Below are 57293 nucleotides of genomic sequence, written 5' to 3' on the forward strand. Positions count from 1 at the left end.
GGTGGCCGGGCTGTCGCTGCGTGAGCTGTGGGGCACGCCGGAATATGTGGCGAATGCGCCCTATCTTGAAGAGGCCCGCGCCGGACGCGTGACCACCTTTACCCGCGAGTCGGCCGATGGGCTGGCGTGGGAGGTCACCTACCAGCCGGCGTGGAACGACGCCCAGGACACGGTGTCCGGCCTGCACATGTTCGCGCGCGACGTGACCGGGGAGCGCCAGAAGCTGCGCTCGCTGGAGGCACAGACCCTGTCCGACCACCTGACCGGCCTGCTCAACCGCAAGGGCTTCGATCGCCGGCTCAACGAGACCATGGCCCGCGCCGATGCCGGCGGCCACCGCGCGGCGCTGCTGCTGGTGGACCTGGACGACTTCAAGGCGGTGAACGACACCTACGGCCACCCGGTGGGCGACCGCCTGCTGGTGTCCTTCGCCGAACGGCTCGCCACCTGCGTGCGCAAGGGCGACGCGGTGGCCCGCATCGGCGGCGACGAGTTCGCCATCATCCTGGACAACGTATCGAACCCGGCCACCGTGGAACGGATTGCCCAGACCGTGGTGCAGGCCGCGCTGCGGCCCTTCCCCGTGGATGGCCTGACGCTCGTCTCCACGGCCAGCGTGGGCAGCGCCATCCATCGACCGGATACCGGCTCGTCGGTCAGCGAGTTGTTCATGCGGGCCGACATGGCGCTCTACGAGGCCAAGCGCCACGGCAAGGCCCGCCATGCCGCGCCGAATTGCGCGCCGGTTGGTGCCCCAACCGCCCCCGCCGGCGCGATGTCCGGAACCTGAAACGGAACGGTGGCGCCCCAACCGCTGGCGCCACCGTCCCTCCCCCCTACCGACTCACCGGTGCATCACCGCACGCGGCCTTCCTTCCACGCCTGGAGCAGCTTGTCATAGGCGATGGTCTCGCCCTTCGGCTTCTCGTTGTCCAGCTTCTTCCAAGGCGCGTGCTCGGTGCTCAGCCACTTGGCCGGGTCGCTCTTGGGGTTCAGCTTGGGCGCACAGTTGGTCATGCCGGCGCGCTGGAGCCGCGCCATYACCTGATCCATCTCCTCGGCCAGGTTGTCCATGGCCGCCTGCGGGGTCTTCTCGCCCGTCACCGCCGTGGCCACGTTCTTCCACCAGAGCTGGGCCAGCTTCGGGTAGTCGGGCACGTTGGTACCGGTCGGCGTCCAGGCCACGCGGGCCGGGCTGCGATAGAACTCGATCAGGCCGCCGTACTTGGCCGCGTTCTTGGTCAGGTAGTCGGTGTTGATGTCGCTCTCGCGGATAAAGGTCAGGCCCATCAGCGACTTCTTCAGCGAGACCGACTTGGCCGTCACGAACTGGGCGTAGAGCCACGCGCCCGCCAGGCGGTTGGGGTCGGTGTTCTTGAAGAAGGTCCAGGAGCCCACGTCCTGGTAGCCGTTCTGCATGCCCTGCTTCCAGTACGGCCCATATGGCGACGGCGCCATGCGCCACTTGGGCGAGCCATCGGCATTCACCACCGGCAGGCCCTTCTTGGTCATGTCCGCCGTGAAGGCCGTGTACCAGAAGATCTGCTGGGCGATCTGGCCCTGCGCGGGCACAGGGCCGGCTTCGGAGAAGGTCATGCCCATGGCCTGCTGCGGGGAGAACTTCTTCATCCATTCGATGTACTTGGTCAGCGCGTAGACCGCCGCCGGGCTGTTGGTGGCGCCGCCGCGTGAGACCGAGGCGCCTACCGGCGTGCACTTGTCCTCCGCCACGCGGATGCCCCACTCGTCCACCGGTATGCCGTTGGGCAGGCCCTTGTCGGCGGTGCCGGCCATCGACAGCCAGGCGTCCGTGAAGCGCCAGCCGAGCGAGGGGTCCTTCTTGCCGTAGTCCATGTGGCCGTAGACCTTCTTGCCGTCCAGCTCCTTCACATCGTTGGTGAAGAAGTTGGCGATGTCCTCGTAGGCCGACCAGTTGGTCGGCACGCCGAGGTCATAGCCGTACTTGGCCTTGAACTTGTCCTGCAGGTCCTTGCGGGCGAACCAGTCGGCGCGGAACCAGTACAGATTGGCGAACTGCTGGTCGGGCAGCTGGTACAGCTTGCCGTCCGGCGCCGTGGTGAACTTGGTGCCGATGAAGTCCTTCACGTCGAGGCCGGGATTGGTGAATTCCTTGCCGGCGCCGTTCATATAGTCGGTCAGCGGCAGGATCGCGCCATAACGGTAGTGGGTGCCGATCAGGTCCGAATCGGAGATCCAGCCGTCGTAGATCGACTTGCCGGACTGCATCGACGTCTGGAGCTTCTCCACCACGTCGCCTTCCTGGATCAGGTCGTGGTTGACCTTGATGCCGGTGATTTCCTCGAACGCCTTGGCCAGCGTCTTGGACTCGTATTCATGCGTGGTGATGGTCTCCGACACCACATTGATCTGCGTCACACCCTTGGCCTTGAGCTTGGCGGCGGCGTCGATGAACCACTTCATCTCGGCCATCTGCTTGTCCTTGGCCAGCGACGACGGCTGGAACTCGTTGTCCACCCACTTCTTCGCGGCGGCCTCGTCGGCTCGCGCCCCGCCGCATGCCAGCGTGGCCGCCATGGCCAGGGCCGACATCCCCAACTTCACGTGCACTTTCATCAGTGTCTCCTATTGGAATAATGGAATGATGGAACGGCAACGACTGCGCGCGCCGGCGGGCGTCAGCCACGGCGCATGACCACAAGCAGCACCACGGCCGCGATGGCCGCGCTGATCCAGATCGACGGTTCCTCCGCCAGCCCGAACCAGGTCTGCATCTTCTCGCCCAGCCCTACCCAGGCCAGGTTGATCCACGCGGCGAACATCAGCCCGATGAACAGCCGGTCGCCGCGCGTGGTGGCAATCGGCAGGAAGCCCTTGCGCATGACCGTGGGGGAGCGCGCCTCCCAGACCGTCATGCCGATCAACATCACCACCACCAGCGCGAAGAACACCGCCACCGGGGTGGTCCAGACCATCCAGCTCAACATGTGACGAACTCCTCTCTTTGACCGGGGCGCGCTACACGCGGCCCATGGCGAAGCCCTTGGCGATGTAGTGCCGCACGAACCAGATCACGATGGCGCCCGGCACGATGGTCAGCACGCCGGCGGCGGCCAGCACGCCCCAGTCCATGCCGGAGGCCGACACCGTGCGGGTCATGGTGGCCACGATCGGCTTGGCATTGACCGAGGTCAAGGTCCGCGCCAGGAGCAGTTCCACCCAGCTGAACATGAAGCAGAAGAACGCCGCCACGCCCACCCCGGCCTTGATCAGCGGCAGGAAGATGGTCAGGAAGAAGCGCGGGAACGAGTAGCCGTCCACATAGGCGGTTTCGTCGATCTCGCGCGGCACGCCGGACATGAAGCCTTCCAGGATCCAGACCGCCAGCGGCACGTTGAAGACCAGATGCGCCAGCGCCACGCCGAGGTGGGTGTCCATCAGCCCGATGGTGGTGTAGAGCTGGAAGAACGGCAGCAGGAACACCGCCGGGGGCGTCATGCGGTTGGTCAGCAGCCAGAAGAACACGTGCTTGTCGCCGATGAACTGGTAGCGCGAGAACGCGTAGGCCGCCGGCAGCGCCACGCTGATCGAGATCACCGTGTTCAGGGCGACGTAGATCAGCGAGTTGATRTAGCCGGAGTACCAGGAGGCATCGGTGAAGATGGTCCGGTAGTGCTCGAGCGTGAACGACGCCGGCCACAGCGACAGCGTGGTCAGGATCTCCTCGTTGGTCTTGAACGACATGTTGACCATCCARTAGATCGGCACGATGGCGAACAACAGGTAGACCACCAGGAACACCGGCCGCCATGCGCCGGCCCGGTTGCTGGCGTGTTGACTAGCCATGGGGCACCTCCTCCCCGCCGGACGTGCCGGCGCGCTGCATCCAGTTATAGAGGATGAAACAGGTCAGCAGGATGATCAGGAAGTAGACAATCGAGAACGCCGCCGCCGGCCCCAGGTCGAACTGGCCCACCGCCTTCTGGGTCAGGTACTGGGAAAGGAAGGTGGTGGCGTTGCCCGGCCCGCCGCCGGTCAGCACGAAGGGCTCGGTATAGATCATGAAGCTGTCCATGAAGCGCAGCAGCACGGCAATCATCAGCACGCCGCGCAGCTTGGGGAGCTGGATGTAGCGGAAGACGGCGAAGCGGCTCGCCCCGTCGATCTGGGCCGCCTGGTAGTAGGCGTCCGGAATCGCGCGCAGCCCGGCGTAGCAGAGCAGCGCCACCAGCGGGGTCCAGTGCCAGACATCCATCACCAGCACCGTGACCCAGGCATCCACCGCGCTGCCCGTGTAGTTATAGTCGAATCCCATCGCCTCCAGGGCGGCGCCGAGCAGGCCGATGTCGGTGCGGCCGAAGATCTGCCAGATCGTGCCGACCACGTTCCATGGAATCAGCAGCGACAGCGCGATGATGACCAGCACCGCCGACGCCCGCCAGCCCTTGGCCGGCATGGCCAGCGCCAGCAGGATGCCGAGCGGGATCTCCACCAGCAGCACGGCCAGCGAGAAGCCGAGCTGGCGGATCAGGGCGTCGTGCAGTTCGGCATCGCGCAGCACGGTGCGGAACCATTCCGTGCCGACGAACACGCGGCGCTCCGGCGAGATGATGTCCTGCACCGAATAATTGACGATGGTCATCAGCGGCAGGATGGCGGAGAACGCCACGCACAGCACCACGGGCAGCACCAGCAGCCAGGCCTTCTGGTTGACGGGCTTCATTGGACCAGTTCCTCGTTGATATAGAAGCAGGTGTGGCGATTGAACACCGTGAGCCACGCCGTGTCCCCGGGGGCCAGGGTGGCCGCCTCGGTGCCGAGCCGGGCGCGCAGGATGCCGCCGGCCTGATCGCCCTCCCCCGCCACCGTGCCGGTGACGAGCCAGTACGTGCCGATGTCCTGCGCGCGCGTCACGCGCATCGGCATGGCCTGGGGGTCGTCGGCGGCGGCCAGTTGCAGGTACTCGGGCCGCACCCCCACCTTGAAGGTGCCGGCGCCCTCCAGCGAGGCGCCGATGCCCGCCGGCAGCTCCGGCATGTAGCGGCGCCCGGCCACCTCGATGGCGCCGTTGCGCCACGTCCCCGGCAGGAAGTTCATGCCCGGCGAGCCGATGAAATTGCCGACAAAGGTATGCGCGGGCCGCTCGAACAGCGCATCGGCAGCGCCCACCTGCACCGCCTTGCCGCGCGACATCACCACCACCTGATCGGCGAAGGTCAGCGCCTCGGTCTGGTCGTGCGTCACGTAGATCAGCGTCAGCCGGAATTCGTGATGGATTTCCTTGAGCTTGCGCCGCAGCTGCCATTTCAGGTGCGGATCGATCACGGTCAGCGGCTCGTCGAACAGGATGGCCGAGACGTCCTGCCGCACCAGCCCGCGCCCGAGCGAGATCTTTTGCTTGGCGTCCGCCGCCAGCCCGCTCGCGCGACGGTCCAGCGAAGCCGACAGGTCTAGCATTTCGGCGACTTTGCCCACCCGCTCCTTGACCTGGGCCGCCGGCACACCGCGATTGCGCAGSGGAAAGGCCAGGTTCTCGCCSACRGTCATCGTGTCGTAGATCACCGGAAACTGGAACACCTGGGCGATGTTGCGCGCCTGCGGGGTGGCGGCGGTCACGTCCTGGCCATCGAACTGGATCGTGCCCTGCGAGGGCCGCAGCAGGCCGGACACGCAATTCAGCAGCGTGGTCTTGCCGCAGCCGGAGGGCCCGAGCAGCGCGTAGGCGCCGCCATCCTCGAAGGTGAAGCGCAGCGGCAGCAGCGCGTAGTCCTCATCGGTCTTGGGTTCGGCGACGTAGGAATGGGCGAGGTCGAGGTCGATCCTGGCCATCTCAGCCACCCGTCTCGGTGATGGGCGTGCTGACCACATCGGCCAGCGCGCCGGGCCGCTGGGGCGCATGGATGCGCAGGCCGGCGGCGTCGAACAGGTAGAGATGGGCCGGCTCCAGATGCAGCGAGAGCGGCGCGCCGAGTTTCAGATCGAGCACCCCGGCGAACTGCGCCACGAGGTTGCCCATCGCCGTATCGAGGTGGACGAAGGTGTCGGAGCCGGACAGTTCGGCCAGCGCCACCTTGCCCGGCACCGCCACCGCGCCGGGCACGGCGGCCAGCCGCAGCGCGGCGGCGCGCACGCCCACCGTGACCGGGCCATCGGGCGCCTGCACGTCGGGGAGCGGAATCACGATGTTCCCGGCCAGCGTTACGCGGCCCGCTTCCAGCCGGCCTTCGACGAGGTTCATCGGCGGATCGCTAAACGCCCGCGCCACGCGCAGCGAGGCGGGATAGTGGAAGACCTCGGGGGTCGGACCGTACTGGAGCAGTTCGCCGGCATCGAGCACCGCCGTGTAGCCGCCGAGCAGCAGCGCCTCGGCCGGTTCGGTGGTGGCGTAGATGACCGTGGCGTCGCCATGGGCGAACAGCTGGGTCAACTCCTCGCGCAATTCCTCGCGCAGCTTGTAGTCGAGGTTGACCAGCGGCTCGTCCAGCAGCATCAGCGGCGCGTTCTTGGCCAGCGCCCGGGCCAGCGCCACGCGCTGCTGCTGGCCGCCGGACAACTCCGCCGGGTAGCGCGCCAGCAGGTGGTCGATGCGCAGCCGGCCGGCGATTGCGCGGACCTGGGTGTCCAGCTCCGGCCCGCGCACGTTGCGCAGCCGCAGCGGCGAGGCGATGTTGTCGAAGACGGTAAGCGAGGGGTAGTTGATGAACTGCTGGTAGACCATCGAGACATTGCGCTCGCGCACCGGCACGCCGGTCACGTCGGTCCCGTCGGCCAGTACCCGGCCCGCGCTGGGCTTGTCCAGCCCCGCCATGACCCGCATCAGCGAGGTCTTGCCCGCCTGGGTGGCCCCAAGGAGAATGGTCACGGCCCCGCGTACAGGCGCCAGTGACATCGGATAAAGATAGGCTTGCGATCCCACCTGCTGCGCAACGCCGTCCAGGCTCAGTTGCATCCGGTCTCCATCGGTTCGATTCGTGTTCGAACTGCATTGGCGTGCTTGTTCGATCACATTCAGAACCGTGACCGAGGGGCACTATTCATGGCATCCCGCTCGTTTTAGCAAATAAACGAACACAAAACAATCGTGCAGTGCATCATTTGTTTTCGTTTGTGTTTGAACTAGAATGCGGCACATGACGCTCAATCCCCGCCAGACCGCCCTGCTCGAGGAAGTCCGCAACCAGGGCTTTGCCTCCATCGACGAACTCGCGCGCAAGTTCGGCGTGACGCTGCAAACCGTGCGGCGCGATGTGAATCTGCTGGCGGAAAACGGCATGCTCGCGCGTTTTCATGGCGGCGTGCGGATGGATGGGTCCACCACCGAGAACATCGCCTACCGGCAGCGGCAGGTGCTGCATGCCGAGGGCAAGGTGCGCATCGCGCGGGCCGTGGCGGCGGCGGTGCCGGAAGGCTGCTCGCTGATCCTGAACATCGGCACGACGGTGGAGGAAATTGCCCGCGCGCTGATGCATCACCGCGGGCTGCGCGTCATCACCAACAACCTGCACGTGGCCAATATCCTGGCCGACAACCCCGATTGCGAGGTCATCGTGGCCGGCGGCGTGCTGCGCTCGCGCGACCGGGGCATCATCGGCGAGGCCACGGTGGAGTTCATCCGCCAGTTCAAGGTCGATATCGGCCTGATCGGCATMTCGGGCATCGAGACCGACGGCACGCTGCGTGACTACGATTTCCGCGAAGTGAAGGTGGCGCGCACGATCATGGAGCACTCGCGCGAGGTGTGGCTCGCGGCCGATGCCAGCAAGTTCAACCGTCAGGCGATGGTGGAACTGGCGCCACTCTCCAGCATCGACCGCCTGTTCACGGACGAGCCGCTACGGCCGCCGTTTGTGCAGATGCTGGCGGACAGTGGAGTGAATTGTGTGGTGGCGGACGGGGAATGAAGCGGGGGCGGTGTCCTTGACCGGCGCCGTCCCTCTCCCCCGACCCCTCTCCCGGAGGGAGAGGGGAGGAACACCCTCGGCCTGTCACGCGCTGCCGGTTTGCTCCCCTCTCCCGCTTGCGGGAGAGGGGCCGGGGGAGAGCGTCAGCGCCCCTTGGTGCGATACCGTCCGTTTACTTGAAGACGACGGTCTTGTGCCCGTTCACCAGGATGCGGTGTTCGGCATGCCACTTGACCGCGCGGGCCAGCGCCACGCATTCCACGTCGCGGCCGACGGCGGTCAGTTGCTCGGGGTCCATGCTGTGGTCCACGCGCTCGATTTCCTGCTCGATGATCGGGCCTTCGTCGAGGTCGGCCGTCACATAGTGCGCCGTGGCGCCGATCAGCTTCACGCCCCGGTCGTGCGCCTGGTAGTACGGCTTGGCGCCCTTGAAGCTCGGCAGGAAGGAATGGTGGATGTTGATCGCGCGGCCGGCCAGCTTGCGGCACAGGTCGTCGGACAACACCTGCATGTAGCGCGCCAGCACCACCAGATCGATGTTCTGGTCACGCACCACCTCGAACACGCGCGCTTCCTGCGCGGACTTCTGCTCGGCGGACGCGTTCATCAGCGGCAGGTGGAAGAACGGCACGTCGTACGACGCGGCGAGCTGGTAGAAGTCACGATGGTTCGAGACGATCGCGGCGATCTCCACCGGCAGCCCGCCCGCCTTGGCGCGGAACAGCAGGTCGTTCAGGCAGTGGCCGATCTTGGACACCATGATCATCACGCGCGGCTTCACGGTGGCGTCGAATACATCCCACTGCATGCCGAACTGGTCACCGACCGGCGCGAAGGCCTGGCGCAGCGCGGCGAGGTCCGGGCCGCCGGGGGCGGGCATGAAATGCACGCGCATGAAGAAACGGCCCGTGAATTCGTCGCCGTACTGGTCGGAATCGACAATATTGCAGCCGTGCTGGAACAGCAGGCCGGAAACAGCATGAACAATGCCCGGCTGGTCCGGGCACGAAAGGGTAAGGATAAATCCGGTGGCGCTCATCGTAGGCAAATCGGGCAAATCATCATGTGGCAGGCCGGCACCGTGATGCGCAGCGAGGCTGGGGCGGGTCAGGCTGGGGGCGCGCTGGGCGTCCAGCCGCGCCGGATAAGCGTATCCAGCGTCACCAGCGTGGCATCCACGGTCATGGCGCGGTCCGCCATGATAGCAAGCAATGCGCCCGGCTCGATACGCCGGTGCTCGGCCACCTCCCCGTCGCGGTTCACCGGCACGAAGTCCGGCGGCAGCGTCAGGTCATATATGTATACGTGCTCCCACTGCACACCCTCGGGGATCTCGCGCAGTACCTCGATCACGCCGTGGGGCGCGGCCCGGCCCGCCAGATCGGGCGGAATGCCGGATTCCTCGTCGCATTCCCGGATCAGCGTTTCGAGCGGATGGCTGCCGTGGGGCATGCCGCCGGCCACGAGGTTGTCCCACATGCCGGGGTCGACCGATTTGCTCTCGCTGCGGCGGGAAATCCACATCGCCCGCTCGCCGGCGATGATCCCGTTCATGTGCGAGGCGAAGGTCAGCAGCCCGAGGAAGCGCGCTGCAGCGCGCTCCACCACGGCGAACGCCGGCGCGGCGAGGGCCGGGGTGATCGCGAACAACTCGTTGCGCCAGCCGCGCACGTGGCCGGCGTCGGCCAGTTGCCGTGCCAGCGTGGCCAGCGCCGCGCTGCGGGTCTCGAAGGTGGTGCAGGCGGGGAGCAGCGTCACGGCGTCCGGCTCGCCCGCGGAGCCATCGCCCAGCATGCCGGGGATGCGCCGCAACAGTTCCGCATGGACGCGGGGCATCCACCCCACCTGCTGTCCGGCCACGGTCAGCCGCAAGTGGGCGGCGGGCTCGAACGGGCTGCGCGCGGTCACGCCGGCGCGCACCACACTCACGATATCTGACGGTTGGAACAAGGATTCGGCCATGGCAGCGATGTCTGGCCGGCAAACCCGGCCGCAATTCAATTCCGGATGGAACGCATGACCCCGACGCCTTCATCGCAGCAGCCCCAGTACGTGCTGGCCCTCGACCAGGGCACCAGCAGCTCGCGCGCCATCCTGTTCGATCACGCCGGCAATGTGGTGCGGATCGCCCAGCGCGAGTTCCGGCAATATTATCCGCATCCCGGGCACGTCGAGCACGATCCCTATGAAATCTGGCAGTCGCAGCTGGCCGTGGCCCACGAGGTATTGGGCGATGCCGGCGTCAGCGGCACCCAGATCCGCGCCATCGGCATCACCAACCAACGCGAGACCACCGTGCTGTGGGACCGCAAGACCGGCGAGCCGGTGGGCCGCGCGCTGGTCTGGCAGGACCGCCGCACCGCGCCGATGTGCGAAGCCTTGCAGGCCGAGGGCCACGGCGACACCTTCCAGCAAAAGACCGGCCTGATCATCGACGCCTATTTCTCGGGCACCAAGCTGCGCTGGATGCTCGACCACTACGAAGGCGCCCGTGCCCGCGCCGAACGCGGCGAACTGGCCTTCGGCACTGTCGATAGCTGGCTGATCTGGCAATTGACCGATGGCAAGCGCCACGTGACGGATGTGTCGAATGCATCACGCACGCTGCTGTTCAACATCCACGATTTCCGCTGGGACGACGAMCTGCTCGGCCTGCTCGACATTCCGCGCAGCCTGCTGCCGGAGGTGGCGCCCTCCAGCGGCGAGGTGGCGCGCACCTCGGCCCGGCTGTTCGGCACCGAGATCCCCATCGCAGGCATCGCCGGAGACCAGCAGGCGGCCACCTTCGGTCAGGTCTGCTTCTCGCCCGGCATGGCGAAGAACACCTACGGCACCGGCTGCTTCATCCTGATGAAYGCCGGAAGYCAGCCCGTGACCTCGCGCAACCGGCTGCTGACGACGATTGGCTGGCAGATCGGCMASGACACSCARTATTGCCTCGAAGGCGGCGTGTTCATGGGCGGCGCCACGATCCAGTGGCTGCGCGAYGGCCTGAAGCTGATCCAGAGCGCRCCCGAGGTGGAGCCGCTCGCGCGGCAGTGCGAGGACACCGGCGGCGTGGTGCTGGTGCCGGCCTTCGCCGGGCTCGGCGCGCCACACTGGGACCCCTTCGCGCGTGGCACCATCGTCGGCATCACGCGGGGCACCGGCGGGCCGCATATCGCCCGTGCCGCGCTGGAATCGATCGCCCTGCAAAGCGTGGATGTACTCGACGCGATGCAGAAGGACGCCGGCATCGCGCTGGCCGAGCTGCGGGTGGATGGCGGCGCCTCGCGCAGCGACCTGCTGATGCAGATGCAGGCCGACCTGCTCGGCACGCCGGTGGTGCGCCCCCGCGTGACCGAGACCACCGCGCTGGGCGCCGCCTATCTGGCCGGGCTGGCCACCGGCTACTGGGCCGATACCGAAGAGATTGCGCGCCAGTGGCAGGTGGAGCRCCGCTTCGAGCCACGCCTCTCCGCCGATGAGCGCGCGCAGCGGCTGGGCCGCTGGCACCGCGCCGTGGACCGCGCCCGYGACTGGGCGCGCGACGACGCGCCGGCCGCCTGACCGCGCCTCACCACGCGACCCATCGCCAAACTTCGCCGACATACGATCGATTTGCACCGAACCACCATGCCCACACCCGCCCTCCCCATCCAGCCCCCCTCGCGCGCCGCCCTGCTCGACACCCTGCGGCGCGAGGCCCGCTGGGACGTCATCGTCATCGGCGGCGGCGCCACCGGGCTCGGCACGGCCGTGGACGCCGCGTCGCGCGGCTATCGCACCCTGCTGCTGGAGGCGGCCGACTTCGCCAAGGGCACATCAAGCAAGGCCACCAAGCTCGTGCACGGCGGCGTGCGCTACCTGGCCCAGGGCAACATCAGCCTGGTACGCGAGGCGCTGCACGAGCGCGGCCTGCTGGCCCGCAACGCGCCGCACCTGGTCTGGCCGCTGGGCTTCGTGGTGCCGGCCTACCAGATGTTCGACCAGCCGTTCTACGGCATCGGCCTCAAGGTGTACGACATGCTGGCGGGCAGCCTGAACCTGTCCGGCAGCCGCTGGCTGAACCATCGGGAGACGCTGGAGGCCGCGCCCACGCTGGCCGAACACGTCGGCGGCCGGCCGCTGCGCGGCGGCAACCTCTACTTCGACGGCCAGTTCGACGATGCACGGCTGGCCGTGGCGCTGATGCGCACGCTGTTCGACGTGGGCGGCACGGCGGTCAACTACATGCGCGTGACCGGGCTCTCGCAGAAAAACGGCGTGATCACCGGCGTGACCGCGCAGGATGCCCTCGATGGCAATGGCAATGGCAACGGCGAAGGCAGCGAGACCTTCCCGCTGCGCGCGGACTGCGTGATCAATGCCACGGGGGTGTGGGTCGATGCCGTGCGGCAGATGGAGGACGGGCAGGCGCGGACCATGGTGGCGCCGAGCCAGGGCGTGCACCTGACCATCCCGCGCAGCTTCCTGCCCGGCGACCGCGCGATCCTGATTCCGAAGACCGATGACGGCCGGGTGCTGTTCGTCGTGCCCTGGAACGGCCACACCATCGTCGGTACCACCGACACGCCGCGCCACGACCTGCCGCTGGAGCCCCGCGCGGGCGCCGATGACGTCGATTTCATCCTGGAGACGGCGGCGCGCTACCTGTCCCGCGACCCCACGCGCGCCGACGTGACCAGCGTCTGGGCCGGCCTGCGGCCGCTGGTCAAGGCGACTGGCGAGGCGTCCACGGCCTCGCTGTCGCGCGAACATACGATTTTGGTGTCGAAGGCTGGCCTGATCACGGTCACCGGCGGCAAGTGGACCACCTATCGCAAGATGGCCGAGGACGTGGTGGAAACGGCGATCCAGCGCCAGCTACTGCCCGCGGCACCGGGCCGCACGGCCGATCTGCCGCTGCACGGCGCCACCGGCCTGCCGGCGGACCTGCCCGCGCCGGGCTCCGGGTCGCCAGACCGCTACTACGGCGCCGACCTGCCGCTGGTGCACGCGCTGCCCGGCGCCGACGTCCTGGCGGTGCCCGAAACCGGCCTGACCGAGGCCCACGTACGCTTTGCCGCCCGCCACGAACTGGCCCGGCGCGTGGAAGACGTGCTGGCCCGCCGCAACCGCGCGCTGTTCCTGGACGCCCGCGCAGCACTGGCCGGCGCCCCGCGCGTGGCCGCCATCCTGGCCGAGGAACTCGGGCACGACGCGGCCTGGCAGGCGCGCGAACTGGAGAGCTTTGGCGCGCTGGCGAAGGGGTACCTGCTATAAAGGCGCAGCTGGCGCCAAGACTTGGGCGATAATGCCGGGTATCGCATCAGGGAGAACACCATGGACGAGATTGACGATCTGTCCGATCTGCCGATGCCCCGGTTCATCTGGGGCTTCGCTGTCATCGCCGGCAAGGGCGGCGAGATCATGCATGACGAATTTGAATATTTGACCCACACGCGCAGCCCGCGCTTCACGTGCCGTGTGGTGGAGCTGGAGGACATGCCGGCGGACAGCGAGGAGTCCGGCATCGACGGCCGCCTCGTGCATTACGACGAGCCGGACCGCCTGTTCTACATCACCGACGCCGGGCTGGCGCTGGTGAACTTCCAGCTGTTTGACAGCTTGCCCGAGAAAGGCAAGCTCAAGAAGGTCTGCGACGAAGCCATCACCAACTGGCTGCTGCGCCGCGATTTCCTCGACGACGAGGAAGACGAAGGCTAAAGCCTTCAGCGCCCCTCTTCCACAGGGAGAGGGGCCATCCCAGCTTCAGGCGGTCACGCCCGCCAGCCCCTTTTCCAGCACTTCGGCCATCAGGCCGTTCATGCCGCCCGGGTGCTCCTTGGCGAKTTCCTGCAGGCGCGTCGCCAGTTTCCCTTCCAGTTTGCATGCAAACGGCACCAGGCCGGCCTGCTGGTCGAGCTTGCGCTGCTCGCGCCGGGCGAGCGTTGCCGCCTGACCCGCGCCACCGCCACGCACCGCCGCAGCGTGCTTCATCTCATGGGCGATCTTGAGGCCTTTGTTCTTTTCCAGGTCCGTCTTCTTCACGGGAATTTGTCCGAGGGGAATTAAGTAAGGGCGCCATTGTACCGGGGCGGGCCGGGTGGCCGGTTTATTCCGGCTGCACCGTGATCAGGCCCGACGCCACGCGTTCGATCTCGCAATAGACCGGCAGCGCCTCCAGCGGCCCCGTGCAGCCTACGCCCGAGGCCTGGCCCGCATCCGCGCCCGGGGGCAGGAACACAAACGCCATGCCGGGCTGCCAGCCCGGATGCCGACGCAGGCTGTCGTTGAGGATGTCGAGATACTGCGCACGCGAGAAGACCTGCTTTGCCATGTCTCATGCCTCCGGGTGGAATCATCTCGCGGAAATCCTAGCATGGCGCCCCGCGCGGCAGTTACCGCATGATGAGAAGACCGTGACTCAGCACTCGCCTTTCTTGGCGTGGCCCGGCGGGCAGCCCTTGCCGCCCTTGTCCTTGTGCTTGCCGTGGTCGCCCGGCCCCTGGTTCCAGCGCTCCGGCTGCATCACCCAGCCATTGCTCGCCTCCACCCAGCGCGGCGACTCGTAGACATAGCCCGGCCGATCCTTGGCCCACTTGCCCTGCTTCCACTTGTGCTTGTGACCGTGGTCGTCCCARGCCCAGTAGCCGGGCTGCCAGACATAGCCGGGGCGCGGCGCGGGCACGGCCTCGTAGATCGGGGCCGGCGGCGGGGTGCCGATGCCGATATTGATATTGACCTGCGCCATCGCCGCCGGCGCGAACGCCAGGGTGGCTGCGAGCAGCGTCGCGCCTGTCATGGCGCGGACGAGATGGCGTTGGACCTGGTCTTGAAGCCTGGGCATTCCTTCTCCTTCTATCTGTCTTCGGGTTTTCGATGGCAAACAGGCAGCAGCGGGCACGGACCGATGGGGCCCGCCTTGCGAAAGGATATCGGGAAACGAGGTGGCGTGACAGTCACCGGGCACGCCGGATGAGCGACCGTCAGTGATCGGCGGCCATCGCCTTGAGCTGGGCGTCGCCGGCCACGCGCGCGGCGTCGGCCGTGGTGAACGTGTCGTCGGACACAATGGTGCGCCGGACCTGCTGGGCGCTGAAGTCCACCAGCGCAATGATCCAGACATAGCGCCCTGCCTGCGGCGCGGTCTGCACGAACGCCTTCACTTGCCCTTTTTGTTGCGATTGGGATTCGGTTGCCATGGTGCCCTCCGTGGACAAACGCGTTCAGACGACTCTAGCACATCCACATGGGCGCGCCCGCTACAGTTTGCCGGCCCGGTGCCGACATCCCAATGGACCCCACCCTACTGGCCCCCACCCCCACCCCTGCCCGTGCCGCGCGCCAAGTCTCTGTCCCTCCTGCTGCCCGCCTTGCCGATGCTCGCCGCGCTGCTGCTGGCCACGCCCCGGCTGGCCGCGCACGACCTGGCACCGGCCGCCCCGGCGCTGCCGCGCCCGGAGGCCGTGGCGCGCGTGGTCATGTCCCTGCTCGGCTACGCGCGCTGGCCCGTGGAGCGCGACACCCTGCGGCTCTGCGTGGACCCCGTCGCCCGCTATGCCGGCAAGCTGATGGAGGGCGGCGCGCTCTCCACAGGCCGGCTGGTGGCCACGCGGCAGCTCGATCCGATGGCCAGCAACCCGGCGCCCGACTGCGACGCGCTCTATGTCGGCGCGATGTCCGCCCCGCGTCGCGAGAAGATCTCGGCCGACCTGACCGGCCGCCCGGTACTGATCATCGCCGAGGAAGACTTCGAATGTGACGCAGGCAGCATGTTTTGCCTCAATGTCCGCGAGCGGCAGGTCTCGTTCCGCGTCAACCTCGATGCCCTCGGCCGCAGCGGCATCCACGTCCACCCCGGCGTGCTGCAACTRGGTCGCCGCAAGGCGCCGGCATCATGACCCGCGCCGCCCGGCCGTCGCTCTATGGCACCCTGCGCCGCTTCCACCTGAGCGTGGCGCTAATCGCCGTCTTCACGGCCGGCACCACGCTCACCGGCCTGGGCCTGACCGCGCTGCGCGACTATGCCGACCACAACCTGCGGCTGGTGGCGCGCTCCATCGCCTATACGGTGGAGGCGCCGATCGTGTTCCGCGATGAAGCCGCCGCCGCCGAGACCCTGGCGATGATCGCCGCCAGCGAAGACGTGACCGCGGCCTGGATTTTCGATCGGGACAGCCAGCCGGTGGCCAGCTGGCATCGCCATGGTTCGGCGCGCTTCCCAGACCTGCACCAGTTCGCCCGGGACCTGCTGACCTCGGGCCCGGTGGACCAGCCGGTCTTCCACGAATCCCAGCAGGTGGGCAGCGTGCGCGTGGTCGGCGACCCCGTGGCGCTGCTCCACTTCCTGCTCAAAGGCATGCTCGCGTTGATGGCCTGCCTGCTGCTGACGGCGGTGGGCGCGCACTACCTGTCCAGCCGCATGCTCGTGCACATCATCGATCCGGTGCGCAGCCTGATGCGCGTGGCCCATGCGGTGCGATCCGAACGCGCGTTCGGCCAGCGCGTGCCGCCGGCGCGCATCGACGAACTCAATGCGCTGGGCGAGGATTTCAACGTGCTGCTCGACGAACTGGAGGCCTGGCAGGGACAGTTGCAGCACGAGAACCGCTCGCTGGCACATCGCGCCACGCACGACAGCCTGACCGGCCTGCTGAACCGCGCCGCCTTCACCGAGGCACTCGACCAGGCCGTGCGCAGCGCGGCGGCGCTGGGCCAGCGCGTGGCCGTGCTCTATCTGGACAGTGACGATTTCAAGGGCATCAACGACCGCCACGGCCATGCCGTGGGGGACACGGTGCTGGTGGGCATCGCCCAGCGCATCCGGGCCTGCCTGCGCGAGACCGACCGCGCGGCCCGGCTGGGCGGCGATGAGTTCGCGGTGCTGCTGGGAACCTTGCGGGAGGCCGACGACGCCGTGCTGACCGCCCAGCGCATCCTGGCGGCGATGACCGAGCCGTTCGGCGTGGCGGGCGGGGCGAGCATCGGGGCGACGCTCAGTATCGGGGTGGCGGTCTATCCGGTGCACGCGCGCGGCGGTACCGCGCTGCTGCATGCGGCGGACGCCGCGATGTACGGCGCCAAGCGCCAGTCCGGCGCCACCTGGCGCTACGCAGAGGCGGTGGCGCCGGCCTGAGCCGCACCATCCGCCATCCACAATCCTYAGTCGCCGAACGGGTTCGGCRCGGTGGAGACCGGCTCGTCGGTCAGGTCGAACTCGTCCCGGACGTCATCCACGACATTGCGGATGGCGGCTTCGAAGCCGCGTGCATTGCCGAAGCGGGCCATGTCCCAGTTCCGGCCGCGCACATCGCGCGGGTGCGGCTGCGGGTCCGGCACCTGGATGTGTCGGCCTTCGTCGGCAATCTCGTCGATCTGCTGGACCCGCCGGCTCACCTCTTCCATGATGACGCGCCGGCTGCGCTCGCGCTTGGCCATGACTGGCCTCCTCTCGGTGGTTCGTCCGCGGCCATCCTAGCACGGGCACGCCGTGCGTTATAGCGCTGCCTTGGCCGCCTGGTAGGCCGCGTAGAGGCGCTGGAACACCGGGCCGGGCTTGCCGTTGCCGATGGCGCGGCCGTCGAGCGTGACCACCGGCAGCAGCTCCTTGCTGGCCGACGACAGCATGACTTCGTCCGCCGCGAAAACCTCGTCGCGCGAGATGCGGCGCGAGGTGAACGAGATGTCCATGGCGGCGCAGAGTTCCTCCATCAGGCCGTAGCGGATGCCTTCCAGGATCAGGTTGTCCTTCGGCGGGGCCACCACGCGGCCCTGCTGCACCAGCCACACGTTCGACGCCGAGGCCTCGGTGAGCTGGCCGTCGCGGAACTGGATCGCCTCGGTCACGCCGTTGGCGGCGGCTTCCTGCGCAGCCAGCACGTTGCCGAGCAGCGAGGTGGACTTGATCTGGCAGTTCAGCCAGCGGCGGTCTTCCATCGTCACGCAGGCCACGCCCTGCTCCACCGCCGACGCCGGTGGCAGCGCCATCGGGTTGGTCATGATCAGCACGGTCGGCGTGACCGCTTCCTTCGGGAACGCATGTGCCCGCTTCGCCACGCCGCGCGTGACCTGCATGTAGACCATCTGGTCCGACAGGCCGTTGGCCTGGACCACGCGGCCGATCAGCGCGAGCCATTCGGCTTCGGTATAGGGATCGTCGATGCCGATAGCCGCCAGGCTGCGCTTCAAACGCGCCAGATGCTGCGCGCCCCGGAACGGCTTGCCGTTRTAGAGCGGGATCACTTCATAGATGCCGTCGCCAAAGATGAACCCGCGGTCGAGGACGGGAATGCGGGCTTCGGACAACGGGAGCAGGTCCCCGTTCAGGTAGACGATGGCTTCGGACATGGCGCGATGACGGCGATGAGGGTAGGAGATTGTCATTCTTCCACATGGCGCTTCCTCCCCTTATGCAAATTGTGCATCGACGCTGCACCATTTCTCGCCAATCCGCGCCCGTGTGACGCCAAACGCTTGACCCGTTCGCGCAAACAGGAGCCACTGAATTCAATCTTTTGCCCGAATRCGGCGATGTGAATTGAATTCTTTTTAATTCACGATCCACGCCCCGCACCACCTCRTAATTCGCCGAAAACTGCGTGCTATATTCGTCACGCAGTCCCGTGAGCGCGGCGCTTCGGTCTTCTTTGATGGTGCGGCTGCGCCACCTTCACAGGGCACTCGATATGACTCTTCTCGTGTCAGACCTGCGCTGTGGCGGCAAACGGCTCGCCATGCTGTGCATGGCCGCAGGTGCCGCGTCCGCGATGGCGCAAACGCCAGCCCCGGCCCCTGCGGCAACGGCAGCTTCGATCCCGGCAGCCGCTGCACCGGCCCCGGGCCGCACCCAGGTGCTCACGCTGGCCCAGATGGGCGCCAACCAGCCCATCCCGCTGCGCGGCGTGGACCCCGACCGCACACTGAACATCGGCGTGCGCCTCGATGAAGTGGTCACGGCCGCCAGGCTCAAGCTGGTCTTCACGTATTCGCCCTCGCTGGTCTATCCGCTCTCCCACCTGAAGATCCGCCTCAACGACGAAGTCGTGGCCACCCTGCCGCTGGAGAAGGAGCAGGCGGGCCAGCAGATCACGCGCGAGATCGACCTCGACCCGCGCTACTTCACGGACTTCAATCGCCTGAACGTGCAGATGATCGCCCACTACACGGTCGATCACTGCGAGGACCCCTACCACTCCAGCCTCTGGGCGGACATCAGCCCGGCCACCACGCTGACGCTGACCAAGCTGCCCGTCACGCTGCCGGACAACCTCGCGCTGCTGCCCGCCCCGTTTTTCGACCGCCGTGACAACAGCCGCGTCACCGTGCCCTTCGTGCTGCCAGCCAATGCCGATGCGGCCACGCTGCAGGCCGCCGGCGTGGTGTCGTCCTGGCTCGGCGCGCTGGCCAGCTATCGGGAGCTGCGCTTCCCGTCACGCAGCCAGCCGCCCGCCGATGCCCACGCCGTTGTCTTTGCGATGCCGAACGCCATCCCGGCGGGCCTCCAGTTGCCCGAGATCCAGGGCGCCTCGGTCAGCGTGATGCCGAATCCGTCGAATCCGGCGCGCAAGCTGCTGGTGCTCGCGGGCCGCAATCCGCAGGAACTGCAGGTGGCGGCCAATGCGCTGGTGCTCGGCAAGGCTGCCATGGCGGGCAACCGCGCCGGCGTGCAGTCGGTGGAACTCGGCAAACCGCGCAAGCCCTACGACGCGCCGGCCTGGGCGCCGGTGGACCGCCCCGTGCTGTTCAAGGAACTCGTCACGGACCCGCAGCAGCTCCAGGTAGGCGGCGCCAGCCCCGAGCCGATCCGGGTGAACCTGCGCGTGCCGGCYGACCTGTACGGCTGGAACGACCGCGCCGTGCCGATGAACGTGAGGTACCGCTACACCGCGCCGTCCACCTACAACGACTCGGTGCTCAGCGTCGATATCAACGAGCAGCTCGTGCGCTCGTACCGGCTCAAGCCGCTGACCGCGCAGAACGACGAGAGCCTGGTCAGCGTGCCGCTGATCTCGGGCGGCAGCGCGTCCGTCAGCAACGAAATCCTGATCCCGGCCTTCCGCGTGGGCAGCAACAACCAGATGCAGTTCCGCTTCCACATGGACTCGCAGAAGACCGGCCTGTGCGCGTCCACGGCGGCCAACGTGGCGCGCGCGGCGGTCGACCCCGATTCGTCGATCGACTTCAGCGGCTTCTCCCACTACGCCGCGCTGCCCAACCTCGCCTTCTTCGCCAACAGCGGCTATCCGTTCACCCGGCTGGCGGACCTGGCCGATACCGCCGTGGTCATGCCGGACGCCCCGAGCGCGCTCGACCAGGAGGCGATGCTGACGCTGCTCGGCCACATGGGCAAGTGGACCGGCCTGCCGGCGCTGCGCGTGGCGGTGGCGCCGGCCAAGGCCATCGACACCGTGAAGGACCGCAACCTGCTGATGGTGGGCACGGGCAGCGCCGGCGAGATCCTGGCGCAGTGGGGCAAGTCCCTGCCGATCCTGGTCCAGCAGGGCCGCACCGAAATCACGCTGCGCGACCAGCGCGGCGGGGCGTGGACCAACTGGCTCAGTGGCGAGGCAGACCACAACGTGTCACCCGCCGGGCGCGCCATCCTCTCGGCCGATGGCCCGCTGGCGGCGCTGATCGGCTTCGAGTCACCGTACGCGGCGCAGCGCAGCGTGGTCGCCGTGACCGCCACCGCGCCGGAGAACGTGCGCGATGTGCTCGATGTGCTCGAGGACGCCGGCAAGGTCGCCCAGATCCGCGGCGACCTCACCGTGGTCCGCCAGCGCGAGGTGGAGGGGCTGCGCCTGGGCGAGCGCTACTACGTCGGCACCCTGCCCTGGTACGCGCGCGTGTGGGTGCGCATGGCGGACCACCCGGCGCTGCTGGCCATCGCCGGCCTCGTCGCCGGGCTGCTGGTGGCGCTGACCCTGTTCTGGGCGCTGGGCCGGATCGCGGCACGCCGCAACGGAGGGTGACATGCGGCGTGCGCTGCCCCGCTGGCTCAGGCAGATCGCTCGCGGCATGGTGACGGCCACGCTGGCGGGGCTATCGCTCGCCAGCCTGGCGGCCACCTGCCCGTGGCCGGACTGGGATGCCTTCCGGCGCGACACCATTAGCCCGGACGGCCGCGTGGTCGATGCCAGCACCGAGCGCCAGGCCACGGTCTCCGAAGGGCAGGCCTACGCGCTGTTCTTCGCGCTCGTGGCCAACGACCGCGCCACCTTCGACAAACTGCTCGGCTGGACCGAGAACAACCTGGCGCGCGGCGACCTGAGCGCCCACCTGCCCGCGTGGATCTGGGGCAAGCGCGACAGCGGCCCCGAGGCCGGCACCTGGGGCATGATCGACACCAACGCGGCCAGCGACGCCGACCTGTGGATCGCCTACACGCTGCTCGAAGCCGGCCGGCTCTGGCGCGAACGCCGCTTCACGGCGCTGGGCACGCTGGTCGCCCGGCGCGCGCTGCGCGAGGAATCGGCCGTGCTGCCCGGACTGGGCCGCACGCTGCTGCCGGGCCCGGTCGGCTTTCATCCCACCCCGGATAGCTGGCGGCTGAACCCGAGCTACGTGCCGCTGCCGGTGATGCGCCGGCTGGCCGCCGTGCTGACCGAGGACCGCGGCTGGCAGGCCATGGTCGAGAGCGCGGGGCGGCTGATCGTGGACACCGCGCCGCGCGGCTTCTCGCCCGACTGGGTGCTGTATCAGAAAGGCGCCGGCTTCCGGCCCGATACGGACACGCAGGCCACGGGCTCCTATGATTCGATCCGGGTCTACCTGTGGGCCGGCATGACCGCTGCGGGCGACCCGCTGCGCGCCGGTGTGCTGCGTACGTTGCATCCGATGGCCGACTACGTGCTCGCCAACGGCCACCCGCCCGAGCGGGCGGACACGCAGGCGGGCACGTTCGGGCCGAACGCGGGCAATGCGGGCTTCTCCGCGGCCATCGCACCGTTCATGCTGGCGCAGGGCCAGCCGGACGCCGCGCGCACCCAGGCCCACCGCACGCGCACGCTGGCCGCGCAGTCGCCCTCCGGCTACTACAGTCAGGTGCTGACGCTGTTCGGGCTGGGGCATGTGGATGGCCTGTACCGGTTCGAGGCGGACGGCAAGCTGGTGCCGGCGTGGAACACCGCATGCCCGGCAAGGCGCTAGCTCCCACGCTGTGGCTGCTGCTGGCCAGCGCCGCGCTGCCGGGGGAGGCAGCGGCTGCCGACGCCGCATCGGCCCCAGCCGCCGCCAGCGCCACCACGCGCCGGGAGATGGCGCAGTTGCTGGCATCGGCACGCATGTGGGAGGCACGCAACCGTGCGGACATGGCGCGCGGCGTGCTGGAGAAGGCGTTGTTGATCGATCCGCGCCAACCGGAGGCGCTCAAGATGCTGGGCTTGATCGAAATCCGTTCCAATCGCCCCGCCGAAGCCGACAAGGTGCTGCGGCGCATGCGCGAGGTGGCGCCAGACAGCGCCGCCACGCGCGACCTCGAAGACGCCTACCGCATCGCCACGCGCGACAAGCGCGAGATGGCGCAGGTGCGGCTGCTCGCCCGCAGCGGCAAGTCCGAGGAAGCCGCCACACGGCTGCAGGCGCTGTTCCCGCGCGGCGCGCCGGGCGGCGAGCTGGCGGTGGACTACTACCGCATCCTGGCCGGCACCACCGCCGGCCGCCCGCGCGCGATTGCCGAGTTGCGCCGCCGTGTGAAGCAGGAGCCGGACGATTCGCGCCTCGCGCTGGCGCTGGGCAGCCTGCTGACCGACCGCGAGGCCACCCGGCAGGAAGGGCTCGCCATCCTCTACGACCTCACCCAGCGGCCCGATGGCGACCGCAAGAGCGCGCTCGACATCTGGCGGCGCACGCTGTACAGCGTCAACGAAGATCCGGCCTACTACGTGTGGTTCGAGCGCTACCTCAAGGAAGTGCCCGACGACGAGGCCGCCAAGCAGACGCTCGCCAGCCTCGGCACCCAGCGCGAAGCCCAGCGCAAGCTCGAAGCCGATCCCGCCTGGCAGGCGCGGCAGCGCGGGCTGGCCCAGCTGGAGCGCGGGCAGCTCAACGAGGCCGACATCGCCCTCCAGAAGGCGTACCAGAAGCGCCGGCAGGACGGCGAGGTGGTCGGCGGGCTCGGCCTGGTGCGGCTGCGCGAAGGCCGCCACGATGAAGCCCGCGAACTGTTTTCCCGGGCGATGACGCTCGATCCGGACAATCGCAATAAATGGCGCAGCCTGCGGGACACGGCCACGTTCTGGGGCACCGTGGCGCGTGCGCGCGAGGCCAACGCCCAGGGCAAGCCGGTGCAGGCCGAAGCGCTGGCGCGCGAGGCGCTGGCCCTGCAGCCCGGCAATGAGAACGCGCAGGCGATTCTGGCCGACGCGCTGATCGCCCAGCACAAGGATGCCGAGGCCGAGACGCTGCTGCGCCAGATGCTGGCCCGGCCGAAGCCGGACATGGGCGCGCTGCGCAGCCTCGTCGCCCTGCTCCAGACGCAGCAGCGGCARGACGAGATCGGCCCGCTGATCGCGGACGCGTCGCGCCGCATGCAGGGCTCCGAGTCGGAACTGCGCGCGCTGCGGGCTGACCTGCTGTCCGTGCAGGCCGACCAGCTCATCGCGCAGAAGAAGCGCAGCCCGGCGCTGCAGCGGCTCGAAGATGCCATCCGGCTGGCGCCCGATGCCGCGTGGACACGCTACACGCTGGCCCGTCTCTATCGCGACCTCAACCTGCCGGTGCTGGGCCGCAGCGTCATGGAGGACGGGGTCGCCGCCGCGCCCACCGCCGAGATGCGCTACGCCACGGCGCTCTATCTCAATGCCGTGGACGACATCGACGCCGCCACAGCYGTGCTGGCGGCGGTGCCCGAGGCCGAACGCAGCGAAGGCATGCGCGGGCTCGCCAGCAACCTCGCGGCGCAAAAGCTGCTGCGCGAGGCACGACTGCGGCTGGCCGAAGGCCGCGACGACGAGGCCCGGGCGCTGCTCGACCAGGCCGCCATCGCGGCGCGCGACGAACCGCACATGCTCGCCTCCATCGGCCGCGAATGGATCGGGCTGGGCGAGACCGACAAGGGCCTGCGGCTGGTCAGCGACTGGCTGGCCGCGCACCCCGAGGATCCCCACCTCGACATCCGCCTGCGCTACGGCGAACTGCTGGCCGCCGCCGACCGCGACGACGCGCTGCAGGCGTGGATCGCCGAATCGCGCGCCCTGCCCGGCATCACCGCCGAGCAGCAGGCATCGTTCGACGATCAGTCACTGCGGCTGGCGCTGCGCCGCACCGACCGGCTCATGGCCGACGGCGACCTGACGCGGGCACGGCAGACGCTGTACGCCGTGCCCGAGGCCCAGCAGGCCGACCGCCGCTGGCTGCTGACGCTGGCCGATCTGCGCGAGGCCGGCGGCGACTACCGGGGTGCGGCGGAGGCCGCGCAGGCGGTGCTCGCCAAAGATCCCAAGGATGCCGACGCGCGGCTCACGCTCGCGCGCATGCTCGAACGGCAGGGCAAGGAGGCGCAGGCGCTGGAGATCGTGCGCGCGGTGCTGGCCGATACCCCCGACGACGACATCGACACCCGGCTMTCGGTGGCGCGGCGCTTCACGGCGATGCGGCGCACGGACGAGGCCAGCGCYGTGGTCGACGACCTCGCCCAACGCTACCCGGACCGCGCCGACATCACCGTGCAGCAGGGCCGCATCGCCCAGGCGMGTGGCGACTTCAACGACGCGGCGGCGCACTATCGCACCGCACAGGGGCTGGAGCAGCGCGAAGGCGTCCTGGCTGGCCCCGAAGGCACGCCGGCCGGCCGCGCCCTGGCCGGGCTGGAGGCGCGCCGCCAGGGTGAGGTGGCGACCGCCGTGATGCAGTCGAACAAATCCGGCGATGCCGGCATCTCGCGGCTGCACGCCACCGAGATCCCGCTGTTCGTGCGCATTCCGCAGGGCTACACCGGCCACATGTTCTTCCATGCGGACACCGTGCTGCTCGACGCCGGCACGCTGCAGGCGAGCAACTTCTCGAAGGCGTCCGAGTTCGGCAAGATCGCCGCGCTCGGCAACACGGGCCTCGGCACCATCGGCCAGACCGACCGTGGCGTGGCGCTGGCCGCCGGCTACGAGTTCGATGGCGCCGACAACAGCTGGCGGGCGGACCTCGGTACCACGCCGCTCGGCTTTACCGAACAGACCGTGGTGGGCGGCTTCCGCTATCGGGCGGATCTGGGCGTCTCGTCCGCCTCCGTCGATGTCTCGCGGCGGGCCGTGACCAGTTCGCTGATCTCCTACGGCGGCGCCACCGACCCCGTCACCGGCGAGACCTGGGGCGGCGTGGTGCGCAACGGCATCCACCTGCGCTACGCGCGTGACATCGGCCGCGTAAGCGTATTCGGCGACGTGGGCGCCGGGCTCTACACCGGCCACAACGTGGTGACGAACCGCGAGTTCACGGTCCGCACCGGCTTCGACCTGCCCGTCTACGCCCAGCGCGACCAGCGCGTGACCAGCGGGCTGGTGCTGAACTACTGGCGCTACAGCGACAACCAGCGCTTCTACTCGTTCGGCCATGGCGGCTACTACAGCCCGCAGCGCTACCTCTCGTTCGGCATCCCGCTCGACTGGACCGGGCGCTACGCGCGCTGGTCGTGGCGGCTGCAGGGCTCGGCCGGCTGGTCGTTCACCTACGAGGACGACGCGCCCTACTTCCCCACCCGTCCCGACCTGCAACAGCTCGCCGGCAATCCGATCTACACGGGCGGTTCGGGCGGCGGYTTCAGCTACACGCTCGGCGCCACGGTGGAATACACCTTCGCACCGCACTGGGTGGCCGGCGCAGGCTTCCAGATCGACCGCTCGCGCGACTACGCGCCGAACCGGGCGATGGTCTGGCTGCGCTACCTGTTCGATCGTCGCCGCGACCCGGTGCCGTTCCCGCCGAACCCGGTGCGGCCSTACTCGGCCTATTGATGGGGGATCGATGAAGCACACCGACCGCACTGCTGCCCCCGCCATCCCCGCCACGGCCCTGCCGGGCCTGCGCGCGCGCTTCCAGGCGCGCACGGGGCTGGCCATCGACGGCCTGTCGCCGGCGCTGGCCACGCTCACGCCGGCCCGCGCGCATGTGGTCTATGCCGAGCCCTCGCCCGCCCGCGACGCGCTGTTCTGGCAGACCGCCGCCACGGCGCTRCGCGCGCCGGCCACGGTACTCTCCACGCGCGACGCCGCCGACATCGCCGCCCAGCTACGYGCCCATGGGCTCGACATCGACGCCAACCGCGCCCTCCACGGCCGCGCCAACCTGTGCGCGCTGCGCCCGCCCACGGACGCCAGCCGGCCCGCCATCGACGGGTTGATGGAGGCGCTCCAGGCGCTGGTGGACCAGTGCGGGGCGCAGGGCAGCATGGTGCTGATCGAAGGGGCGGAGGGGTTCTTCGCCTGGCACGATGCGGGGCGGCTGGCTCAGGAAGGCCAGCGCCTGGGCGAATGGTGCGCGCGCCACCGCTGCGCGGTGCTGCTGGTGATGGGGCCGCCGGCGCCGGAGCCGGGCCAGCCGGCGCCAGACCTGCAGGGCTTCCACGGCCGTTTTGCCGGCGCGGTGCAGCTCTCGCAGCAGCAGGGGCAGTACACCTGGGAGGTGGCGTTCTGGCGCGACAACCAGGCCGTGGTGGCAGGCGAGATCGTGCCGCTGCGCTTTGCGCCGCACGAGCACCGGCTGATGGTGGCCGCGCAGACCTTCACCGACACGATCGAGGAAGCCGGCATGCTCGCGCCGGACGAGCAGCGCGTGATCGTCAGCCGCGACGCGGTGCTGCGCGAGCGCTACATCCCCGAGCACTGGCGTGTAGTGGACAGCAACGAAGCCGCCGTGGCCAGCGCCGCCCGCGCGGTGGCGGCCACGGTCCTGCTGCACTACGGCGGCGGGCGCGAACTCGAGGCGCTGGCCGAGCAGGTGCACCGGCTGCGGCGCAGCGCCGAGCGCGCGCTGAAGATTGCCGTGCGCGAGGACAAGGAGGCCATGCGCCAGCACTACGAGCTGCTGATGCTCAACCTCGGCGCCAATCTCGTCATCGCCCAGCGCACGCCGTTCGCCCGGGTGCAGGCCATGATCGAGGGCCTGCAGGGGCAGGTGTTCTCGCGGCCGATTCTTGCCGACTACCGCAACGCGCTGTCCGCCGTGCTGACCACCTCGACCAGCGGCTACGTGCCGCCCGCCGAGTTCGTCTCGCTGGTGCGCGACGCCGTGGAGCGCAGCCGCATGATCCGGCTGCCCCACGTGCTGCTGCAACTGCCGCTGCTGCCCGAAGTGGCCCATGTGGAGGCGCTGCGCGCCTGCCGCATGAACCGCGCAGGCGATCTCTGCACGGCCGGCAGCGACAGCCTCTACGCCTTCTTCTTCGCCTGCCGCATGGACGACGTGGATGCCGTGTGCCGGCGCGTGTTCCAGCAGCCGCTGGGCGAGCTGTTCCATGGCGACGTGCGCAATGGCGACCTGGAGTCCATCGGCGCCACGCTGGGCCGCTTCGAGGCCGAGATCGCCGAGGTGCCGCCGCCCGACTACAGCAGCTGGCTCGCGCGCCAGCAAGAGGCGCCCCGCCCGGCGCCGATGCCTGACACCACCGCCGCGCTGGTTGCGCATGACGGCGGCGACGCCCCGCCGGTGGCGGAGATCCCCACGCTGCCGTTGCGCGACACCCCGCCCGCGCAGCCGCGTGCCATGCCGCAGCCGCACCCCGTGCCGCTGCTTCGACAGGACTGACGCGACATGTCCATCTTCCTTGGCTACTTCATCTGGGGACTGATTCTGGCGGCGCCGCTGGCGTTCGTGATCTGGCGCTTCGACCTGCTGCGCTGGTTCCCGCAATGGACCACGCCGCGCCCACGCCGCACCGTACGCCTGCCGCCGCAACTGCACGGCATGGTGATTCGCGGCAAGCGCCGCCCGGACCGCGAGCCGCCGCGATGAAGACCATCGCCATCGTCTCCCCCGCCGGCGGCGCCGGACGCACCATGGTGACGGCCTCGCTGGCCTCGCTGCTGGCCGGGCGCGGGCACCCGGTGCTGGCGCTCGAATGCGATCCGCGCAATCTGCTGGGCTACCACTTCGGCCTGCGCGACGCGGCGCGCGCGGGGCTGTCCGGCTGCCTGGCCGACGGATCGCCCACCGCGTGGGCGCAGGCCGGGCTGCGCAGCGACGATGGCGTGCTGTTCGTGCCCTGGGGCGAGCAGGACAGCGACGACGATGACATCCAGGCCGGCAAGCTGCTGCGCGCGGGGCCGCACTGGCTGCGCGGGCTGATCGCCCAGGTGGCCATGCCGGCGCACGGCGCGGTGCTGATCGACACGCCGCCCTGGCCCTCGCCGCACGCGGGCCAGGCCATCGCCGCGGCCGACCTCGTGCTGGTGCTGCTGCCGCCGCARCCCGAAGTCTGCGTCGGGCTGGGCCGGCTGACCGATGCGCTGGCGCGGCGCGGCCACACCGCCTGCTACGTGGCCACGCGACTCCAGCCGGCACGGCGGCTGCATGCCGATATCGTCACGCTGCTGCGCGCCACGCTCGGCAATGCGATGCTGGCCTGCCCCGTCCACGAGGACAGCGGCATTCCGGAAGCCTTCGCGCGCAGCGAGAACTTCTGCCGCAGCGCGCCACACTCGCAGGCGGCGCACGACCTGCAAGGGCTGGCGTCGTGGGTGTCCCACTGGATCGGCGCCCCGCCMCAGGAGCGCGAACGATGAGCGACAAGCCCGCCCGACTCCACCGCTGGCTGGCCGTCGCGCGCGACCGGCTGGCGCGCCACCTTGGCGTCACCGCGCCGGCGCACGGCGGCATCTGGGTGCTGCGCGCCGTGTTCCAGCCGCCCCGCCCCGGCAAGCCCGATATTCCTGCGGAATGGGCCGCGCTGCTGTACCGGCGCGCGCTGGCCCGGCTCGGCATGGGCCGCCGCCGCGACCCCGCCGCGTGGCTGTGGCGGCTGTTCATCCGCCCGCCTCGTCCGCGCTACCGGCTGGCCGCCGACCTCCGCAAGCGTCGCCAGGTTGCCGCGCCGCCGGGGGTCACACCGTTCCGGCGCTGGCTGGACCGCCTGCTCGGGCCGATCTACTACGCGGTGACGCGCATGCGGCGCCGCATTGCCGCGCGGCTGCCCCGCGTGGACTGGGCGCGCGTGGGCGATGGCGTGGAGGCCGTCGCCACGCGCGTGGGMCGCATCCCGTTCGCGGTGCCCACCTCGTTGGTGCTCGCCTGCCTGGCCKGCGCGGTCATCAGCACCACGCCACTGACGTTCTCGAGCCAGCTACTGCTGTTCGCCATCGTCTGGATCGGGTTGATGGTGCTGCGGCGCATTCCCGGCCGGCTGCCGACGCTGGCGATGATGGTGCTCTCCGCGCTGATGGCGGGCCGCTATATCTGGTGGCGCTCCACGCAGACGCTGCAGTTCRCCACGGCCACCGAGGCCGCCGTGGGCTACCTCCTCTATGCGGCCGAGGTCTACACCTGGATCGTGCTGGGGCTGGGCTACCTGCAAACGGCGTGGCCGCTGAACCGCCAGCCYAAGGCGCTGCCGGCCGACCCGGAGGCATGGCCGACGGTGGACGTCTACATCCCCACCTACAACGAGTCGCTGGCTGTGCTGCAACCCACCGTGTACGCGGCGCTGAGCATGGACTGGCCGGCGCACAAGCTGCGCGTGTTCATCCTCGACGATGGCCGGCGGCCCGCGATGCGGGAGTTCGCGGCGGCGGCCGGGGTGGGCTACCTCACGCGGGAAGACAATTTCCACGCCAAGGCCGGCAACATCAACAAGGCGCTGGCGAAGACGGACGGCGAGTACATCGCCATCTTCGACTGCGACCACATCCCCACGCGCTCCTTCCTGCAGATGACCATGGGCGAGTTCCTGGCCGACCCGAAGTGCGCGCTGGTGCAGACGCCGCACCACTTCTTCTCGCCAGACCCGTTCGAGCGCAACTTCGACACCTTCCGGCGCGTGCCGAACGAGGGCAGCCTGTTCTACGGCCTGATCCAGGACGGCAACGACTTCTGGAACGCCACCTTCTTCTGCGGCTCCTGCGCGGTCATCAAGCGCGCGCCGCTGCTGGMGATCGGCGGGATTGCCGTGGARACCGTCACCGAGGACGCCCACACGGCGCTCAAGCTGCACCGGCTCGGCTACAACAGCGCCTACCTGCGCACGGTGCAGGCGGCCGGGCTGGCCACCGAGAGCCTGTCCGGCCATATCGGGCAGCGCATCCGCTGGGCGCGCGGCATGGCGCAGATCTTCCGCATCGACAACCCGCTGCTCGGGCGCGGGCTGCACCTGTTCCAGCGCATCTGCTACAGCAACGCGATGCTGCACTTCTTCTACGGCATTCCCCGGCTGATCTTCCTGACCATGCCGATCGCCTACCTGTACTTCGGCCTGCACGTGATCAACACCTCGGCGCTGCTGATCATGGCCTACGTGCTGCCCTACCTGTTCGTGGCCAACGTGACCAACTCGCGGCTCCAGGGCCGCTACCGCCATTCGTTCTGGGCCGAAGTCTACGAATCGGTGCTGGCCTGGTACATCGTGCTGCCGACCACGGTGGCCTTCATCAACCCGCGCCTGGGCAAGTTCAACGTCACGGCCAAGGGCGGGCAGATTGCCGACGACTACCTCGACTGGACSATCTCCAAGCCCTACCTGGTGCTGCTGGCGCTCAACGTGATCGGGCTGGCGGTTGGCGTCGGCCACCTGCTGTTCGGCAGCACCGACGAGCCGGCCACGGTGCTGATGAACATGGGCTGGGCGCTGGCCAACCTGATCATGCTTGGCGCCGCCGTGGGCGTGGCGCGGGAGGCGCGGCAGGTGCGGGTCTCCCACCGCATTCCGATGCGCGTGCCGGCCACGCTGCTGCTGCCGGACGGCGCCACGCTCGCCTGCCGCACCGAGAACTACTCGATGGGCGGCCTCGGCCTGCTGCTGCCGGTGGAGGTGATGCTGGACGAAGGCGCGCGCGYGGGCGTCTGCCTGGCGCGCGGCACGCGCACCTACCACTTCCCCGGCCTGGTCACGCGCAACGTCAACCGCCACCTCGGCGTGCGCATGGAGGGCCTGACGGCCGAGCGCGAGATCGAACTGATCCAGTGCACCTTCGGCCGCGCCGACGCCTGGATCGACTGGCTGGACGACGAACACGCCGACGCCCCGCTGCGCAGCCTCAAGGAGGTGATCGAGATGGGCTACCAGGGCCTGCTGCGCCTCTACGACGCCTGCGCGGAAGCGGTCGACCTGCTGATCGGGCGCCGCCGCCCCCGCCAGCCTTAATTCATCACGCCGGCCATCACGCCGCAGGAGCCGAACCACACATCGCYATGGGAATCTGGAACCTCTACTTCCTCGCCAAGCTCTGGCTGTTTCACACGGGCCACCTCCAGCCGCACTGGCTGACGAACCTGGTGTTCGCGCTGTTCCTGGCGGTGCCGATGGAGTCGCGGCCGCTGCGGGTGCTGCGCCAGCTCATCGCCATCGTGGTCGGGGCGATGCTGGCCTACCGGGAATCGACGCTGCCGCCGTTCGCGCGCGTGGTGTCGCAGTTCTCGAACGTGAGCGCGTTCACGCCCGAGTACCTGCTCGAACTGGCGCAGCGCATCGTGTCCCTGCAGATGGTGGTGGCGATCGCGCTGGCGGTGCTGCTCTACCTGATCATCAACCGCTGGGTGCGGGTGACCACCTTCGTGCTGCTGGCGCTGATCGCCATCCCGTTCTGGCACGGCACCGGCGACGGCAACCCGCCGACGCGGCTCAACCAGATGACCGCGCGCGCGGCAGACACCCCACGCGCCGACTTCGCGGTGCGCGGCGGCTACGATGCCCAGCTGGCCGCCTTCCGCGAGCAGGAATCGACCCGCTCGGCCACCGCCCAGCCGCTAACGGCCACGCCCGACGCGCAGTTCGACATCATCGTGCTGCACATCTGCTCGCTGTCCTGGGACGACATGGACGCCGCCAAGGCCAGCAACCACCCGCTGTTCACGCGCTTCGACTACCTGTTCAAGAATTTCAGCTCCGCCGCGAGCTACAGCGGGCCGGCGGCCATCCGGCTGCTGCGCGCCTCGTGCGGCCAGGAACCCCACGCCAGCCTGTACTCGCCGGCGCCGGYCGAATGCCATCTGTTCGAGGCACTCGCCCAGGCCGGCTTCGGCCCCCACGTGCTGCTGAACCACGATGGCCGCTTCGACAATTTCCGGAGCTTTGTCGACAAGGAAGTGGGCGTGGCGGGCATCCAGCCCGAGTCCAACGAAGGCGTGCCCGTGGCGATGCGCGCCTTCGACGACTCCCCGGTGCTGGGCGACTACGACACCTTCGACCACTGGTACAAGCGCCGCCTCCAGCAGAACAGCGGCCCCGTGGCGCTCTACTACAACACGGTGACGCTGCACGACGGCAACCGGCTGCCGGGCAAGCGGCTGACCAGCCTGGAGTCCTATCCGCTGCGGCTGGCCAAGCTGCTCGAGGACGTCGACCGGATCATCGAGACCATCAGCAAGTCCGGCCGCAAGGCGGTGGTGGTGTTCGTGCCCGAGCATGGCGCGGCGCTGCGGGGCGACGAAAACCAGATCTCCGGGCTGCGCGAGATTCCCACGCCGCGCATCGTCCACGTGCCGGTGGGCGTGAAGCTGGTGGGCCTGCCGAYCACAGCCACGGGCGGCATGGTGACGATCGACGCGCCGTCCAGCTTCCTGGCGCTGTCGCAGCTGCTGTTCAACCTCGTGGCAGACAGCCCGTTCCGCCAGGGCGCGCCGCCCACCGCCAGCTACAGCGAGAACTTGCCGCAGACGATGATGGTSGGCGAGAACGAAGGCACCGTGACCATGAAGCTGAGCAAGGGTTATGTGATTCATACGCCAGATGGCGTCTGGGTGGAGCAGAAATGAGCCAGCCCCCGAAGTCCCCAAAACCCCAGAAAACCCCGCCGGTGCCGCGCGGCACCCCKGGCGCCTACAGCGACATCGACGCCCTGGACCGGCATGTCGAGGGCTTCGACGCGCGGCAATACTTCGACCAGCAGGACGCGGTGCAGACCCGGGCGGCGGCGCAGCGCTGGCCGCTGCTGGGGCGCGCGCTGGGGCACACATTGGGGCACACGCTTGGGCACGCGGCGACCGACGCGGACGGCCCGTCGACCAGCGCCGAGCGCTAATGCCGCCACCCCACTCGAGTGGGGCTTTAACCATTGATTTACAAGGAAAACCGTCACATAGCCGACATGCATCCGCCGTAGACTCTGGGCCACTTTCCCCACCCTGGTTCCTTCGGTCATGTCTGGCGTCCTGGTTGATCCCTCCGCTGCCCGCCTGCGCTTCCGGCAGCCCTGTGCCGAGGATCTGGCCGTCATCACGCCTTCCGTGACGACCGACCACACGAATCAGGACGTGCTCGAGGTCTTTGCGCTACACCGCGACCTCAACTGCCTGCCCGTGACCGAGCGCGACAAGCCCATCGGCCTGATCAACCGGTCGATCTTCCTGTCGCAGATGAGCAAGCCGTACCAYCAGGAACTCTACAACCGCAAAAGCTGCATCGCGTTCATGGACAAGGAGCCGCTGATCGTGGACGCCGCCATGAGCATCGACGCGCTGACGTTCCGCGCGGTCGAGTATGGCGAGAAGGCGCTGGCGGAAGGCTTCATCATCGCCCGCGACGGCAAGTTCATCGGTCTGGGACACGGCCTGCAGCTGATGCGCGTGGTGGCCGACATGCAGGCCGAGCGCAATCGGCAGATCATGCAGAGCATCGACTACGCCAGCACGATCCAGCGGGCGATGCTGCGCACCTCACGCCAGACGCTGGCCGCCACGCTGCCGGACGCCGCACTGGTCTGGGAGCCGCGCGACGTGGTGGGCGGCGACTTCTATCAYTTCGCAGCATTCGACGACGGCTGGTTCGCCGCGCTGGCCGATTGCACCGGCCATGGCGTGCCGGGCGCGTTCATGACGCTGATTGCCTCGTCGCTGCTGACGCAGGCCATCGAGCAGCAAGGCCCGCGCGACCCCGGCGCGCTGCTGGCGGCCGTCAATCGCGGCATCAAGCAGATGCTTGGGCAGATCGACGGCCACATCGACGGGCAGGACGGCCAGCGGGGCGAGCGCGGCATCGCCGAATCCGACGACGGCATGGACGCCGCGTTCTTCTGGTTCGACAACGCCACCCGTACGCTGACCTTCGCCGGTGCCAAGTGCGCGCTGTTCGTGCTGCAGCCCGGTGACACCGAGGGCCAGATGATCAACGGCGCCCGCATGGGCGTCGGCTACGTCGACACCGGCATGGACTACGCGTGGCAGAACGCGGCCGTGCCGATGCCGCCCGACACGGTGGCCTTCGTGACCACGGACGGGCTGATCGACCAGATCGGCGGCCCGCGCGAGATCTCGTTCGGCAAGCGCCGCATGCGCGAAGCCATCTGCGCCAGCCGCGCGGCATCGGCGGCGCAGATCAGCCAGGCGGTGCTCGAGGTGCATCGCGCCTGGCAGGGCCAGCACCGGCGCCGCGACGACCTGACCTTCTTCTGCTTCCGCGCCCGATAACACCGCGCCAGACTCTTACAGCGCCCCACCGGCCGCACGACACATGAACGCCGCACAATCGATTGACAAGGAATATGAGCCGTTTTTCGCGATGGCTCGGGAACGCAACGTGATCTTCTACTACGTCGGCTACTTTTCGCAGAACATCATCGCCGCCATGTCCGACGCGGTGCGCCTGCAGCTCGCCGTAAGCGGGGTCGATGGCACCACGCGGCGCAAGCTGTTCTCGTCCTTCGTGGAAATGGCGCAGAACATCGTCCACTACTCCTCGGACGCCCTGACCGCACCCACGCCGGAGAGCGAGCAGCAGCGCGGCCAGTTGCGCCATGGCTCGGTGTGCATCAGCATGGTGGACGAGCACTACCGCCTGATGTGTTCCAATCCGGTGGCGACGGTGCGTGTGCACCAGCTGCGCGCCACGCTGGAGCCGCTRCGCACGATGACGCTGGACCAGATCAAGCAAGCCTACAAGCAGACCCTGCGCGCGGAGGCGCCGGAGGGCAGCAAGGGCGCCGGGCTCGGCTTCCTGACGATGGCGCGCGATGCCAGCGCGCCCCTCGAATACAACTTTCAACCGATCGACACGGATCCGGGATCGACGATGTTCCAGCTCGTCGCCACGATCTGACCTATCGGGAAGAGCCTCTGCCATGGAAAACCTGTTTATCGCCGCCACGCCCTCCTCGCCCGAGGTGAGCTTCGACTTCGAGCGGCACATCCTCTCGCTCAAGGGCGAGTCCTACCCCGAGAACGCTGCCGTGTTCTACGGCGAGGCCATCGCCCGCCTGCGCAAGTACCTGGCGGCGTGCGACGGGGTCTCGGTCACGGTCAACGTGGCGCTGACTTATTTCAACAGCTCGAGCACCAAGATGCTGTTCAGCATCTTCGACGCGCTGAACGACGCCGCCGAGCGCGGCAACCGCATCGAACTGCACTGGTTCCATGACGAGGACGACGACACCATCCTCGAATTCGGCCAGGAACTGCACGACGACTTCCCTGCGATTGCGTTCCACGACGTAGCGACCACCGGCAGTTGAACCCGCCCGCCGCCATCATGTCCGAGCCCGACCTGTTCGAATCGGAGAACAGCGTCCTGGCGCATGCCAAGGCCGTGTTCTGCGATGTCGATGCCGGCGAGGAATCGTATCGGCATACGCTGGGGCAGCTCATCAGCTACTACGAGCGGCTGATGCGCGAGACGCGCCGGCTGATCCGCCGCAGCGACCGTGAGGAACTGGAGATGAACCGGCTTAACCACCGGCTCCAGGAACTGGCTCAGGAACTCGAATACCGCGCCACGCACGACACGCTGACTGGCGCGCTCAACCGTGGCGCCGTGATCGACCGCGCCACGGCGGCGCTGGCCCGCGGGAGCCTCTCGATGATCGTGCTCGACATCGACCATTTCAAGCGGCTCAACGATGCCTATGGCCATCCGGTGGGCGACGCGGTGATCTGCGGCGTGACCGCCTGCCTCAAGGACACSGTGGATGCCGAGGGCGCCATCGGGCGCGTGGGYGGCGAGGAGTTCACCGCGCTGCTGCCAGGCGTGCCGCTCGAAGACGCGCTGGCGCTGGCCGAGGACATGCGCCATGCCATCGCCACGCATCGCTTCCCCTCCCCCGTGGACTGCCCGGTCACGGCGAGCTTCGGCGTGAGCTGGTCCGCCCAGGGCCGCACCTTCGAGCACGCATATGGCCGCGCCGACGAGGCGCTCTACGACGCCAAGCGCAACGGCCGCAACCGCGTGATGCAAGCCGCCGCATGACCCTGTTTTGCTGATCCATTGACTGGTCGGACACTGTCATCTGGAATACGGTGGTTTGCCCTCGCGAAGCCAAACGTTTCCGATACGGCAAGCCTTGACTACTATCCAGAGTGATCCCTGACATCAGGACGGCGCAGGTCACCTCGCCGGCCAGGACAAGGAGAGGCATGCACCACATCGAGCCAGTGGAATGCGTCTGCGGCGCGACGCTCCACATCCGCGAATACCGGCTGGGCCTTGTGAGGACCCCACGCAAGGAACACGCACCCTGCCCCATCTGCGGGCGCACCGTCTACGAAACCGAGATGGACGGCTTCCTGCTGGTGGAAGTCGTCACGCGGCGCGCCCCGGTCATGCCGGTGGCGGCCAAGGTGCAGAAACGGAAGGCCCAGCGAACCTGAGCCCGCGCGGGCTATGACTTCGTGATGCGCTGGGGATGGGTCGCGTAGTACGCGAGGATGACTGACGCGGTGAACGCCATGCCGGCCACGGCAAAGGCGATCAGCGTGGGAAAGGCGACGCCGGATTTTTCCTTGGACATGCGGGACTCCTCGGACGAATGGTCACGGTATGGTAGCCCGGCCTGGCGCCGGCTGCTGACCCGACGTCGCCGAGGGTGCGCCGCGGCCTGGTCCATCAGGCGCTCCAACACCGTTATGTTGGAATCCCGCCTGGAAATGCAAAAAGCCGCCTCGATGGGCGGCTTTTTGCTACTGGCTGTTCTGGCGGAGAGACGGGGATTCGAACCCCGGATAGGCTATTAACCTATACACGCTTTCCAGGCGTGCGACTTAAACCACTCATCCATCTCTCCGGGAAGTCGGCGATTATAGCAGAGCCGTTCGGGCTGTCCAGCCCCCTCGGGGATGTGGTTGTGACCTGCCCTACCCTTTTCGCAGGTAATTGACRAGCCGGTCGATGACCGGTGCGTTCCTYGGCGTGACCAGGCTCACGAGGATGGCCACGGCAAACCCGGCCGGCACGCCGAAGGCGCCGGAGGCGATCGGGTCCACGCCGAACCARCGGTTGCCGAAGATTCCGGTCATCTTCGTGAAGAACGGGTAGTTGACGAAGATGTAGTACATCGCCACGCCCAGCCCGGTGGCCATGCCCGCCACCGCCCCGGCCGCCGTGGTTCGGCGCCAGAAGATGGCCAGGACCAGCACCGGGAAGAAGCTCGACGCCGCCAGCGAGAAGGCCGCCCCCACCAGGAACAGGATGTTGCCAGGCCGCAGCGAGGTCACGTAGGAGGCGAACAGCGCCACCGCCAGCAGCACGATCTTGGCGGTCGTCACGCGGCGCTGGTGGCTCGCCTGGCGGTCGATCATGTGGTAGTAGACGTCGTGCGACAGCGCGTTGGCAATCGTCAGTAACAACCCGTCCGCCGTGGACAGCGCCGCCGCCAGCGCGCCGGCCGCCACCAGCCCCGAGATCACGTACGGCAGCCCGGCGATCTCGGGCGCCGCCAGCACAATCATGTCCGGCTGGATCAGGATTTCCGCCCACTGGACGATGCCGTCGCCATTCACATCGCGGATGCCGAACACGGGCGGGTCGACCTTGCGCCATTGCACCACCCACTGCGGCAGCTCCGCGAACGGCGTGCCGACCAGGTGCTGGAAGAACTCGGCCTTGACCAGCGCCGCCAGCGTGGGTGCCGACACATAGAGCAGCGCGATGAAAAACACGGCCCAGGCCACCGAATTGCGCGTTTCCCGGACCGACGGCGTGGTGTACAGCCGCGTCAGGATGTGCGGCAGGCTGGCCGTGCCGAGCATCAGGCAGAACACCAGCAGGACGAAGTTGAGCCGCTTGCTCTTCCGCTCCGCCTCGGACGCCGCCGGGTAAGGCTCGGTCGATGGCGTGGCGGCATGGCTGCGCGCCAGCGCCTCCTCCCGCATCTGGCTCCACTGCTGCTGGGCGTCGGCGAYATCCACGGGAAACGCCAGCCGCTCGCGCTCCACGCTCTTGATCTCGCGCAGCGGCGCGTTGCGCGTGCGCAGTTCCTGGAGCCGATCGTCCAGCACGCGCCGTTCTTCGTCGAATGACTGCGGCAGCCGCGCGATGCGCTCCTGCAGCATCACCGCCTGCTGGCGAAACAACTCCCGCACCTGCCGCTCCGCGGGATCGTGCTCCAGCCGCTTCTCGGCCTGTTCGATCTGGCCCAGCAGCGAACCATAGCTGACCTGCGGCAGCGCCTCGCGATGATGCTTCCACGCAATCATCGACACGGTTAGCAAAAACGCCACAATCAGCATGATGTACTGCGCCACCTGGGTCCACGTGACCGCCCGCATGCCGCCCAGGAACGAGCAGACCAGGATGCCGGCAAGCCCGAAGAACACCCCCACGGCGAACTCCACGCCGATAAAGCGCGTGACGATCAGCCCCACGCCCTGGATCTGCGCCACCAGATAGACGAAGGAGCACAGCGAGGCCGCCAGCACCGCAATCGCCCGCACCGGCAGGTTGCCGCCGGGCTTGCCGTTGCCGTAGCGCGCCGCAAGGAAGTCCGGGATCGTATAGCCGCCATATTTGCGCAGATACGGCGCCAACAGGAACGCCACCAGGCAGTAGCCGCCGGTCCAGCCCATCACGTAGGCCARCCCCTCGTAGCCGGAGGCGAACAGGATGCCGGCCAGGCCGATGAACGACGCCGCGCTCATCCAGTCCGCGGCGATGGCCATGCCGTTGAACAGCGCCGGCACCCGTCGCCCCGCCACGTAATACTCGTTGAGGTCCGAGGTGCGGCAGATCAGGCCGATGCAGGCGTAGATCGCAATTGTGACGAACAGGAAGACATAGCCGAGCCACAGCGCGTCGGCGTTGGAATGCTCGAGCAGCCCCATCATGCCGATGAAGCCGAACAGCCCGAGCGTGAACAGACCGTAGTAGAGCAACAGCCGGCGCCGGAAGCGCGACTGGGCATCAGCCATGGGCGAACTCAAGAAAATGCCGGCACGCGGCCGGCATCGGATGGGAGGAAACCCGCACGGGCGGGGGCGCTTATTGCGCTTGCTTCAGTTGATCGAGGATGGCCGGATTCTCGAGCGTGGACGTATCCTGCGTGATTTCCTCGTTCTTGGCCAGCGAGCGCAACAGCCGGCGCATGATCTTGCCCGAACGGGTCTTCGGCAGGTTATCGCCAAAGCGGATGTCCTTCGGCTTCGCAATCGGTCCAATTTCCTTGCCGACCCAGTTGCGCAGCTCCGTGGCGATCTTCACCGCCTCGTCGCCGGTCGGGCGCGTGCGCTTGAGCACGACGAAGGCGCAGATCGCCTCGCCGGTCATGTCATCCGGGCGACCGACCACGGCGGCCTCGGCCACCAGCGGGTTCGACACCAGCGCCGATTCGATCTCCATCGTGCCCATGCGGTGGCCCGACACGTTCAGCACGTCGTCGATCCGGCCCATGATCGTGAAGTAGCCAGTTTCCTTGTCGCGGATGGAGCCATCGCCAGCCAGATACAGCGTGCCGCCCAGTTCCTCGGGGAAATAGCTCTTCTTGAAGCGCTCCGGGTCGCCCCAGATCGTGCGGATCATCGACGGCCACGGACGCTTGACGACCAGGATGCCGCCACTGCCATTCGGCACGTCCTGCCCGGTTTCATCGACGATGGCCGCCATGATGCCCGGCAGCGGCAGCGTGCACGAGCCCGGCACCAGCGGCGTGGCGCCCGGCAGCGGCGTGATCATGTGGCCGCCGGTCTCGGTCTGCCAGAAGGTGTCGACCACCGGGCAACGCTCGCCGCCGATGTTCTTGTAGTACCACATCCACGCTTCCGGGTTGATCGGCTCGCCCACCGTGCCCAGCAGGCGCAGGCTGGAGAGATCGTACTGCTTCGGATGGATCTTCTCGTCGGCCTCGGCGGCCTTGATCAGCGAACGGATGGCCGTCGGCGCGGTGTAGAAGATGCTGACCTTGTGGCGCTGGATCATGTCCCAGAAGCGGCCGGCGTTCGGGAACGTGGGCACGCCCTCGAACACCACCTGCGTGGCGCCGGCCGCCAGCGGGCCGTAGGCAATATAGGTGTGGCCAGTGACCCAGCCGATGTCGGCGGTACACCAGAACAGGTCGTCCGGCTTGATGTCGAAGGTCCAGCGCATCGTCATCAGCGACCAGAGCAGGTAGCCGCCCGTGCTGTGCTGCACGCCCTTCGGCTTGCCCGTCGATCCGGAGGTGTAGAGCACGAACAACGGATGCTCGGCATCCACCGGCTCGGCGGCGCAGGCGTCGGGCTGGCCGGCGGAGACGTCTTCCATCCAGCGGTCGCGGCCTTCGGTCCAGGCCACCTTGCCGCCGGTGCGGCGATAGACCACTACGTGCTTGACGGCCTCGCAGCCGCCCAGCGCCAGGGCTTCGTCGGCGATGGCCTTGAGCGGCAGCGCCTTGCCGCCGCGCATCTGTTCGTCGGCGGTGATCAGYGCCACGGCGCCCACATCAACCAGCCGCTCCTGCAGCGATTTGGCCGAAAATCCGCCGAACACCACCGAATGGGTGGCGCCGATGCGGGCGCAGGCCTGCATGGCGACCACGCCTTCCACGGACATCGGCATGTAGATGACCACGCGGTCGCCCTTCTTGACGCCGAGCGCCTTGAGACCATTCGCAAAACGGCTGACCTTGGCCAGCAGTTCCTTGTAGCTGACGCGGCTCACGGTGCCGTCATCCGCCTCGAAGACGATGGCGATTTTCTCGCCAAGTCCCTGCTCGATATTGCGTTCCAGGCAGTTGTACGAGGCATTGAGCTGGCCGTCCTCGAACCACTTGTAGAACGGCGCGTTGCTTTCGTCGAGCACCTTGGTGAACGGCTTGTCCCAGTGCAGCAGCTCGCGGGCGTGGCGCGCCCAGAACCCCTCGTAGTCGCGCTCGGCTTCGTCGCACAGGGCCTGATAGGCCGCCATGCTGGGAATAGCCGCCGTCTTGGCGAACGACTCAGGGGGTGGGAAAACGCGATGCTCCTGCATCACCGATTCGATGGCCGACATGGCTTGTCTCCTGTTTGGCTTAGGACTGCTTGCTTTTGGCTGGAAGGTACGCCCGGCGGCTTACTTAAACCTGACGGAGTCGCCATGCGCGACGGCGCATGCAGTGCTGCGATGCAGCAAATCAGATCGGAGGGAGGCGGGGGCGCAACCTGGCCACAAGTGCAGCCGGCTCTACTAGGCTAGCACCGGCACGTGCCGCAGCGCAAACCTGTCATCTGGACGATGGGACGCACAAGGTACAATCAGACCTGCCTTTGATTGTCTGATGACATTTACTTCACGTTTGCGCACCCCATGTCATACACCCCGCTCCGCCCCATCCCCCGCATCATCTTCGCCTCCCGCTGGCTCCAGCTGCCACTCTACCTCGGCCTGATCGTCGCGCAGGGCGTCTACGTCTATCACTTCCTGGTCGAAGTCTGGCACCTGCTGTCCCATGTCACCACGTTCGACGAGACCAAGATCATGCTGGTGGTACTCGGCCTGATCGACGTGGTGATGATTTCCAACCTGCTGATCATGGTGATCGTGGGCGGCTACGAGACCTTTGTCTCGCGCCTGGGCATCGACAATCACCCCGACGAGCCCGAGTGGCTTGACCACGTCAATGCCGGCGTGCTGAAGGTGAAGCTGTCGATGGCGCTGATCGGCATTTCGTCGATCCACCTGCTGAAGACCTTCATCGACGCCGAACAACGCTCTCACCACACCATCATGTGGCAGGTGATCATCCACGTGGCCTTCCTGGCTTCGGCACTGGCCATGGCATGGGTGGACCGCATGGTGTCCCAACCGCACGTGCCGCAGCAGGCGCACTAACGCTCCCCCTCGCATCAGATGGCGTATTCGCCACTTTCGGTGCCGCTTTCCTGGTGTCGACGGCTGTATGCACTCCCGCAGCCGGCGCCGCCACGGTGTATCATCCCGGGCTGTGTTTCACCGCTGCCCTCCCCCACAAAAATGACCGTCATCAAGCAAGAAGACCTCATCCAGAGCGTCGCCGACTCGCTGCAGTACATCAGCTATTACCACCCGATGGACTACATCACCAGCCTGGGCCGTGCCTATGAGTTGGAGCAGAGTCCGGCCGCCAAGGACGCGATTGCGCAGATCCTGACCAACAGCCGCATGTGCGCCGAAGGCAAGCGTCCGCTGTGCCAGGACACCGGCATCGTCACGATCTTCGTCAAGGTGGGGATGGACGTGCGCTGGGATGGCGCCACGATGGGCCTGTCGGACATGATCAACGAAGGCGTGCGTCGCGGTTACACGCACCCGGACAACGTGCTGCGCGCGTCGATCGTGAGCCCGCCCGAAGGCGCCCGCAAGAACACCAAGGACAACACGCCGGCCGTGATCCACTACGAGGTGGTGCCGGGCAACACCGTGGACATCCAGGTCGCGGCCAAGGGCGGCGGCTCCGAGAACAAGTCGAAGTTCGTGATGCTGAACCCGTCCGATTCCATCGTCGACTGGGTCCTGAAGACCGTGCCGACCATGGGCGCCGGCTGGTGCCCGCCCGGCATGCTGGGCATCGGCATCGGCGGCACGGCCGAGAAGGCCATGCTGATGGCCAAGGAATCGCTGATGGAGTCCATCGATATCCAGGACATCATCGCCCGCGGCCCGCAGGACTGGGTCGAGGAAATGCGCGTGGAACTGTACGAAAAGGTCAACGCGCTCGGCATTGGCGCGCAGGGCCTGGGCGGCCTGGCCACCGTGCTCGACGTCAAGATCATGGCTACCCCGACCCACGCGGCTTCCAAGCCCGTGGCGATGATCCCGAACTGCGCGGCCACGCGCCACGTGCACTTCACGCTGGACGGCAGCGGCCCGGCCAAGCTGGAAGCCCCGGACCTGTCGGCCTGGCCGCAGGTGGAATGGGCGCCGAACACCGAGACGTCGAAGAGTGTGGACCTGAACACGCTGACGCCCGAGGAAGTCGCTTCGTGGAAGCCCGGCCAGACGCTACTGCTGAACGGCAAGATGCTGACCGGCCGCGACGCCGCGCACAAGCGCATCGCCGACATGCTGGCCAAGGGCGAATCGCTGCCGATCGACTTCACCAACCGCGTGATCTACTACGTCGGCCCGGTCGATCCGGTGCGTGACGAGGTGGTCGGCCCGGCCGGCCCCACCACGGCGACCCGCATGGACAAGTTCACCGAGACCATGCTGGCCCAGACCGGCCTGATCGCGATGATCGGCAAGGCCGAGCGCGGCCCGGTGGCGATCGAATCGATCCAGAAGCACAAGTCGGCCTACCTGATGGCCGTGGGTGGCGCGGCCTACCTGGTGTCGAAGGCGATTCGCGGCGCCAAGGTGCTGGCCTTCGAAGATCTCGGCATGGAAGCCATCTACGAGTTCGACGTCAAGGACATGCCCGTGACGGTGGCCGTGGACAGCTCGGGTACGTCGGTGCACAAGACCGGCCCCGCCGAGTGGCAAGCCAAGATCGGCAAGATTCCGGTCGCTGCGGCATAACCGGCCAGGGCCCTGCGGCCCTGCCGGCGTTCCCCCTCTATATATAGAAGGGGAACGCCACTCTCCTCCCTTCCGTGAATCCCTCTCCCATCGGCGTTTTCGATTCCGGCCTCGGCGGCCTCTCGGTGCTGCGCGAAATCCGCGCGCTGCTGCCGCATGAGTCCCTGCTCTACGTGGCCGACTCGCGCTACGCGCCGTATGGCGAAAAACCCGAACGCTTCGTCGAGGCGCGCACGCTGCAAGTCTGCGAATGGCTGGTGGCACAGGGCTGCAAGGCGCTCGTCATTGCCTGCAATACGGCCACGATGCATGCCGTTCAAACCCTGCGCGAGACATTGCCGCTGCCGATCATCGGCGTCGAACCCGGCCTGAAGCCGGCCGCGGCGGCCAGCCGCAGCAAGGTGGTGGGCGTGCTCGCCACGGCCAACACGCTGCGCAGCGCCAAGTTCAATCGATTGCTGACGTCGCTGGAAGGCGAAAGCCGTTATCTGTGCGCGGCCGGTCTCGACCTCGTCGCCCGTATCGAACAGGGCGATGTCTCTGGCCCTGCGGTGCGCGCGCGGCTCGAAGGCCTGCTGACCCCGATGCTGGACGCCGGCGCCGACACGCTCGTACTCGGCTGCACCCACTATCCGTTTCTCTCCGACACCATCCGCGCGATGGTCGGCAATCGTCTCGCCCTAGTGGACACCGGCAGTGCCATCGCCCGGCAACTTGCGCGCAAGCTCGTTGAACACGACCTCGCCGCCGCACCCGATGCGGTGCCGCAAGACCGCTATGCGTCCACACGCGACGCCGCGCACCTGCGTGCGATGGCGGCGACGCTGCTGAACGTGGATACCCTCGCAGAAACCGTAGTCATCGAGCCAGCGCCGCCGCTCTGATCCCGGCGACGCCTTGCCGGCTATTGGATGAACCCCAGCGGCTTGTGATGCCGCACCTCGGGCTTGATCGCGTGTTCCTGTCGTAATTGCGCCAGAAACTCGTCCGGGGTCAGCGCTTCGCCGAGCACCACCGACTGCCGCTTGACCGTGGCGAAGTCGCCCGGCGTCAGGCAATCCATCGAATCGAGTTCGCGCTGGATCGTCTCGGTCATGCGCGCGGGATCGCCTTCGAGCGCCTCATCCACGAACATCGTCACGCGTTGCTGCGGCTTGAGCGACAGGAAGCGGATCTTGAACGAGAACCGCCGCAGCGCCGCTTCGTCAATCCGGTCGAACAGATTGGTCGTACAGAGGAAGATGCCATTGAAGCGCTCCATGCCCTGGAGCATTTCGTTGACTTCCGACACCTCGTAGTTGCGCACCGCCTGCTGCCGGCTCTGCATGAAACTGTCGGCCTCGTCGAGCAACAGCACCGCACCGTCCTCTTCTGCACGCGCGAACATCGCCGCGATCTGCTGCTCCGTCTCACCGACGTACTTGCTCATCAGGTCAGAAGCGCGGCGGATCATCAGCGGCAGGTCCAGTTCCGCCGCGATGTGCTCGGCCAGCGCCGTCTTGCCAGTGCCCGGCGGCCCATAGAAACACAGCGTGCCGCGCTGGCGCGCGCCGAGCGCCTGGACGATCTTTTCCACCGCGTAGCGCGATTCGATATTGAGGTTGTCGAGCCGGTAGCGCGTCACCACGGGCCGCGCCTCGGCCTCGGGGCGCAGCCCCATCGCGCGGTCGGCGTGTTCGAGCTGGCGCAGGATCAGCGCCTCCACGGGTTCATCGACGTCGCTGCGCGCCAGTTCCACGAACCGCGCCGCCGATTGCACCTGCGCCGGCGTCAGCGTCTTGCGCGCGGCCAGCGTGGCGATGAACGCGTCGCTGACATCGAGTCCGCCCAGATGCTTGCGGATGATGTTCTCGCGCACCAGAGGTGGCGGAATCTTTAATTCCAGATGGAACTGGAAGCGCCGCAGGTACGCGGGATCGATCTGACGGATCGAATTCGAGATCCAGATCACCGGCACGGGATTCTGTTCGAGCGTCTGGTTGACCCACGCCTTGCCGTTGACCGAGCCACGCGTGTCYTCCTGCCCGAACAGGCTCATCAGCTCGCGCGCACTGCCTGGGAATACGTCTTCCACCTCATCGAACAACAAGGCCGTACGCGGCCGGCCGCGCAGGAAGGCCTGCGACACCTGCAGGGAGCGATAGCGGTCCTTGCCTGAGAGCGAGTTGCCGTCGCGGTCGAAGCAATCCACCTCGTAGAGTTCGCAGTCCGCCTCGCGCGCCAGCAGCCGCGCGAACTCGGTCTTGCCGGTGCCCGGCGGGCCGTAGATCAGCACGTTCACCCCTGCGGCGTTCTGGCGCGTGGCGTTGCCGAGCAGCGCGGACAGGTAGCGCGCGTCGGTCTCCACATGCGGATAGTCGCTCGTGCCCAGCGTCGGCGGCGCAGCGGGCCGCGTGAACACGGCCATCATCTCCGCGTCGCTGGCGTAGTTGCCGAGCAGCACGTGCAGCAGACGATCGGACAGGCGCATCAGGTCGCCGAGGTCCGTGACGCTGTTCTCGGGCAGCGGCTGCTCGATCAGGTTCAGCGTCTCGAGCCGCGAGCCGGGACGTAGTGAAACAGCGATATCGGCGGGGCTGGCGCCGGTCAGGCCGGCCAGGATCTGGAACGCCTCCTGACTGTGCGCGACCTTGCAATCGACCATCACCGCACGCAGGTCGCGCTTGTACTTGGCCAGCGCGGCATACAGCAGCAGCTTGCGTTCATGCTCGGGCAGGTTCAGCACATGGCTGAGCATGTCGATGTTGCGCACCAGCAGCACCCGCTCGCCGTGGAGGCGCGAGGCAATCGCGGCAGCCGACGCATCGAACACGGCGAACATGTCCTTGGCATGGTGCTTCACGTACTCATCGAGATAGTAAAACAGCGCACTTTCGTCGAAGGCGCTATTCCATTGGCCATGCCGCTCGAGGAACTCTTCTGGGGTCAGCCGCGAGGCGCCCTTCCACGCGGGCATGTCCGCGCAGCGCGCGGACAGGAAGCGCTGGACGCGCAGCACCACGCCATAGGGCCAGACCATTTCCTGGGCGCTGACCGTCAGCACGTCGTTGATATTGCTGCGCAGATTGAAGCGCGGCCCCAGCGCGCAGACCACGCGCAGCGCGAACTGGGCGCACATCCAGTCAAGGGCCGAGGTCCCCGCCACGCCGGGCGCGGCACGCAGGAGCGTCGAGCGGTCGTCTTCAGCAAAACGGGTGAAGTCCATGGCCATTCCCTTCGCTTGGGCTGGCGGGCGTCCGGACCGCGGGGGCGCCACCAGTACCAGGCTGCCGATGTTTGTCACGCTGTTATCACGCTGCTTTCTTCCATCCTAGCGCGGTTTGCCGCCGATGGGGCATTGCAGACACCCACCGACGCGCGGGCGCCCACGCACCCACCTCACGCAATCGGATATCGTAATTCGACGATTGCATTGCACAATGCGCAACAAATAAGAATCATTATCGTTTATACTGTGCCGCTACGCTGCCCAAGAGTGGCGCTCCCCAGCAACCCCGTTTCACGGTTTTCTCCGGTTCACGTGGCTGTACATCAGGAGCGTTATCATGGAATTGCTATTGAGCCTGCTGGTCGGATGTGGCATCTCGCTGATCCTGTTCTATCGCAAGTGAGCGAGTACAGACGCGCGCCGCCTGCCCATTTCGAATACCTGTCGTATCTCTCATGTTCGATCAACGTTTCCTCAAGATCACTGTTGCTGTCCTGTTGTTCCACGTCGGGCTGCTTTACCTGATCCAGAGCGGCCTGGCGCGCAAACTGACCGAAGCGGTCATCGCGCCCGAGATCATCGCCCGTATCATCCCGATGGAGCCGCCCAAGCAGCCTCCGGCGCCGGAGCCGCCCAAGCCGCAACCGCAGACGCCCCCGAAGCAGGTGAAGGTGGTAACACCGCGCCCGACCCCGCCGAAGCCGCAGCCGACCCCGGAACCCGTGGCCTCGCTGCCGCCCTCGCCGACGGCCATCGAAGCCCCGCCGGCCCCCCCTGCCCCGCCGGCGCCTGCCGAACCGCCTTCGCCGCCCGTATCGGCCAATGCCGCGCCGCGCGCTGTCGGCATCGGCGAGATCGCCTGTTCGCCGCCGCAAGTGGCCTATCCGTCGCAATCGCGCCGAATGGGTGAAACCGGCAAGGCTGTTGTTCGTCTGACGACCGATGAGTCTGGCCGCGTGGTCAAGACCGCGGTGGTCACGTCGAGCGGCTCGAGCCGACTGGACCAGGCTGCAGTGGATGCCGTGCAGCGCATGCGTTGCAAGCCCTATTTGGACAATGGCCGCGCCGTGGCCGTGACCGCCCAGCAGCCGATCAACTTCGAGCTGAACTGATTTCCCGGAATTTTCCGATCTTTCCCAAACACTGACACCAGGAACCACCATGCAGGACCTCGGACTCTCCCACCTCTGGTCGCAAGGCGACTTCGTCATGCGAGCGACCGCCATCATTCTGCTCATCATGTCGCTGTTGTCGTGGATCGTGATTCTCACCAAGGCGTGGGATCTGGTTCGCCTCAAGAAGATGGCAAATGGCGCGGAAAAGCGCTTCTGGCACTCGGATGACTTCGACCACGCGCTGGAAACACTCGGCGCGAGCGATGCCAATCCGTTCCGCACGCTGGCCATGACCGGCAAGGAAGCGGCGCAGCACCACCGCGCCAGCCAGCCGCAACTGCACGACCAGCTCGACATCTCCGACTGGCTGACCCGCTCGCTGAAGAGCTCGATCGACGAGGCGGTGTCGCGCATGCAGTCGGGCCTGGCGGTGCTGGCCTCGGTGGGCTCCACCGCGCCGTTCGTCGGCCTGTTCGGCACGGTGTGGGGCATCTACCACGCGCTGATCGGCATTGGCGCCTCGGGCGTGCCGACCATCGACAAGGTGGCCGGCCCCGTGGGCGAAGCCCTGATCATGACCGCCTTCGGCCTGGCCGTGGCGATCCCGGCGGTGCTCGGCTACAACGCACTGAGCCGTGGCAACAAGGGCGTCATCAACAAGCTGAACCGCTTTGCGCACGACCTGCACGCCTACTTCGTGACCGGCGCCCGCGTGCGCCCGGGCTCCTCCGCCCGCACGGCCGACGACGGCTCGGTGCGGCTGGCTGTCAAGAACTAAGCGCGACACTCGCGCCAGAAGGAACGCATCATGGCATTCGGCACGCTCGACGGTGACGATGACGAGGTGATGAGCGAGATCAACATGACGCCGCTGGTCGACGTCATGCTGGTGCTGCTGATCATCTTCATCATCACGATTCCCGTCATCAACCACGCGGTGAAGATTGATCTGCCGCGCGCGACGAACCAACCGAACGACACCAAGCCGCAGAACATCAACGTCTCGGTCGACGCGCAGGGCAAGGTGTTCTGGAACCAGCAGGAAGTTGACGAGGCTGCGCTGGAACAACGCATCGCGGAAGCCGCGCAACAGGAGCCGCAACCCGAGTTGCACCTGCGCGCGGACCGCGAGGTCCGCTACGAGCGCGTGGCTGAAGTCATGGCCGCCGCGCAGCACGGCGGGCTCGGCAAGATCGGCTTCATCACGGAACCGAAGCACTRATCTCCCCCGCCTCGAACATGAAGGGCACCCCTCACCGGGTGCCCTTTTTGTTGGCGCCCGGCAGCGAGCCAGGTTGCGATTTCCTGTCGATCCGTGACGGCCTTGGCACAGGTGTAACGGTTAGTGAAGATCACTTGTAATGATAACAATTCTCATTTATGATCYTCTTCATCGYAACCAACACGCATCGCTTCCCCTACGTGAAGCGCTTCCACGGAGAAGACCATGAGCACAATCAGCCTGCCGATGTCGCAACCGCGTGAAGTCACGCGCCGCCGCCTGTCCCTGCGCCGCGTCGAGGTTGCCTCGCAGGCGCGCCGCGAACCGTCGACGGCATCGTCGGCTATCGAGACCGTGAAGTCGGCGGTAGCCGGCCTGCCCGCCCGCCTGGAAGCGCTGATGCGCGCCGAYGCACCGGCCGAAGGCAACACCGCGCAAGCCGTGCCGCTGGACGCCATCATGCGCGGCGCCACGACGCTGCCGATCCTGCATAACGGCGACGTGTACACGCTGCGCGTGACGCGCTACGGCAAGCTGATCCTGACCAAATAATCGACAGTCTTTTGTGGGGACCACCCCTTCGCGGGGTGTTGGGCAGTAGCCAGACGATCGGAACACGCTGACAGGGAAGATTTCCAAACCCCTTGCCTGTCAGGCCGATGCCAGCCATGCCGCCTTTTTATACCGCCCCGCAGGCGTTGCGCCTGCGGGGCTTTTGCATTGGCGGGCTCGCAATGCGATCCCGCCGTGCAATCAGACGCCGAGCGCAGCGATACCAGCGCGTGCGATCTGCGCGTCTTCGGTAGACTTCACGCCGGACACGCCTACGGCGCCCACGACCTGGCTGTTCACGACGATGGGCACGCCACCTTCGAGCATGCCCTGCAGGTGCGGAGCGGTCATGAACGAGTAGCGGCCGTTGTTGATCATGTCTTCGTAGATCTTCGACTCACGACGGCCCATCGCAGCCGTGCGGGCCTTTTCCGTGGCGATGTAGGCCGAGATCGGGGCCACGCCGTCCAGGCGCAGCGAGCCGAGCGGGTGGCCACCGTCGTCGACGACCACAATCGTGACAGCCCAGTTGTTGGCCTTGGCTTCGACCTCGGCAGCCGCCAGCAACTTCTTCACGTCATCGGCCGTCAGTACGGTTTTTTGCTGCATACCTCTCTCCAGTCTGTTCATCAGTGTGAGGCCGCAGTATATCGCGCCGTCCGGGGCAACAATGGTGACATGACCGGTACAAGGACTTTTGACTTGACGGTTATCCCGCAGCCCTTGTCGAGCGGCCGCCAAAAGATAAAGCCCGCAGGCGGCGGGCTTTTCTGGATCCGGTTGAGACGAGCCGGTCAGGCGCCGTCGCTGAAGGAACTACGGGGATCGGTCACGCGTGCGCCGTCGGTGTAGACATCGCGCTTGTCGTTGGCGCGGGCACCATCGGTGTAGGCATCGCGTTGATCGGTCACGCGCTGGCCACCGCTGTAGACGTCGAACTTGGCCGGTGCGGCAAAGGCCGATACCGACAGCACGGAAAGCGCGCCGAGGGCGGCGACGGCAGCGATGCGTTGCTTGATCTTCATGAGAATCCCCTTATTGATGTTAGTCGCGGGCGTCGCGCCATCAGGCGGATGCTTGTGGGAGCGGCGTCACCCAAGGAGTTTAGGGGGAAACCCTGAGGCCGAAGTCCAGCCGCATTGAGCGGACGCATCAAATTCTTTGAGCAATAAAAATCGTCGGGAACTCCCAGGCGCAATCTTCCACCATCGATTGTCAGAAAACGCCGGCGAGCCGCCAAGAGAGCGTCACGCAGAAATAGAAAAAGCCCCACGAAGGGGCTTTTTCCGACGATGGCCTTTCAACGACCTTACTGAACGATTACACCACTGCGTCCGGACGAGATTCGCGTCTTAGTCGCGCCAGCGGCCATGGCCCCGACCGTGGCCGTGACCATGGTAATGGTCGCCGCGATATCCCGGCGGGCCGTAGTAGTAGCGCGGACCCGGGTAATAGCGGGGACCGTAGTAGACCGGCGCCGGACGCACCACGACAGGCGGCGGGCCATAATAAACCGGAGCCGGCGGCGCGTAGTACACCGGCGGCGGCGGCGCATAGTAGGCGGGACCACCCACCACCACACCCGGAACGCCAATTGCCACGTCCACGTTCACGCGTGCCATTGCAGCGCCAGACGCCAGCGCGGCGGCTACACCGAATGCTGCGAACAACCAACGTTTCATGATCGTGCCTCTTTGAGTTAGGTCAAGCTGATAACTCGTATTGTAGGGGTTCGCGATTTTCGAGGTGAAACGGCGGGTTCTACATTGTTACCGGCGGTAACAGCAACGTCACATGGCGAAGTGGCGCGTGTTGGCTTGCGTCCTGCGGACGAAGCCACCACAATACCGGGCTTGCCGTGCGGCCGTGGAGAAATTGGTAGACTCAGCAGACTTAAAATCTGCCGCTCTTACGGGCTTACGGGTTCGAGTCCCGTCGGCCGCACCAGCGCGCTCCATATCGCTWCCCATCGCGCTAYACCGCGCAGCGCAGCGCTCAGACGAGCCACGCGCACAGCAGCGCGCCGACCACCATCAGGAAGACAAACAGCACCGCGGCGAGCGCCAGCGGCTTGCGTCCTGCACGTAGCAGATCACCGATTCGGGTATGGAGTCCGATGGCCAGCATCGCGCAGGCCAGCAGCCAGTTGTCCAGGGCGACCAGGCCAGGCTTCCACTCGCCCGGCACCATGCCGGCAGAGTTCACCGCCATCACCGCGACGAAACCGAGCGCGAACCACGGCACGGACTTCAGCAGCGCGCGCCAGTTGCGACGGCCGTTGCCGCCCGCGTCGCCACCGCTTGCACGCGGCCACAGCGCCATGATCAACAGCAACGGACCCAGCGCCAGCACGCGGACCATCTTGGCCACCACGGCGGCGTCAGCGGTGGCATCGCTCACCATCTTGCCGGAGGCGATCACCTGCGCCACCTCATGCAGCGTGGCACCCGTAAAAATGCCAAACGCGCGTTCCGTCACGGGGAGATGCCAGTGTTGCGTCGCCAGCTCGTAGAGCCACGGATAGAGCAGCATGCCGACCGTGCCGAACAGCACCACGGTGGCCACGGCCACCGCCGTCTGCTTGTCATCGGTACGCACCACGGACGAGACCGCGATGGCCGCCGCCGCGCCGCATACCGCGCTGCCCGCGCTCACCAGGATGGCCTCGCGCCGGCTCAGGCCGAAAAACGCCGATCCCACCCACGTACCGAAGAGCAGCGTGGCCACCAGCATCACGAGCGGCACCACGACGCCGCCCAGGCCCAATGCCGCGATCGCCCCGAACGTGAGGCGCAGGCCATACAGCGCCACGCCAAGCCGCAGCAGATGATGGCGCGCGAACTGCATCCCCGGTGCCAGGGGCGTCAGCCAGTGCTTCGGCATCGTATTGGCCGCGACCATGCCGGCGCACATCGCCAGCGTCAACGCGGACAGCCCGTATTGGGACACGGCGGGATGATCGGCCAGCACCAGCGCCAAGCCCGCAATGGCACCCAGCGGCAGCAAAGTGACGAGACGGATACGCCACAGGTTGAAACCGGTGGGGGCGAGCGTGAGCGGGGTGGCAGGGGTCGTGGACATAGCAGTTCTTCTAGGGATTGCCTGAAGGGTACGCATGCCGCCTTGACCAGTAAAACGGGTAATATCGTTATGACTTACCGTTATTATCGATAAAGCCATGGAGCAACGCCCGCTTCGCCTTACCTTGCGCCAGTTGCAGGTCTTCGTGGCCGTGGCCCAGCACGGCAGCACCACGGCCGCGGCCGAGTCGCTCGCGATGTCCCAGTCGGCCGTCAGCGCGTCGCTGGCCGAACTGGAACGTGCGCTGAACGGCCCCTTGTTCGACCGCGTAGCGCGCCGCCTGAGCATCAACGAAACCGGGCGCCAATTCTTTCCGCGCGCGCTGTCCCTGCTCGACCAGGCGCACGAACTCGAGCGATTTGCCTCGGAAGGCGGCGTGCAGCTGCGCATCGCGGCCAGTAACACCATCGGCAGCTACATCCTCCCTGCCCTGCTGGCGGGGTTCCGCAATGCGCAGACCGGGCCGTGCGAACTGGACATGCGCATCGGCAATACGCAGGACGTGCTGCACGCCCTCCTCAAGTTCGAGGCCGATATCGGCCTGATCGAAGGGACCAGCCATGAGCGGGACTTACGCAGCATGCACTGGTGCGATGACGAGATGGTGGTGATCGTGGGGCCGGCGCATCCGCTGGCGATGGTGGCCGAGCAGCCCGAGTTGCTGCACGACATGCTGCGCGAGGCCGACTGGATCGTGCGCGAGCCGGGCTCCGGCACGCGCGAGATCATCGAATCGCGCCTCGTGCCCGCCCTGGGCGCGCTGCGCTTTGCGCTGGAGCTAGGCAACACCGAAGCCATCAAGCGCGCCGTCATGAGCGGATTTGGCGTCAGTTGCCTGTCACTGCATGTCGTCGGCGATGAAATCGCGCGCGGTGAGTTAGTACCGCTGCGCGCCGGCCTGCCGCGCGTGATCCGGCCGCTGCAACTGGTCGTGCATCAGGACAAATTCCCGACTCAGGGGCTGCTCGCCTTTACCGAATACCTGCGCGGCGCGGCACCCGTGCTGTGTGCCTGAGCTGCGATACCGGGGTTAGAACAACTGAACGGCTAGAACGCAAAACGGCGCCACAATGGGCGCCGTAGGCTTGAAACGTCGGTAAAACTGGAGGCGGAGGTCGGAATCGAACCGGCGTACACGGCTTTGCAGGCCGCTGCATAACCACTCTGCCACCCCGCCAGGTGACGATGCAGGATTGTACGACAATCCTGTCAAACAAAAAGGGAAGCCACGCTTCCCTTTGGGATTGGAGCGGGAGACGAGTCTCGAACTCGCGACCTCAACCTTGGCAAGGTTGCGCTCTACCAACTGAGCTACTCCCGCGTACAAACTTTCTACTACTTCACTACCAGCCCGACGATAACGCTGTCGAACTTTACTAAACCTGGAGCGGGAGACGAGTCTCGAACTCGCGACCTCAACCTTGGCAAGGTTGCGCTCTACCAACTGAGCTACTCCCGCAGGGCCCTGCATCTTACAGAAAAGCAGACTATCGCGCAACTTCTTTTAAACACGCAGCTTTGTGCTGGTATTTCGCGCTAAGTACCGCTTATCTTGCTGCTTTCGTCTTTCGTCGTCAGCAGCGAGAACGAGATTATTGCAAAGAGGGGGCCGGGGCGTCAAGGACTTTTTCGCGCAACGCTTCACTTTTACTTCTGCGCGCCCGCACTACCCGTGACATTGCTGCGCTCGCGGATCTGCGGCCACGCCAGCTTCATGTAATAGAACATCGACCACAGCGTGAGCACCGCCGCCAGATAGATCATCCAGCCGCCGAGCAACGAGGCATCGATGCCGAACAGCGAGTCGTTGAACAGCAGCAACGGAATCGCAATCATCTGCACCGTGGTCTTCAGCTTGCCGAGGAAATTCACGGCGACGCTCTTGGACGCGCCGATCTGCGCCATCCATTCACGCAGCGCGGAAATCGTGATTTCACGTCCGATGATGACCAGCGCGATCAGGTCCGCCACGCGGCCCAGCGCCAGCAGGGACAGCAGCGCCGCGGTCACCATGAGCTTGTCGGCCACCGGGTCCAGGAACGCGCCGAACGACGAGGTCTGGTTCCAGCGTCGCGCCAGGAAGCCATCCAGCCAGTCCGTCGCCGCGGCGATGACGAAGAACGCGGCCGCGGTCACGTTCTTGGTATGCATCGGCAACCAGGTTTCAGGCAGGTAATAGACCCCGACCACGAGAGGGATCATGGCCACGCGAAGCCAGGTCAGCAGGATGGGAATATTCAGGGGCATGGGCGGAGCGTTGGAAAAGGAACGGGCCGATCCGGCGATGGTCTGGAAGGCGAATGCCGCGATTGTCGCCGATTTCCAGCCGAACCCGCCAGTTTCGGGCTGAAATGGCTGGCAACCGGCCGGGCGGGCCGGTCAATGCAACTGGCGGTAGATCTCCTCGGCCAGGGTGCGCGAGATGCCTTCCACGCTGGCAAGTTCGTCGATGCTGGCAGCCATGACGCCGCGCAGGCCGCCGAAACGCGTCAGCAGCTTTTGCCGCCGGCGCGCGCCCACACCCTCGATTTCCTCCAGCCGCGACGTGTTGCGCGCCTTGGCGCGCCGCGCCCGCATGCCGGTGATGGCAAAGCGGTGGGCCTCGTCGCGGATCTGGGCGACGAGCATCAGCGCTGCGCTGCCCTGCCCCAGTTCCAGCGACGGGCGGCCATCGGCGAAGACCAGTGTCTCCAGCCCCACCTTGCGGCCTTCGCCCTTCGCCACGCCGACCAGCAGGCCGATGTCGAGCCCAAGCTCCTCGAACACCTGGCGCGCCACCTCGACCTGCCCCTTGCCGCCGTCGATCAGCACTACGCGCGGCATGCGCGGCACGCCGTCCGGGGCGCCTTCTCCGCCCAACTCGCCGCCATCTTCCTGGATCTGCTCCACCAGCTTCTGGTACCGGCGCGTGAGCACCTGACGCATGGCCGCATAGTCGTCGCCGGGCGTGATGTCCTGGATGTTGTAGCGCCGATATTCGCTGTTCTGCATCTCATGGTGGTGGAACACCACGCAGGATGCCTGGGTGGCCTCACCCGCCGTGTGGCTGATGTCGAAGCACTCAATGCGGAGCATCGTCAGGTCTTCCATATCCAGGGCGATGGTCTCGGCAAGCGCACGCGTGCGCGCCTCCTGGCTGCCCTGCTCCGCCAGCCGGCGCGCCAACGCCAGCGCCGCGCCTTGCGTCGCCATCTCGAGCCAGATCTTGCGCTGGCCCTGCGGCTGCCGCACCAGCGCGATCTTGCGGCCTGCCTGCATCGACAGGGCCTCCACCAGCGCGGCATCGGCTGGCAGATGGCTCACCACGATGATCGGCGGCGGCGCCTGATCGAGATAGTGCTGGACCATGAAGGCCGACAGCACGCGGGCCGCGATGCGGTCCACGGACAGCGGCCCGGCTTCCGGCACCACCTGCTCGCCTTCGCCCTCCCCGGCATCGTCGCTATCTTCGACGATCATCGCCGCTTCGTCGGCATGCGCGGGGAAATAGGCTTTGTCGCCAAGATGGCGGCCCCCGCGCACCATCGCCAGATTCACGCACGCACGCCCACCCTGCACGGCCACGGACAGAATGTCGATGTCGCGCGCCTGCCCCACCTCCTCCACAGCCTGCCGCTTGAGCACCGTGGAGAGCGCGGCGATCTGGTCGCGCACAGCGGCGGCCTGCTCGAAGCGCAGTTGCACCGCGTGCTCTTCCATCTTGACCTGGAGGCCATCGAGCACCTCGGTCTCGCGGCCCTGGAGGAAGCGCGCGGCGTTATGCACGTCGCGCGCGTAATCTTCCTCGCTGATCGCCTGCACGCACGGCGCCGTGCAGCGATGAATCTGATGCAGCAGGCAAGGCCGGGTGCGGTTGTTGAACACCGTGTCCTCGCAGGTGCGCAGCTGGAACACCTTCTGCAGGATCTGCATGCTTTCGCGCACCGCGTAGGCACTCGGGAACGGGCCGAAGTACTGGTGCTTGCGGTCCGTCGCCCCCCGGTAGTAGGCCATGCGCGGGAACTTGTGGCCGGTCAGCTTGAGGAATGGATAAGACTTGTCGTCGCGGAACAGGATGTTGTAGCGCGGGGCGAGTGCCTTGATGAGATTGTTCTCAAGCAGCAGCGCCTCGGCCTCCGTCCGGACCACCGTGGTATCGATGCGAGCGATTTTCCCCACCATCATCGCGATGCGCGGCGACAGCTGGGTCTTGTTGAAGTAGCTCGAGACACGCTTTTTCAGGTCGCGCGCCTTACCCACGTAGAGCACGTTGCCGTCGGCGTCGAAATAGCGGTACACGCCCGGCAGGCCGGGCAGCCGCGCCAGGATCTGCCGGGGGTCGAATGCCGGGATGTCGGCGGGGGCCTCGGCCGGGAGATCCACGCGGACCTCGGCGGGTGCATCGTTCGAAGCGTCGTTCGGGGAAACCGGTTCCTGCTCGGGCATCGGGGGACAAGAAAGTTTGGGCGGCAAGGCGCGCTGGGGCTGGCCTCGCTCTAGAATCGCA

At 67.3% G+C, this 57293-nt stretch carries 53 protein-coding genes and 5 tRNA genes (1 of these 58 cut by a window edge); 30 read left to right on the forward strand and 28 right to left on the reverse strand.

Annotation, left to right across the window (positions count from 1 at the left end):
- Positions 1-790: the end of a diguanylate cyclase domain-containing protein gene (locus AB4Z27_RS04470; RefSeq protein ID WP_255370658.1), read on the forward strand. It extends 1217 nt beyond the left edge of the window; 790 of the gene's 2007 nt are visible here — the last part of the coding sequence; its start codon lies beyond the left edge, outside the window; the stop codon is at positions 788-790.
- A 65-nt stretch (positions 791-855) separates the two neighbouring features.
- Here AB4Z27_RS04470 and AB4Z27_RS04475 read toward each other — a convergent pair whose 3' ends face one another.
- The 6 genes from AB4Z27_RS04475 to AB4Z27_RS04500 form a co-directional block, all read right to left on the reverse strand.
- Positions 856-2583, reverse strand: a complete 1728-nt coding sequence (locus AB4Z27_RS04475) for an ABC transporter substrate-binding protein (RefSeq protein ID WP_092290841.1) — start codon at positions 2581-2583, stop codon at positions 856-858.
- A 74-nt stretch (positions 2584-2657) separates the two neighbouring features.
- Entirely contained in the window at positions 2658-2966 is a 309-nt protein-coding gene (locus tag AB4Z27_RS04480) for a DUF2160 domain-containing protein (RefSeq protein WP_149135621.1), read from the reverse strand.
- Positions 2967-2997: 31 nt separating this feature from the next.
- The gene (locus AB4Z27_RS04485) at positions 2998-3825 is read right to left on the reverse strand and encodes a carbohydrate ABC transporter permease (RefSeq protein ID WP_092289866.1); all 828 of its coding nucleotides are present in this window, start codon (positions 3823-3825) and stop codon (positions 2998-3000) included.
- Positions 3818-4702 (reverse strand): carbohydrate ABC transporter permease, encoded by an 885-nt coding sequence (locus AB4Z27_RS04490; protein ID WP_092289868.1) that lies wholly within the window; start codon positions 4700-4702, stop codon positions 3818-3820. Before AB4Z27_RS04490 ends, AB4Z27_RS04485 begins: the two co-directional genes overlap by 8 nt.
- On the reverse strand, positions 4699-5808 hold the full coding sequence (locus AB4Z27_RS04495; protein WP_441643980.1) for an ABC transporter ATP-binding protein: 1110 nt from the start codon (positions 5806-5808) through the stop codon (positions 4699-4701). The genes AB4Z27_RS04490 and AB4Z27_RS04495 overlap by 4 nt, the downstream gene beginning before the upstream one ends.
- Position 5809: 1 nt before the next feature.
- Entirely contained in the window at positions 5810-6928 is a 1119-nt protein-coding gene (locus AB4Z27_RS04500) for an ABC transporter ATP-binding protein (protein WP_092289872.1), read from the reverse strand.
- A gap of 181 nt (positions 6929-7109) precedes the next feature.
- Between AB4Z27_RS04500 and AB4Z27_RS04505 the strand changes: the two genes are divergently transcribed.
- Positions 7110-7880: a DeoR/GlpR family DNA-binding transcription regulator gene (locus AB4Z27_RS04505; protein WP_177219831.1), complete on the forward strand. Its 771-nt coding sequence runs from the start codon at positions 7110-7112 to the stop codon at positions 7878-7880.
- A 172-nt stretch (positions 7881-8052) separates the two neighbouring features.
- Here AB4Z27_RS04505 and purU read toward each other — a convergent pair whose 3' ends face one another.
- Positions 8053-8919: a formyltetrahydrofolate deformylase gene (purU, locus tag AB4Z27_RS04510; protein ID WP_092289875.1), complete on the reverse strand. Its 867-nt coding sequence runs from the start codon at positions 8917-8919 to the stop codon at positions 8053-8055.
- 68 nt (positions 8920-8987) lie between these two features.
- Positions 8988-9842 (reverse strand): DUF4743 domain-containing protein, encoded by an 855-nt coding sequence (locus tag AB4Z27_RS04515; protein ID WP_441643981.1) that lies wholly within the window; start codon positions 9840-9842, stop codon positions 8988-8990.
- Positions 9843-9896: 54 nt separating this feature from the next.
- Between AB4Z27_RS04515 and glpK the strand changes: the two genes are divergently transcribed.
- The 3 genes from glpK to AB4Z27_RS04530 all read left to right on the forward strand — a co-directional run bounded on the left by glpK (position 9897) and on the right by AB4Z27_RS04530 (position 13568).
- Positions 9897-11429, forward strand: a complete 1533-nt coding sequence (gene glpK, locus AB4Z27_RS04520) for a glycerol kinase GlpK (RefSeq protein ID WP_441643982.1) — start codon at positions 9897-9899, stop codon at positions 11427-11429.
- 66 nt (positions 11430-11495) lie between these two features.
- On the forward strand, positions 11496-13124 hold the full coding sequence (locus tag AB4Z27_RS04525; protein WP_441643983.1) for a glycerol-3-phosphate dehydrogenase/oxidase: 1629 nt from the start codon (positions 11496-11498) through the stop codon (positions 13122-13124).
- Between the two features lie 60 nt (positions 13125-13184).
- Positions 13185-13568, forward strand: coding sequence for a hypothetical protein (locus AB4Z27_RS04530; RefSeq protein ID WP_092289886.1), 384 nt, complete (start codon positions 13185-13187; stop codon positions 13566-13568).
- Between the two features lie 45 nt (positions 13569-13613).
- On the opposite strand, the gene AB4Z27_RS04535 is transcribed toward AB4Z27_RS04530, so the two are convergent.
- From AB4Z27_RS04535 to AB4Z27_RS04550, 4 genes are all read right to left on the reverse strand, one after another.
- Complete coding sequence (locus AB4Z27_RS04535) at positions 13614-13892, reverse strand: hypothetical protein (protein ID WP_441643984.1); 279 nt, start codon at positions 13890-13892, stop codon at positions 13614-13616.
- Between the two features lie 64 nt (positions 13893-13956).
- On the reverse strand, positions 13957-14181 hold the full coding sequence (locus AB4Z27_RS04540) for a hypothetical protein (RefSeq protein WP_092289888.1): 225 nt from the start codon (positions 14179-14181) through the stop codon (positions 13957-13959).
- A gap of 87 nt (positions 14182-14268) precedes the next feature.
- On the reverse strand, positions 14269-14691 hold the full coding sequence (locus AB4Z27_RS04545; RefSeq protein ID WP_092289890.1) for a YXWGXW repeat-containing protein: 423 nt from the start codon (positions 14689-14691) through the stop codon (positions 14269-14271).
- Positions 14692-14830: 139 nt separating this feature from the next.
- The gene (locus AB4Z27_RS04550; RefSeq protein WP_092289892.1) at positions 14831-15046 is read right to left on the reverse strand and encodes a hypothetical protein; all 216 of its coding nucleotides are present in this window, start codon (positions 15044-15046) and stop codon (positions 14831-14833) included.
- Between the two features lie 177 nt (positions 15047-15223).
- Between AB4Z27_RS04550 and AB4Z27_RS04555 the strand changes: the two genes are divergently transcribed.
- Together AB4Z27_RS04555 and AB4Z27_RS04560 are read left to right on the forward strand one after the other, a co-directional pair.
- Positions 15224-15745, forward strand: a complete 522-nt coding sequence (locus AB4Z27_RS04555) for a YfiR family protein (protein WP_441644005.1) — start codon at positions 15224-15226, stop codon at positions 15743-15745.
- On the forward strand, positions 15742-16980 hold the full coding sequence (locus AB4Z27_RS04560; protein WP_441643985.1) for a diguanylate cyclase domain-containing protein: 1239 nt from the start codon (positions 15742-15744) through the stop codon (positions 16978-16980). Before AB4Z27_RS04555 ends, AB4Z27_RS04560 begins: the two co-directional genes overlap by 4 nt.
- A gap of 26 nt (positions 16981-17006) precedes the next feature.
- Here the strand turns inward: AB4Z27_RS04560 and AB4Z27_RS04565 are convergent, their stop codons facing one another.
- Together AB4Z27_RS04565 and AB4Z27_RS04570 are read right to left on the reverse strand one after the other, a co-directional pair.
- A complete protein-coding gene (locus AB4Z27_RS04565; protein WP_441644006.1) occupies positions 17007-17282 on the reverse strand; it encodes a hypothetical protein in 276 nt (91 codons plus the stop codon).
- Between the two features lie 57 nt (positions 17283-17339).
- Positions 17340-18191 carry a D-amino acid aminotransferase gene (locus AB4Z27_RS04570; protein WP_092289907.1) on the reverse strand — a complete coding sequence of 284 codons (852 nt, stop codon included), beginning with the start codon at positions 18189-18191 and terminating at the stop codon, positions 17340-17342.
- A gap of 338 nt (positions 18192-18529) precedes the next feature.
- Between AB4Z27_RS04570 and bcsB the strand changes: the two genes are divergently transcribed.
- From bcsB to AB4Z27_RS04640, 14 genes are all read left to right on the forward strand, one after another.
- On the forward strand, positions 18530-20815 hold the full coding sequence (gene bcsB, locus AB4Z27_RS04575) for a cellulose biosynthesis cyclic di-GMP-binding regulatory protein BcsB (RefSeq protein WP_441643986.1): 2286 nt from the start codon (positions 18530-18532) through the stop codon (positions 20813-20815).
- 1 nt (position 20816) lies between these two features.
- A complete protein-coding gene (bcsZ, locus tag AB4Z27_RS04580) occupies positions 20817-21992 on the forward strand; it encodes a cellulose synthase complex periplasmic endoglucanase BcsZ (protein WP_092289922.1) in 1176 nt (391 codons plus the stop codon).
- On the forward strand, positions 21962-25789 hold the full coding sequence (locus AB4Z27_RS04585) for a cellulose synthase subunit BcsC-related outer membrane protein (RefSeq protein WP_441643987.1): 3828 nt from the start codon (positions 21962-21964) through the stop codon (positions 25787-25789). The genes bcsZ and AB4Z27_RS04585 overlap by 31 nt, the downstream gene beginning before the upstream one ends.
- A 10-nt stretch (positions 25790-25799) precedes the next feature.
- Positions 25800-27578 carry a cellulose biosynthesis protein BcsE gene (gene bcsE / locus AB4Z27_RS04590; RefSeq protein WP_441643988.1) on the forward strand — a complete coding sequence of 593 codons (1779 nt, stop codon included), beginning with the start codon at positions 25800-25802 and terminating at the stop codon, positions 27576-27578.
- A 6-nt stretch (positions 27579-27584) separates the two neighbouring features.
- Positions 27585-27785: a hypothetical protein gene (locus AB4Z27_RS04595; RefSeq protein ID WP_092289928.1), complete on the forward strand. Its 201-nt coding sequence runs from the start codon at positions 27585-27587 to the stop codon at positions 27783-27785.
- Positions 27782-28555 (forward strand): cellulose biosynthesis protein BcsQ, encoded by a 774-nt coding sequence (bcsQ, locus tag AB4Z27_RS04600; protein ID WP_092289930.1) that lies wholly within the window; start codon positions 27782-27784, stop codon positions 28553-28555. Before AB4Z27_RS04595 ends, bcsQ begins: the two co-directional genes overlap by 4 nt.
- Positions 28552-31125 carry a UDP-forming cellulose synthase catalytic subunit gene (bcsA, locus tag AB4Z27_RS04605; protein WP_441643989.1) on the forward strand — a complete coding sequence of 858 codons (2574 nt, stop codon included), beginning with the start codon at positions 28552-28554 and terminating at the stop codon, positions 31123-31125. Before bcsQ ends, bcsA begins: the two co-directional genes overlap by 4 nt.
- Positions 31126-31172: 47 nt before the next feature.
- On the forward strand, positions 31173-32735 hold the full coding sequence (gene bcsG, locus AB4Z27_RS04610) for a cellulose biosynthesis protein BcsG (RefSeq protein WP_441643990.1): 1563 nt from the start codon (positions 31173-31175) through the stop codon (positions 32733-32735).
- Positions 32732-33001, forward strand: a complete 270-nt coding sequence (gene bcsR / locus AB4Z27_RS04615; protein ID WP_092445137.1) for a BcsR/BcsP family cellulose biosynthesis protein — start codon at positions 32732-32734, stop codon at positions 32999-33001. The genes bcsG and bcsR overlap by 4 nt, the downstream gene beginning before the upstream one ends.
- Positions 33002-33119: 118 nt before the next feature.
- On the forward strand, positions 33120-34385 hold the full coding sequence (locus AB4Z27_RS04620; RefSeq protein ID WP_092289937.1) for a SpoIIE family protein phosphatase: 1266 nt from the start codon (positions 33120-33122) through the stop codon (positions 34383-34385).
- A gap of 43 nt (positions 34386-34428) precedes the next feature.
- Positions 34429-35013 carry a SiaB family protein kinase gene (locus tag AB4Z27_RS04625; protein WP_092289939.1) on the forward strand — a complete coding sequence of 195 codons (585 nt, stop codon included), beginning with the start codon at positions 34429-34431 and terminating at the stop codon, positions 35011-35013.
- 22 nt (positions 35014-35035) lie between these two features.
- Complete coding sequence (locus tag AB4Z27_RS04630) at positions 35036-35425, forward strand: DUF1987 domain-containing protein (RefSeq protein ID WP_092289941.1); 390 nt, start codon at positions 35036-35038, stop codon at positions 35423-35425.
- Positions 35426-35442: 17 nt separating this feature from the next.
- Complete coding sequence (locus tag AB4Z27_RS04635; RefSeq protein ID WP_092290843.1) at positions 35443-36156, forward strand: GGDEF domain-containing protein; 714 nt, start codon at positions 35443-35445, stop codon at positions 36154-36156.
- A gap of 167 nt (positions 36157-36323) precedes the next feature.
- Positions 36324-36557 (forward strand): hypothetical protein, encoded by a 234-nt coding sequence (locus AB4Z27_RS04640; RefSeq protein ID WP_092289943.1) that lies wholly within the window; start codon positions 36324-36326, stop codon positions 36555-36557.
- An 11-nt stretch (positions 36558-36568) separates the two neighbouring features.
- On the opposite strand, the gene AB4Z27_RS04645 is transcribed toward AB4Z27_RS04640, so the two are convergent.
- The 4 genes from AB4Z27_RS04645 to acs all read right to left on the reverse strand — a co-directional run bounded on the left by AB4Z27_RS04645 (position 36569) and on the right by acs (position 41145).
- Positions 36569-36697, reverse strand: a complete 129-nt coding sequence (locus AB4Z27_RS04645) for a hypothetical protein (protein WP_255370660.1) — start codon at positions 36695-36697, stop codon at positions 36569-36571.
- 182 nt (positions 36698-36879) lie between these two features.
- Positions 36880-36970, reverse strand: a tRNA-Ser gene (locus tag AB4Z27_RS04650).
- Between the two features lie 70 nt (positions 36971-37040).
- Positions 37041-39092 (reverse strand): VC_2705 family sodium/solute symporter, encoded by a 2052-nt coding sequence (locus tag AB4Z27_RS04655; protein ID WP_441643991.1) that lies wholly within the window; start codon positions 39090-39092, stop codon positions 37041-37043.
- A 70-nt stretch (positions 39093-39162) separates the two neighbouring features.
- A complete protein-coding gene (gene acs / locus AB4Z27_RS04660; RefSeq protein WP_092289952.1) occupies positions 39163-41145 on the reverse strand; it encodes an acetate--CoA ligase in 1983 nt (660 codons plus the stop codon).
- 294 nt (positions 41146-41439) lie between these two features.
- On the opposite strand from acs, the gene AB4Z27_RS04665 reads away from it, so the two are divergent.
- The 3 genes from AB4Z27_RS04665 (at position 41440) to murI (ending at position 44513) form a co-directional block, all read left to right on the forward strand.
- A complete protein-coding gene (locus AB4Z27_RS04665; RefSeq protein WP_092289953.1) occupies positions 41440-41964 on the forward strand; it encodes a TIGR00645 family protein in 525 nt (174 codons plus the stop codon).
- A 141-nt stretch (positions 41965-42105) separates the two neighbouring features.
- Entirely contained in the window at positions 42106-43629 is a 1524-nt protein-coding gene (locus tag AB4Z27_RS04670; RefSeq protein ID WP_092289955.1) for a fumarate hydratase, read from the forward strand.
- Positions 43630-43703: 74 nt separating this feature from the next.
- Positions 43704-44513: a glutamate racemase gene (gene murI, locus AB4Z27_RS04675; protein ID WP_441590524.1), complete on the forward strand. Its 810-nt coding sequence runs from the start codon at positions 43704-43706 to the stop codon at positions 44511-44513.
- 20 nt (positions 44514-44533) lie between these two features.
- Here the strand turns inward: murI and AB4Z27_RS04680 are convergent, their stop codons facing one another.
- Positions 44534-46834 (reverse strand): AAA family ATPase, encoded by a 2301-nt coding sequence (locus tag AB4Z27_RS04680; protein WP_092289959.1) that lies wholly within the window; start codon positions 46832-46834, stop codon positions 44534-44536.
- Between the two features lie 458 nt (positions 46835-47292).
- On the opposite strand from AB4Z27_RS04680, the gene AB4Z27_RS04685 reads away from it, so the two are divergent.
- The 4 genes from AB4Z27_RS04685 (at position 47293) to AB4Z27_RS04700 (ending at position 49726) form a co-directional block, all read left to right on the forward strand.
- The gene (locus tag AB4Z27_RS04685) at positions 47293-47949 is read left to right on the forward strand and encodes an energy transducer TonB (protein WP_092289961.1); all 657 of its coding nucleotides are present in this window, start codon (positions 47293-47295) and stop codon (positions 47947-47949) included.
- A 49-nt stretch (positions 47950-47998) separates the two neighbouring features.
- A complete protein-coding gene (locus AB4Z27_RS04690; protein ID WP_092289963.1) occupies positions 47999-48730 on the forward strand; it encodes a MotA/TolQ/ExbB proton channel family protein in 732 nt (243 codons plus the stop codon).
- A 30-nt stretch (positions 48731-48760) separates the two neighbouring features.
- Positions 48761-49174: an ExbD/TolR family protein gene (locus tag AB4Z27_RS04695; protein ID WP_092289964.1), complete on the forward strand. Its 414-nt coding sequence runs from the start codon at positions 48761-48763 to the stop codon at positions 49172-49174.
- 225 nt (positions 49175-49399) lie between these two features.
- The gene (locus tag AB4Z27_RS04700; RefSeq protein WP_092289965.1) at positions 49400-49726 is read left to right on the forward strand and encodes a hemin uptake protein HemP; all 327 of its coding nucleotides are present in this window, start codon (positions 49400-49402) and stop codon (positions 49724-49726) included.
- A 201-nt stretch (positions 49727-49927) separates the two neighbouring features.
- On the opposite strand, the gene AB4Z27_RS04705 is transcribed toward AB4Z27_RS04700, so the two are convergent.
- The 3 genes from AB4Z27_RS04705 to AB4Z27_RS04715 all read right to left on the reverse strand — a co-directional run bounded on the left by AB4Z27_RS04705 (position 49928) and on the right by AB4Z27_RS04715 (position 51408).
- The gene (locus AB4Z27_RS04705; protein WP_092289966.1) at positions 49928-50335 is read right to left on the reverse strand and encodes a heme-binding protein; all 408 of its coding nucleotides are present in this window, start codon (positions 50333-50335) and stop codon (positions 49928-49930) included.
- 185 nt (positions 50336-50520) lie between these two features.
- Positions 50521-50751, reverse strand: a complete 231-nt coding sequence (locus AB4Z27_RS04710; RefSeq protein ID WP_092289967.1) for a hypothetical protein — start codon at positions 50749-50751, stop codon at positions 50521-50523.
- 327 nt (positions 50752-51078) lie between these two features.
- A complete protein-coding gene (locus tag AB4Z27_RS04715) occupies positions 51079-51408 on the reverse strand; it encodes a hypothetical protein (protein WP_092289968.1) in 330 nt (109 codons plus the stop codon).
- A 178-nt stretch (positions 51409-51586) separates the two neighbouring features.
- Here AB4Z27_RS04715 and AB4Z27_RS04720 point away from each other — a divergent pair.
- Positions 51587-51673 (forward strand) — tRNA-Leu (locus tag AB4Z27_RS04720).
- 48 nt (positions 51674-51721) lie between these two features.
- Here AB4Z27_RS04720 and AB4Z27_RS04725 read toward each other — a convergent pair.
- Complete coding sequence (locus AB4Z27_RS04725) at positions 51722-52807, reverse strand: YeiH family protein (protein WP_092289976.1); 1086 nt, start codon at positions 52805-52807, stop codon at positions 51722-51724.
- 97 nt (positions 52808-52904) lie between these two features.
- Between AB4Z27_RS04725 and AB4Z27_RS04730 the strand changes: the two genes are divergently transcribed.
- Positions 52905-53822 (forward strand): LysR family transcriptional regulator, encoded by a 918-nt coding sequence (locus AB4Z27_RS04730; RefSeq protein WP_092289977.1) that lies wholly within the window; start codon positions 52905-52907, stop codon positions 53820-53822.
- A gap of 88 nt (positions 53823-53910) precedes the next feature.
- Here AB4Z27_RS04730 and AB4Z27_RS04735 read toward each other — a convergent pair.
- From AB4Z27_RS04735 to uvrC, 5 genes are all read right to left on the reverse strand, one after another.
- Positions 53911-53984, reverse strand: a tRNA-Cys gene (locus tag AB4Z27_RS04735).
- A gap of 68 nt (positions 53985-54052) precedes the next feature.
- A tRNA-Gly gene (locus AB4Z27_RS04740) sits at positions 54053-54128 on the reverse strand.
- A 62-nt stretch (positions 54129-54190) separates the two neighbouring features.
- Positions 54191-54266, reverse strand: a tRNA-Gly gene (locus AB4Z27_RS04745).
- Between the two features lie 188 nt (positions 54267-54454).
- Entirely contained in the window at positions 54455-55054 is a 600-nt protein-coding gene (gene pgsA, locus AB4Z27_RS04750) for a CDP-diacylglycerol--glycerol-3-phosphate 3-phosphatidyltransferase (protein WP_092289979.1), read from the reverse strand.
- Between the two features lie 132 nt (positions 55055-55186).
- The gene (gene uvrC / locus AB4Z27_RS04755) at positions 55187-57232 is read right to left on the reverse strand and encodes an excinuclease ABC subunit UvrC (RefSeq protein ID WP_441643992.1); all 2046 of its coding nucleotides are present in this window, start codon (positions 57230-57232) and stop codon (positions 55187-55189) included.
- Positions 57233-57293 lie beyond the last annotated feature (61 nt).

It is taken from the genome of Cupriavidus sp. KB_39 (assembly GCF_052114485.1).
Lineage (GTDB): Bacteria > Pseudomonadota > Gammaproteobacteria > Burkholderiales > Burkholderiaceae > Cupriavidus.

What these genes read in the sequence shown, in the direction of transcription:
- AB4Z27_RS04540 (WP_092289888.1), bottom strand. Translation starts at nt 14,181, where the DNA reads ATGGCAAAGCAGGTCTTCTCGCGTGCGCAGTATCTCGACATCCTCAAC.
- AB4Z27_RS04725 (WP_092289976.1), bottom strand. Translation starts at nt 52,807, where the DNA reads ATGTCCACGACCCCTGCCACCCCGCTCACGCTCGCCCCCACCGGTTTC.
- AB4Z27_RS04645 (WP_255370660.1), bottom strand. Translation starts at nt 36,697, where the DNA reads ATGTCCAAGGAAAAATCCGGCGTCGCCTTTCCCACGCTGATCGCCTTT.
- AB4Z27_RS04630 (WP_092289941.1), top strand. Translation starts at nt 35,036, where the DNA reads ATGGAAAACCTGTTTATCGCCGCCACGCCCTCCTCGCCCGAGGTGAGC.
- AB4Z27_RS04480 (WP_149135621.1), bottom strand. Translation starts at nt 2,966, where the DNA reads ATGTTGAGCTGGATGGTCTGGACCACCCCGGTGGCGGTGTTCTTCGCG.
- AB4Z27_RS04490 (WP_092289868.1), bottom strand. Translation starts at nt 4,702, where the DNA reads ATGAAGCCCGTCAACCAGAAGGCCTGGCTGCTGGTGCTGCCCGTGGTG.
- AB4Z27_RS04730 (WP_092289977.1), top strand. Translation starts at nt 52,905, where the DNA reads ATGGAGCAACGCCCGCTTCGCCTTACCTTGCGCCAGTTGCAGGTCTTC.
- AB4Z27_RS04550 (WP_092289892.1), bottom strand. Translation starts at nt 15,046, where the DNA reads ATGGCAACCGAATCCCAATCGCAACAAAAAGGGCAAGTGAAGGCGTTC.
- bcsZ (WP_092289922.1), top strand. Translation starts at nt 20,817, where the DNA reads ATGCGGCGTGCGCTGCCCCGCTGGCTCAGGCAGATCGCTCGCGGCATG.
- purU (WP_092289875.1), bottom strand. Translation starts at nt 8,919, where the DNA reads ATGAGCGCCACCGGATTTATCCTTACCCTTTCGTGCCCGGACCAGCCG.
- AB4Z27_RS04715 (WP_092289968.1), bottom strand. Translation starts at nt 51,408, where the DNA reads ATGAAACGTTGGTTGTTCGCAGCATTCGGTGTAGCCGCCGCGCTGGCG.
- uvrC (WP_441643992.1), bottom strand. Translation starts at nt 57,232, where the DNA reads ATGCCCGAGCAGGAACCGGTTTCCCCGAACGACGCTTCGAACGATGCA.
- AB4Z27_RS04690 (WP_092289963.1), top strand. Translation starts at nt 47,999, where the DNA reads ATGCAGGACCTCGGACTCTCCCACCTCTGGTCGCAAGGCGACTTCGTC.
- AB4Z27_RS04530 (WP_092289886.1), top strand. Translation starts at nt 13,185, where the DNA reads ATGGACGAGATTGACGATCTGTCCGATCTGCCGATGCCCCGGTTCATC.
- AB4Z27_RS04560 (WP_441643985.1), top strand. Translation starts at nt 15,742, where the DNA reads ATGACCCGCGCCGCCCGGCCGTCGCTCTATGGCACCCTGCGCCGCTTC.
- AB4Z27_RS04515 (WP_441643981.1), bottom strand. Translation starts at nt 9,842, where the DNA reads ATGGCCGAATCCTTGTTCCAACCGTCAGATATCGTGAGTGTGGTGCGC.
- AB4Z27_RS04525 (WP_441643983.1), top strand. Translation starts at nt 11,496, where the DNA reads ATGCCCACACCCGCCCTCCCCATCCAGCCCCCCTCGCGCGCCGCCCTG.
- AB4Z27_RS04670 (WP_092289955.1), top strand. Translation starts at nt 42,106, where the DNA reads ATGACCGTCATCAAGCAAGAAGACCTCATCCAGAGCGTCGCCGACTCG.
- AB4Z27_RS04665 (WP_092289953.1), top strand. Translation starts at nt 41,440, where the DNA reads ATGTCATACACCCCGCTCCGCCCCATCCCCCGCATCATCTTCGCCTCC.
- AB4Z27_RS04595 (WP_092289928.1), top strand. Translation starts at nt 27,585, where the DNA reads ATGTCCATCTTCCTTGGCTACTTCATCTGGGGACTGATTCTGGCGGCG.
- AB4Z27_RS04685 (WP_092289961.1), top strand. Translation starts at nt 47,293, where the DNA reads ATGTTCGATCAACGTTTCCTCAAGATCACTGTTGCTGTCCTGTTGTTC.
- AB4Z27_RS04500 (WP_092289872.1), bottom strand. Translation starts at nt 6,928, where the DNA reads ATGCAACTGAGCCTGGACGGCGTTGCGCAGCAGGTGGGATCGCAAGCC.
- AB4Z27_RS04705 (WP_092289966.1), bottom strand. Translation starts at nt 50,335, where the DNA reads ATGCAGCAAAAAACCGTACTGACGGCCGATGACGTGAAGAAGTTGCTG.
- AB4Z27_RS04710 (WP_092289967.1), bottom strand. Translation starts at nt 50,751, where the DNA reads ATGAAGATCAAGCAACGCATCGCTGCCGTCGCCGCCCTCGGCGCGCTT.
- pgsA (WP_092289979.1), bottom strand. Translation starts at nt 55,054, where the DNA reads ATGCCCCTGAATATTCCCATCCTGCTGACCTGGCTTCGCGTGGCCATG.
- AB4Z27_RS04640 (WP_092289943.1), top strand. Translation starts at nt 36,324, where the DNA reads ATGCACCACATCGAGCCAGTGGAATGCGTCTGCGGCGCGACGCTCCAC.